This is a genomic window from Solibacillus silvestris (assembly GCF_051967575.1).
GTDB lineage: Bacteria > Bacillota > Bacilli > Bacillales_A > Planococcaceae > Solibacillus > Solibacillus silvestris_B.
The window spans coordinates 1-57671 of sequence record NZ_JBQCJW010000017.1 but is presented as its reverse complement, the minus strand read 5'-3'; the positions used below and the strand labels follow the sequence as shown (position 1 = coordinate 57671).

At 39.9% G+C, this 57671-nt stretch carries 57 protein-coding genes and 2 pseudogenes (1 of these 59 running past the window's edge); all 59 read left to right on the top strand.

Annotated features, from left to right (window positions below):
- Positions 1 to 1081 carry the 3' portion of an FADH(2)-oxidizing methylenetetrahydrofolate--tRNA-(uracil(54)-C(5))-methyltransferase TrmFO gene (gene trmFO / locus ACTHOQ_RS11840; protein ID WP_440496353.1) on the top strand. Its footprint begins 233 nt before the window's first position, so only the last 1081 of its 1314 coding nucleotides appear in the window; its start codon lies beyond the left edge, outside the window; its stop codon occupies positions 1079 to 1081.
- Positions 1082 to 1346: 265 nt separating this feature from the next.
- Positions 1347 to 2246: a tyrosine recombinase XerC gene (gene xerC / locus ACTHOQ_RS11835; protein WP_440496352.1), complete on the top strand. Its 900-nt coding sequence runs from the start codon at positions 1347 to 1349 to the stop codon at positions 2244 to 2246.
- 18 nt (positions 2247 to 2264) lie between these two features.
- Positions 2265 to 2807: an ATP-dependent protease subunit HslV gene (gene hslV / locus ACTHOQ_RS11830; RefSeq protein ID WP_340800441.1), complete on the top strand. Its 543-nt coding sequence runs from the start codon at positions 2265 to 2267 to the stop codon at positions 2805 to 2807.
- A complete protein-coding gene (gene hslU / locus ACTHOQ_RS11825) occupies positions 2807 to 4198 on the top strand; it encodes an ATP-dependent protease ATPase subunit HslU (protein WP_440496351.1) in 1392 nt (463 codons plus the stop codon). Before hslV ends, hslU begins: the two co-directional genes overlap by 1 nt.
- 83 nt (positions 4199 to 4281) lie before the next feature.
- Positions 4282 to 5061: a GTP-sensing pleiotropic transcriptional regulator CodY gene (gene codY / locus ACTHOQ_RS11820; RefSeq protein WP_440496350.1), complete on the top strand. Its 780-nt coding sequence runs from the start codon at positions 4282 to 4284 to the stop codon at positions 5059 to 5061.
- Positions 5062 to 5865: 804 nt separating this feature from the next.
- On the top strand, positions 5866 to 6258 hold the full coding sequence (gene flgB / locus ACTHOQ_RS11815; RefSeq protein WP_440496349.1) for a flagellar basal body rod protein FlgB: 393 nt from the start codon (positions 5866 to 5868) through the stop codon (positions 6256 to 6258).
- 2 nt (positions 6259 to 6260) lie between these two features.
- Positions 6261 to 6725: a flagellar basal body rod protein FlgC gene (gene flgC, locus ACTHOQ_RS11810; protein ID WP_440496348.1), complete on the top strand. Its 465-nt coding sequence runs from the start codon at positions 6261 to 6263 to the stop codon at positions 6723 to 6725.
- A 7-nt stretch (positions 6726 to 6732) separates the two neighbouring features.
- The gene (fliE, locus tag ACTHOQ_RS11805; RefSeq protein ID WP_440496347.1) at positions 6733 to 7041 is read left to right on the top strand and encodes a flagellar hook-basal body complex protein FliE; all 309 of its coding nucleotides are present in this window, start codon (positions 6733 to 6735) and stop codon (positions 7039 to 7041) included.
- A gap of 57 nt (positions 7042 to 7098) precedes the next feature.
- On the top strand, positions 7099 to 8688 hold the full coding sequence (gene fliF, locus ACTHOQ_RS11800; RefSeq protein ID WP_440496346.1) for a flagellar basal-body MS-ring/collar protein FliF: 1590 nt from the start codon (positions 7099 to 7101) through the stop codon (positions 8686 to 8688).
- 14 nt (positions 8689 to 8702) lie between these two features.
- Entirely contained in the window at positions 8703 to 9716 is a 1014-nt protein-coding gene (gene fliG, locus ACTHOQ_RS11795) for a flagellar motor switch protein FliG (RefSeq protein WP_440496345.1), read from the top strand.
- Positions 9709 to 10506, top strand: a complete 798-nt coding sequence (gene fliH, locus ACTHOQ_RS11790; RefSeq protein ID WP_440496344.1) for a flagellar assembly protein FliH — start codon at positions 9709 to 9711, stop codon at positions 10504 to 10506. The genes fliG and fliH overlap by 8 nt, the downstream gene beginning before the upstream one ends.
- Before the next feature lie 5 nt (positions 10507 to 10511).
- The gene (gene fliI / locus ACTHOQ_RS11785) at positions 10512 to 11837 is read left to right on the top strand and encodes a flagellar protein export ATPase FliI (protein ID WP_440496343.1); all 1326 of its coding nucleotides are present in this window, start codon (positions 10512 to 10514) and stop codon (positions 11835 to 11837) included.
- Position 11838: 1 nt separating this feature from the next.
- Positions 11839 to 12285 (top strand): flagellar export protein FliJ, encoded by a 447-nt coding sequence (gene fliJ / locus ACTHOQ_RS11780; RefSeq protein ID WP_440496342.1) that lies wholly within the window; start codon positions 11839 to 11841, stop codon positions 12283 to 12285.
- The gene (locus tag ACTHOQ_RS11775) at positions 12257 to 12907 is read left to right on the top strand and encodes a MotE family protein (RefSeq protein WP_440496341.1); all 651 of its coding nucleotides are present in this window, start codon (positions 12257 to 12259) and stop codon (positions 12905 to 12907) included. Before fliJ ends, ACTHOQ_RS11775 begins: the two co-directional genes overlap by 29 nt.
- Before the next feature lie 24 nt (positions 12908 to 12931).
- Positions 12932 to 14236, top strand: coding sequence for a flagellar hook-length control protein FliK (locus ACTHOQ_RS11770; protein ID WP_440496340.1), 1305 nt, complete (start codon positions 12932 to 12934; stop codon positions 14234 to 14236).
- A complete protein-coding gene (flgD, locus tag ACTHOQ_RS11765; protein WP_440496339.1) occupies positions 14237 to 14962 on the top strand; it encodes a flagellar hook assembly protein FlgD in 726 nt (241 codons plus the stop codon). It begins immediately after the preceding gene.
- 12 nt (positions 14963 to 14974) lie between these two features.
- Positions 14975 to 15349: a TIGR02530 family flagellar biosynthesis protein gene (locus ACTHOQ_RS11760; protein ID WP_440496338.1), complete on the top strand. Its 375-nt coding sequence runs from the start codon at positions 14975 to 14977 to the stop codon at positions 15347 to 15349.
- Between the two features lie 98 nt (positions 15350 to 15447).
- Positions 15448 to 16437, top strand: coding sequence for a flagellar hook-basal body complex protein (locus ACTHOQ_RS11755; RefSeq protein ID WP_440496337.1), 990 nt, complete (start codon positions 15448 to 15450; stop codon positions 16435 to 16437).
- A gap of 78 nt (positions 16438 to 16515) precedes the next feature.
- Positions 16516 to 16740 carry a flagellar FlbD family protein gene (locus tag ACTHOQ_RS11750; protein ID WP_440496336.1) on the top strand — a complete coding sequence of 75 codons (225 nt, stop codon included), beginning with the start codon at positions 16516 to 16518 and terminating at the stop codon, positions 16738 to 16740.
- Entirely contained in the window at positions 16727 to 17152 is a 426-nt protein-coding gene (fliL, locus tag ACTHOQ_RS11745; protein ID WP_440496335.1) for a flagellar basal body-associated protein FliL, read from the top strand. The genes ACTHOQ_RS11750 and fliL overlap by 14 nt, the downstream gene beginning before the upstream one ends.
- Positions 17153 to 17195: 43 nt before the next feature.
- The gene (fliM, locus tag ACTHOQ_RS11740; protein WP_440496334.1) at positions 17196 to 18191 is read left to right on the top strand and encodes a flagellar motor switch protein FliM; all 996 of its coding nucleotides are present in this window, start codon (positions 17196 to 17198) and stop codon (positions 18189 to 18191) included.
- The gene (fliY, locus tag ACTHOQ_RS11735) at positions 18184 to 19407 is read left to right on the top strand and encodes a flagellar motor switch phosphatase FliY (protein WP_440496333.1); all 1224 of its coding nucleotides are present in this window, start codon (positions 18184 to 18186) and stop codon (positions 19405 to 19407) included. Before fliM ends, fliY begins: the two co-directional genes overlap by 8 nt.
- 24 nt (positions 19408 to 19431) lie before the next feature.
- On the top strand, positions 19432 to 19794 hold the full coding sequence (locus ACTHOQ_RS11730; protein WP_340771705.1) for a response regulator: 363 nt from the start codon (positions 19432 to 19434) through the stop codon (positions 19792 to 19794).
- 4 nt (positions 19795 to 19798) lie between these two features.
- Positions 19799 to 20482 carry a flagellar biosynthetic protein FliO gene (locus ACTHOQ_RS11725; protein ID WP_440496332.1) on the top strand — a complete coding sequence of 228 codons (684 nt, stop codon included), beginning with the start codon at positions 19799 to 19801 and terminating at the stop codon, positions 20480 to 20482.
- Positions 20479 to 21144: a flagellar type III secretion system pore protein FliP gene (gene fliP / locus ACTHOQ_RS11720; RefSeq protein WP_440496331.1), complete on the top strand. Its 666-nt coding sequence runs from the start codon at positions 20479 to 20481 to the stop codon at positions 21142 to 21144. Before ACTHOQ_RS11725 ends, fliP begins: the two co-directional genes overlap by 4 nt.
- Positions 21145 to 21157: 13 nt before the next feature.
- The gene (gene fliQ / locus ACTHOQ_RS11715) at positions 21158 to 21427 is read left to right on the top strand and encodes a flagellar biosynthesis protein FliQ (protein WP_440496330.1); all 270 of its coding nucleotides are present in this window, start codon (positions 21158 to 21160) and stop codon (positions 21425 to 21427) included.
- A 4-nt stretch (positions 21428 to 21431) separates the two neighbouring features.
- Positions 21432 to 22208 (top strand): flagellar biosynthetic protein FliR, encoded by a 777-nt coding sequence (gene fliR / locus ACTHOQ_RS11710; RefSeq protein WP_440496329.1) that lies wholly within the window; start codon positions 21432 to 21434, stop codon positions 22206 to 22208.
- A gap of 7 nt (positions 22209 to 22215) precedes the next feature.
- The gene (gene flhB / locus ACTHOQ_RS11705; RefSeq protein ID WP_440496364.1) at positions 22216 to 23304 is read left to right on the top strand and encodes a flagellar biosynthesis protein FlhB; all 1089 of its coding nucleotides are present in this window, start codon (positions 22216 to 22218) and stop codon (positions 23302 to 23304) included.
- Positions 23305 to 23328: 24 nt separating this feature from the next.
- Positions 23329 to 25362 carry a flagellar biosynthesis protein FlhA gene (gene flhA, locus ACTHOQ_RS11700; protein ID WP_440496328.1) on the top strand — a complete coding sequence of 678 codons (2034 nt, stop codon included), beginning with the start codon at positions 23329 to 23331 and terminating at the stop codon, positions 25360 to 25362.
- A complete protein-coding gene (gene flhF / locus ACTHOQ_RS11695; RefSeq protein ID WP_440496327.1) occupies positions 25359 to 26561 on the top strand; it encodes a flagellar biosynthesis GTPase FlhF in 1203 nt (400 codons plus the stop codon). Before flhA ends, flhF begins: the two co-directional genes overlap by 4 nt.
- Positions 26545 to 27423 (top strand): MinD/ParA family protein, encoded by an 879-nt coding sequence (locus ACTHOQ_RS11690; protein WP_440496326.1) that lies wholly within the window; start codon positions 26545 to 26547, stop codon positions 27421 to 27423. The genes flhF and ACTHOQ_RS11690 overlap by 17 nt, the downstream gene beginning before the upstream one ends.
- Entirely contained in the window at positions 27424 to 28563 is a 1140-nt protein-coding gene (locus ACTHOQ_RS11685; protein WP_440496325.1) for a protein-glutamate methylesterase/protein-glutamine glutaminase, read from the top strand.
- Positions 28564 to 28580: 17 nt separating this feature from the next.
- The gene (locus ACTHOQ_RS11680) at positions 28581 to 30671 is read left to right on the top strand and encodes a chemotaxis protein CheW (RefSeq protein WP_440496324.1); all 2091 of its coding nucleotides are present in this window, start codon (positions 28581 to 28583) and stop codon (positions 30669 to 30671) included.
- Between the two features lie 21 nt (positions 30672 to 30692).
- The gene (locus ACTHOQ_RS11675) at positions 30693 to 31142 is read left to right on the top strand and encodes a chemotaxis protein CheW (protein ID WP_440496323.1); all 450 of its coding nucleotides are present in this window, start codon (positions 30693 to 30695) and stop codon (positions 31140 to 31142) included.
- 55 nt (positions 31143 to 31197) lie between these two features.
- Complete coding sequence (locus ACTHOQ_RS11670) at positions 31198 to 31836, top strand: chemotaxis protein CheC (protein ID WP_440496322.1); 639 nt, start codon at positions 31198 to 31200, stop codon at positions 31834 to 31836.
- On the top strand, positions 31833 to 32336 hold the full coding sequence (locus tag ACTHOQ_RS11665; RefSeq protein WP_440496321.1) for a chemotaxis protein CheD: 504 nt from the start codon (positions 31833 to 31835) through the stop codon (positions 32334 to 32336). The genes ACTHOQ_RS11670 and ACTHOQ_RS11665 overlap by 4 nt, the downstream gene beginning before the upstream one ends.
- Entirely contained in the window at positions 32336 to 32707 is a 372-nt protein-coding gene (locus ACTHOQ_RS11660; protein ID WP_440496363.1) for a multidrug transporter, read from the top strand. Before ACTHOQ_RS11665 ends, ACTHOQ_RS11660 begins: the two co-directional genes overlap by 1 nt.
- 141 nt (positions 32708 to 32848) lie before the next feature.
- Positions 32849 to 33619 carry a FliA/WhiG family RNA polymerase sigma factor gene (locus tag ACTHOQ_RS11655; protein ID WP_440496320.1) on the top strand — a complete coding sequence of 257 codons (771 nt, stop codon included), beginning with the start codon at positions 32849 to 32851 and terminating at the stop codon, positions 33617 to 33619.
- A 12-nt stretch (positions 33620 to 33631) separates the two neighbouring features.
- Positions 33632 to 33940, top strand: coding sequence for an RNA polymerase subunit sigma (locus ACTHOQ_RS11650; RefSeq protein WP_440496319.1), 309 nt, complete (start codon positions 33632 to 33634; stop codon positions 33938 to 33940).
- Positions 33941 to 33951: 11 nt separating this feature from the next.
- Entirely contained in the window at positions 33952 to 34551 is a 600-nt protein-coding gene (locus tag ACTHOQ_RS11645) for a DUF6115 domain-containing protein (protein ID WP_440496318.1), read from the top strand.
- A 159-nt stretch (positions 34552 to 34710) separates the two neighbouring features.
- Positions 34711 to 35433 (top strand): 30S ribosomal protein S2, encoded by a 723-nt coding sequence (rpsB, locus tag ACTHOQ_RS11640; RefSeq protein WP_440496317.1) that lies wholly within the window; start codon positions 34711 to 34713, stop codon positions 35431 to 35433.
- Between the two features lie 158 nt (positions 35434 to 35591).
- Positions 35592 to 36479 (top strand): translation elongation factor Ts, encoded by an 888-nt coding sequence (gene tsf / locus ACTHOQ_RS11635; protein ID WP_440496316.1) that lies wholly within the window; start codon positions 35592 to 35594, stop codon positions 36477 to 36479.
- A gap of 164 nt (positions 36480 to 36643) precedes the next feature.
- Positions 36644 to 37369, top strand: coding sequence for a UMP kinase (gene pyrH, locus ACTHOQ_RS11630; RefSeq protein WP_440496315.1), 726 nt, complete (start codon positions 36644 to 36646; stop codon positions 37367 to 37369).
- Positions 37369 to 37926 (top strand): ribosome recycling factor, encoded by a 558-nt coding sequence (gene frr, locus ACTHOQ_RS11625; RefSeq protein WP_440496314.1) that lies wholly within the window; start codon positions 37369 to 37371, stop codon positions 37924 to 37926. The genes pyrH and frr overlap by 1 nt, the downstream gene beginning before the upstream one ends.
- A gap of 461 nt (positions 37927 to 38387) precedes the next feature.
- Positions 38388 to 39182 carry an undecaprenyl pyrophosphate synthase gene (gene uppS / locus ACTHOQ_RS11620; protein ID WP_440496313.1) on the top strand — a complete coding sequence of 265 codons (795 nt, stop codon included), beginning with the start codon at positions 38388 to 38390 and terminating at the stop codon, positions 39180 to 39182.
- Positions 39179 to 39976, top strand: a complete 798-nt coding sequence (locus ACTHOQ_RS11615) for a phosphatidate cytidylyltransferase (protein ID WP_440496312.1) — start codon at positions 39179 to 39181, stop codon at positions 39974 to 39976. The genes uppS and ACTHOQ_RS11615 overlap by 4 nt, the downstream gene beginning before the upstream one ends.
- A 22-nt stretch (positions 39977 to 39998) precedes the next feature.
- On the top strand, positions 39999 to 41144 hold the full coding sequence (gene dxr, locus ACTHOQ_RS11610; protein ID WP_440496311.1) for a 1-deoxy-D-xylulose-5-phosphate reductoisomerase: 1146 nt from the start codon (positions 39999 to 40001) through the stop codon (positions 41142 to 41144).
- Between the two features lie 142 nt (positions 41145 to 41286).
- Complete coding sequence (rseP, locus tag ACTHOQ_RS11605; RefSeq protein ID WP_440496310.1) at positions 41287 to 42543, top strand: RIP metalloprotease RseP; 1257 nt, start codon at positions 41287 to 41289, stop codon at positions 42541 to 42543.
- A gap of 188 nt (positions 42544 to 42731) precedes the next feature.
- A complete protein-coding gene (locus ACTHOQ_RS11600) occupies positions 42732 to 44438 on the top strand; it encodes a proline--tRNA ligase (RefSeq protein WP_440496309.1) in 1707 nt (568 codons plus the stop codon).
- A gap of 139 nt (positions 44439 to 44577) precedes the next feature.
- Positions 44578 to 47499 (top strand): annotated as a pseudogene (locus tag ACTHOQ_RS11595) (PolC-type DNA polymerase III); the annotation flags it as partial.
- A 716-nt stretch (positions 47500 to 48215) separates the two neighbouring features.
- Positions 48216 to 50042 (top strand): group II intron reverse transcriptase/maturase, encoded by a 1827-nt coding sequence (ltrA, locus tag ACTHOQ_RS11590; RefSeq protein WP_440496308.1) that lies wholly within the window; start codon positions 48216 to 48218, stop codon positions 50040 to 50042.
- A gap of 108 nt (positions 50043 to 50150) precedes the next feature.
- Positions 50151 to 51554 (top strand): annotated as a pseudogene (locus ACTHOQ_RS11585) (PolC-type DNA polymerase III); the annotation flags it as partial.
- A 462-nt stretch (positions 51555 to 52016) separates the two neighbouring features.
- Positions 52017 to 52502, top strand: coding sequence for a ribosome maturation factor RimP (gene rimP, locus ACTHOQ_RS11580; RefSeq protein WP_440496307.1), 486 nt, complete (start codon positions 52017 to 52019; stop codon positions 52500 to 52502).
- A gap of 13 nt (positions 52503 to 52515) precedes the next feature.
- Positions 52516 to 53643 (top strand): transcription termination factor NusA, encoded by a 1128-nt coding sequence (gene nusA, locus ACTHOQ_RS11575; protein WP_440496306.1) that lies wholly within the window; start codon positions 52516 to 52518, stop codon positions 53641 to 53643.
- A gap of 39 nt (positions 53644 to 53682) precedes the next feature.
- Positions 53683 to 53961: an RNase P modulator RnpM gene (gene rnpM / locus ACTHOQ_RS11570; RefSeq protein ID WP_440496305.1), complete on the top strand. Its 279-nt coding sequence runs from the start codon at positions 53683 to 53685 to the stop codon at positions 53959 to 53961.
- Positions 53958 to 54266 (top strand): YlxQ family RNA-binding protein, encoded by a 309-nt coding sequence (locus ACTHOQ_RS11565; RefSeq protein ID WP_440496304.1) that lies wholly within the window; start codon positions 53958 to 53960, stop codon positions 54264 to 54266. Before rnpM ends, ACTHOQ_RS11565 begins: the two co-directional genes overlap by 4 nt.
- Before the next feature lie 14 nt (positions 54267 to 54280).
- Positions 54281 to 56608, top strand: a complete 2328-nt coding sequence (infB, locus tag ACTHOQ_RS11560) for a translation initiation factor IF-2 (RefSeq protein ID WP_440496303.1) — start codon at positions 54281 to 54283, stop codon at positions 56606 to 56608.
- Positions 56608 to 56886 carry a DUF503 domain-containing protein gene (locus tag ACTHOQ_RS11555; protein WP_440496302.1) on the top strand — a complete coding sequence of 93 codons (279 nt, stop codon included), beginning with the start codon at positions 56608 to 56610 and terminating at the stop codon, positions 56884 to 56886. Before infB ends, ACTHOQ_RS11555 begins: the two co-directional genes overlap by 1 nt.
- A 58-nt stretch (positions 56887 to 56944) precedes the next feature.
- Entirely contained in the window at positions 56945 to 57289 is a 345-nt protein-coding gene (gene rbfA, locus ACTHOQ_RS11550; protein ID WP_440496301.1) for a 30S ribosome-binding factor RbfA, read from the top strand.
- The last annotated feature ends 382 nt before the right edge of the window (positions 57290 to 57671 follow it).

Here is a 57671-nt window from a genome sequence, read left to right as displayed (position 1 = left end):
CGTTATTATTGCGGCAGCAGATAATAGCTCTGTACCGGCTGGTGGCGCACTAGCGGTAGACCGTCATGAGTTTGCAGGCTATGTAACAGATAAAGTGAAAAATCACCCGTTAATTGAAGTGATCAATGAGGAGGTAACCGAAATTCCAGAGGGGATTACAGTTATCGCGACAGGTCCTTTAACATCGGAAGCTTTAGCGAAGAAAATTCAAGGGCTTACCGGCGAAGATTATTTATACTTCTATGATGCGGCAGCACCAATCATCGAAAAAGACTCGATTAACATGGATAAAGTATACTTGAAATCACGCTATGACAAAGGTGAGGCGGCATACTTGAACTGTCCGATGACGAAAGAAGAGTTTGATGCATTCCGTGAAGCATTAATCTCGGCAGAATGTGCACCGCTAAAAGAATTCGAAAAAGAGAAGTATTTCGAAGGATGCATGCCAATTGAAGTAATGGCGGCACGCGGTGAAAAAACAATGACATTTGGACCGATGAAGCCAGTTGGTTTAGAAGACCCTAAAACGGATAAACGTCCATATGCGGTCGTTCAATTACGACAGGACGATGCAGCTGGTACGCTTTACAACTTAGTAGGATTCCAGACACATTTAAAATGGCCGGAGCAAAAACGGGTATTTTCGATGATTCCCGGCTTGGAAAATTTGGAAATAGTACGCTACGGGGTTATGCACCGCAACACTTTCATCAACTCACCGAAAGTATTAACGCAAACATATCAATTAAAAGCACGTCCAAACCTATTTTTCGCAGGTCAAATGACAGGTGTGGAAGGCTATGTGGAATCTGCCGGCAGTGGTCTGATCGCCGGGATTAATGCGGCTCGTATGGCATTAGGCCAAGAGTTGCTCTATTTCCCGCATGAAACGGCATTAGGGGCTATGGCGCGCTATATTACACATACAGATGCTAAAAACTTCCAGCCGATGAATGTCAATTTTGGAATATTCCCTGACTTAGGCGAACGTATTAAATCAAAGCCAGAGCGTGCAGAACGTCATGCAAATCGTGCATTGGAGTCAATTCAGAATTTTATTAATACTCAAGTAATTTAATTGCGAAAAGCCCTTAAAGACTGTTATACTTTAAGGGCTTTTAGTTTTTGCATATACTTTTTTCGGAAACCTGAAGAAAATGATGCCAACTTTTGTGATTTCATTCAAATTGTCGAAAAAATACAAGAAATTCGAATAAATAAAGAGTTTTTTACTTGAAATCTTCCCGCAATAAGTATAGTGTCAGTATGTATGTTTTTTTTATGAGCGACGAAAGTAATCATACAATACCATTTCTCTTTTGTAATGACTGGGGGTATATACGATGGATGAAAAATTGCAAAATCAATTAGAACAATTTATTCGTTACGTACAACTAGAAAAGAACTTCTCCTTACATACGGTACGTGAATATCAGTCGGATTTGCATGACTTTTTTGCTTTTTTACATGCTGAAGGTATACAGAAAATTACAGAAGTTGAATATATCCATGCACGTCTTTATGTAACAAAGCTTTACGATGAACAAAAAGCAAGAACTTCTATTTCCAGGAAAATCTCATCTATCCGTTCTTTTTTTCGTTTCTTAAATCGGGAACAGAATATTGATGATGCTCCGTTTCGTTCACTTTATCATCCGAAAAAGGAAGAGCGATTACCGAGCTTTTTTTATGAAGAAGAATTGAAGCAGCTTTTCGAAAAAAATGAAGGCAGCGAACCAATCCAAATCCGTAATATTGCGCTTTTGGAAATCCTTTATGCTACAGGTATGCGTGTAAGTGAATGCGTTAGTCTGGAGCTGGCGGACATCGATTTTCATTACAGTATCGTCCGCGTGATGGGGAAAGGGCGAAAAGAGCGGATTATTCCGTTTGGCCAGTATGCACATGATGCACTTGTCCGTTATATAAAACAAGTCCGTCCAGCATTAATGAAAAAGGAAAATCATCAAAAAGTTTTTGTTAATATGCGCGGCGGTGAACTTACTGCCCGTGGTGTGCGTTATATATTAAGCGGGATGATTGACAATGCAAGCATGCATACGAAAATTTATCCGCATATGCTGCGGCATACATTTGCTACGCATTTATTAAACAATGGAGCAGATATGCGTACTGTTCAGGAATTGCTTGGGCACGCTAATTTATCTTCAACTCAGATTTATACTCATGTAACGAAAGAAGCTTTAAGAAAGACATATATGGACAGTCATCCGAGAGCATAGTTAAGGGGGAAATAAAATATGGGTCAAATTCATGCGACAACGATTTTCGCGATTCACCATAATGGTGAGTGCGCAATGGCAGGTGATGGGCAAGTAACACTCGGCAATGCCGTTGTAATGAAGCATACGGCACGTAAGGTCAGACGTCTGTTTAATGGGAAAGTATTAGCTGGGTTTGCAGGTTCGGTTGCGGATGCATTCACATTATTTGAAATGTTTGAAGCGAAACTGAATGAATATAATGGGAATTTACAAAGAGCCGCAGTAGAAGTGGCGAAACAATGGCGCGGTGATAAAATGCTCCGTCAGCTTGAAGCGATGCTGCTCGTTATGGATAAATCGACATTGCTGCTTGTTTCAGGCACTGGGGAAGTCATTGAGCCGGATGATGGCATTTTGGCAATTGGTTCAGGCGGCAACTATGCACTATCTGCTGGGCGAGCATTGAAAAAACATGCCGGGGAGCACCTATCGGCAAAAGAAATCGCAGAGGCTGCACTAACGACCGCTGCGGATATTTGTGTGTTTACAAACCATAATATTATCTTGGAGGTATTATAATGACGGCGATCAATTTAACACCAAGACAAATTACGGAACATTTAAACCGGCATATAGTCGGTCAAGAGACAGCAAAACGTGCGGTAGCGATCGCATTGCGCAACCGTTATCGCCGTTCTTTATTAAGCGATGAATTAAAAACGGAAGTTATTCCAAAAAATATTTTGATGATTGGACCTACTGGTGTAGGAAAGACAGAAATCGCCCGTAGAATCGCAAAACTGACAAATGCCCCTTTTATCAAAGTCGAAGCGACAAAGTTTACGGAAGTCGGCTATGTAGGGCGTGATGTCGAATCAATGGTGCGAGATTTAGTTGAAGCATCCCGTCGCCTGGTAAAAGACGAAATGGTAGAAGAAGTAAAGGAGCAAGCTGAGCGCAATGCAAATGATGTGCTCATCAAATTGTTGGTTCCTTCAAAAGTGAAAGAAAAGCTCACACAGAACCCATTTGAAATGTTGTTCGGCCAAAAAGAGCAGGCGCAGGAGGAAGATTCCCGCCAAGAAGAGCCGGAAATTCGCTCAAGACGCGCTCAAATTGCCCAAGATTTAAAAGATGGAAAATTGGAAGAACAATGGGTGACAATCGAAGTTTCGGAAAGCGCGCCATCGATTTTTGATGCAATGCCTGGCATGAATATGGACAATGCAAATGGCATGCAAGATATGCTTTCCAATTTAATGCCGAAGAAAACAAAAAAACGTAAAGTGCAAGTGAAGGATGCCCGTCGAATTTTATTGCAGGAAGAAGCCAATAAATTAATTGATACGGATGCATTATCCAGTGAAGCAATTCACCGTGCGGAACAGTCCGGTATTATATTCATTGATGAAATCGATAAAATCGCAAGTAAAGGCTCCTCATCTGCGGAAGTATCGCGTGAAGGAGTTCAACGAGATATACTGCCAATTGTGGAAGGCTCAACTGTCACGACAAAATACGGGCCTGTGAAAACAGATTATATGCTCTTTATCGCAGCGGGTGCATTCCATATATCGAAGCCAAGCGATTTGATCCCGGAATTGCAAGGACGCTTCCCGATTCGTGTAGAGCTTGAAAAGTTAACAAAAGATGATTTTGTCCGTATTTTACAAGAGCCAGATCAATCGTTAATTCTGCAATATAAAGCTTTGCTCGAAACAGAAGGGGTTACACTTGAATTTACAAAAGAGGCGATTGAACGCATCGCAGAAGTTGCAACAGAAGTGAATCAAGAAACGGATAATATCGGTGCCCGCCGTTTACACACCATCTTAGAACGTTTACTTGAGGAACTTTCCTATGAGGCTTCTGAAATTGCGCCGGCCCATATCGATATTACCACGAATTATGTCGATGAAAAATTAGCAAACATCGTAAAAAACAAAGATTTATCACAATTTATTCTTTAACAGCAAGTTGAAATAGTATCTTTAAATTGTAAAAACCTTTAGAATATTAAGTGAATTAAAAAGTTCCGTAGGAGGAAATAGAAATGAATTTATTAACAAAAACACGAAAAATCAATGCAATGTTACAAGCATCAGCTGGGAAACCGGTTAATTTTAAAGAAATGGCGAATACTTTAGGCGACATTATCGAAAGCAACGTATTTATCGTAAGCCGCAAAGGTAAGTTGCTAGGGATTTCCATTCACCAGCAAATTGAAAATGAACGTATGAAAAAAATGTTTGAAGAGCGTCAATTCCCTGAAGCATACACACAAAATTTATTTAACATTGCCGAGACATCTCCTAACTTGGATATCAATAATGAACATACAGCATTCCCGATTGAAAACAAAGATTTATTTTCGAGTGGTTTGACAACAATCGTACCAATTATTGGTGGCGGTGACCGTTTAGGTACGTTAATTTTAGCTCGTATTAGCGGCCAATTCGAAGATGATGATTTAATTTTAGCTGAATACGGCGCTACAGTAGCAGGTATGGAAATTTTACGTGAAAAATCGGAAGAGATTGAAGAAGAAGCGCGTTCGAAAGCTGTCGTGCAAATGGCGATCAATTCATTATCTTATTCAGAGCTTGAGGCAATCGAACATATTTTTGAAGAATTGGATGGGAATGAAGGATTGCTGGTAGCATCGAAAATTGCAGATCGCGTAGGCATTACACGTTCAGTTATCGTAAACGCATTGCGTAAATTGGAATCTGCCGGTGTTATCGAATCACGTTCATTAGGTATGAAAGGGACGTATATTAAAGTATTGAACGACAAGTTCCTGACAGCTCTAGCAGAAATCAAAATGAAATAGCTGCTATTAAGGCACATTAGGGTATAAATTTTACCTTACTGTGCCTTTTTGTATGCTGAAGAAACGATAAACTATCTGATTTTGGCTGGTTTTAATAATATCTCCCGCAGCTTGTACAATCGGCCTCTCCTGAACATGTCAATTCCCCCTACGAAAGTGATGGTCTATTTACTTTTTGCTAGGCTAGAAACACGCATGGGATTATATAATGTAAGTCTTAAGCGGCGTGTCATGGCAATGCATGCTACAATTTGACCAATTATGACTGCATAGACACTTTGATTTACTTAATTTTAAATGAAAAATAGCCAAAAAACGCATATCGGGAGTTTTTTTGTCTATATATGGGAATTATCTGATAACTTCGAGAGGGTATTTAAGTCAAATAAATATTATTTCTGCCTATATAGTGGAGAAAATACCATGCCAAACGTTTTGTTACAAATTTATAAATAGTTATTTAAAAATCCCTATTTTATATGGTTTTGGTATATGATAAGGGATAGAATTTTGAACAAATGCATAATATCGACACATTTTTAAGTAATTTATAGTACGTTTCGGATGGTAATTTTCTATCATTTATGATGCGGGTGAAGGTTCAAAAGAATTAAAATGATATAAAAAAGTATAGTTTTATAACCTTACTTTCTGTTAATCTGAGTAATTTGGGTTTAAAAATAGTTCATTAAGACTACCAAAAAGAGCCAAAAGACGATAGACACTAGGAATTAATATAATTACAATTGAGTTATTAAGTTGTCGTGTGCAGTTTTTGACAAAAAGTAAAATGAGGTGAGAGATTTGGATTTGTTTGGTGGTACAATCCGTAGCCTTGAAAATGGACTTTCGTATGCTACGTTGAAAAATAAAACAATTTCGCAAAATATAGCGAATGTTGACACTCCGAATTACAAAACAAAAGAAGTGAGTTTTAAAGATGTGTTTAATGATGCAAAAAAAGCGACTATTCCAGCATATCGCACAGATGATAGACATTATGATTTTAAAATTGAAATCGGCGGTAATGGAGTATATTCAAATGAAAACTTCCGTACTAGACCAAACGGTAATGCTGTGAATATGGATGCGGAACAAGCAAAGCTGGCAGAGAATACAATTTACTATAATGCGCTAGTTGACCGCATTAATAGTAAATTTTCTACATTAAATACAGTTGTAAAAGGAGGGAGATAATCATGTCGATTTTTCATAGTATGAATACGACAGCTTCTGCGTTGACAGCTCAGAGGTTACGAATGGATGTTATTTCTTCCAATATTGCCAATGTGGATACGACACGTGCGAAGCAAGTAAATGGAGAATGGGAGCCTTACCGCAAAAAGTCGATTACTTTAAAAGAGCAGGAAGGCCAATTTTCGAGCTTTTTGAATATAGCGATGGGAAAAACGGTGAAAAGTGGTGTAGGAAACGGTGTAAAAGTTACTTCTATTAAAGAAGATACAGAGACGCCGTTTAAATTAGTCTATGATCCGACTCATCCTGATGCTAATGCAGAAGGGTATGTCCAAACGTCGAATGTCGATTTATTGAAAGAAATGGTTGATTTAATTTCGGCCGGCCGTTCGTACGAAGCGAATATTACCGCTTTTAATGCAAACAAAAACATGTTGACAAAAGCTTTAGAAATTGGGAAAGGATGATCATTAAATGGCGATTAATCCAATATCGTTTATGTCTCCCGCGCAATCTGTGAATGAAATAAACAATGGAGCTCAAATAACATCTGCAAATGCACAGCAACAATTTGCGGACACTTTAAAAGAAGCGATTGCTAGTGTAAATGAGCACCAAAAAACATCGGATATGATGACACAAAAATTAATCAATGGTGGAGATGTTGATTTATTTGAAGTAATGGTTGCGGCACAAAAAGCAAGTGTTACTTTAAACACAACAATTGAAATTCGTAATAAAGCTGTTGAGGCTTATCAAGAAATTATGCGTATGAGTGTGTAATGATTTGTATGACGAATAACGAATTGTTGGGCATTCACTATAAGCGGAGGATTCATAATGAATGAACGACTTACTAAAATTAAAAGCGACTCCACTAGTTTTTGGCAAAGTCGCACAAAAAATCAAAAAGGTGCAATAATCGGAGCTATTGTTATTGTTATTGCACTTGCGGCAGCAATTACATATTTCTCGACGCGCACAACTATGGCGCAATTATTCCCTGAAATGTCTCAGGCAGAAGCAGGGAGAATTACAGAAGTGCTCGCATCGCAAGGTGTGAAGTATGAGGTTACGAATGGCGGGACAACGATTTTAGTTCCTGAAAATCAAGTGCAAGATTTGCAAGTTTCACTAGCAGCTCAAGGCTATCCTGATTCGGGTGAGATCGATACGACATTCTTTACGTCGAATGCTGGCTTTGGGATGACAGACAATGAATTCAACGTCATTAAACAAGCGGCTATCGAAACCGATTTAGCGAATCTCGTCCGTAAGTTCGAAGGTGTAAAAGATGCAAGTGTAATGATTACTCTGCCTGATGAAGGCGTATTTTTAAAAGATGCAAAAGGTGAGGCGCAAGCTGCAATTGTATTAAATACAGCACCTGGACATAAATTCTCGGACGATCAAATTAAAGGCTTATTTAATTTAGTGTCAATGAGTATTCCAAACTTGCCGAAAGAAAACATTACAATCATGAATCAGTATTCAGAGTACTATGACTTAGCTTCTGCAGAAAACGGTGGCAATGGCATTAATACAGTTACTGGGCAAATGGAAGTAAAGAAAACAATTGAGCGTGATTTGCAACGTCAAGTACAGCAAATGCTAGGTACGTTAATCGGACCAGATAAAGTTGTAGTAAACGTATCAGCGGATATTGACTTCAAAAAAGAAAACCGTGAAGAAAATTTAGTGAAACCTGTTGATGAAGATAATATGACAGGAATCGAAATAAGTGCACAGCGGATTACTGAAACATATTCAGGCGGTGCTGTAGCAGATGGTTCTCCTGAAGCGGAAAATGCTACGGATAATTTTGTCGATTATGTAGAAGGTACAACAGGCGATGGAGATTACGAGCGTGTAGAAGAAACAATCAACAACGATGTCAACCGTATTCGTCGCGAAATACAGGAAAGCCCGTACAAAATACGTAATTTAGGTATCCAAGTAATGGTAGAGCCGCCAAATGCGGAAGAAGCATTTGATCAAGGCATTCGTACGGATATCGAACAAATATTATCGACAATCGTTCGTACATCAATCGACCAAGAAGCAGCTGGCGACTTGACAGACGAGGAAATTGCGAATCGCATTGTTGTATCAGTACAGCAATTCCATGGCAATGATGCAGCGGAAGGACAGCCGGAATCAGTTATTCCTTGGTGGATATGGGTAATTGGTGGTATTTTATTAGTAGCGATTATTTTACTAGTAATCTATGTTTTACGTGCACGTAAACGTAAGCAAGAAGAAGAAGAACTAGAAATATTAGAACAACAACAGCAGTTAATTGAAATAGAAGATATTTCCGAAGAAAAAGAAACTGAAGCGACTGTACGCCGTAAGCAATTAGAAAAAATGGCAAAAGAAAAGCCAGAAGATTTTGCGAAGCTATTGCGTAGTTGGATTGCTGAAGACTAATAGGAGGTTCAGCTGTGTCCAAGAAAGATAAAGACTTATCAGGAAAGCAAAAAGCTGCTTTACTGTTGATTTCTCTAGGGCCAGAAGTTTCGGCTTCTGTATATAAGCATTTAAGCGAAGAAGAAATTGAACGTCTAACGCTAGAAATTTCAAGTGTTAAAAAAGTGGAATCGACTGTGAAGGAAGAAATTATAGAAGAATTCCACCAAATTGCACTTGCGCAAGATTACATTACGCAAGGTGGTATCGGCTATGCGAAAACCGTCCTTGAAAAAGCGTTAGGTGCTGAACAAGCGCAAGCAATTTTAAATAGGTTAACTTCTTCGTTGCAAGTTCGACCATTTGATTTTGCAAGAAAAGCAGATCCGGCACAAATTTTTAACTTTATTCAAAATGAGCACCCTCAAACAATTGCCCTCATTCTATCTTATTTAGAACCAGGCCAAGCAGGGGTTATTCTTTCATCATTACCGCAGGAAGTACAAGCTGATATCGCAAAACGTATCGCTATTATGGAATCTACTTCACCGGAAGTTATAAGCGAAATAGAATCTGTATTGGAACGCAAATTATCATCAACCGTTACGCAGGATTACACAGAAACGGGTGGCGTGGATGCAGTTGTTGAAGTATTGAATGGTGTAGACCGTCAGACAGAAAAAACAATTCTCGATGCGCTTGAAATTCAAGATCCGGAGCTTGCGGAAGAAATCAAAAAACGCATGTTCGTGTTCGAGGATATCGTTACACTCGACAACCGTTCGATCCAGCGTGTTATTCGCGATTGTGAAAACGAAGATCTGTTATTGTCAATGAAAGTTTCTTCGGACGAAGTAAAAGAAATCATTTTCCGCAATATGTCACAACGTATGGCTGAGACGTTCCGAGAAGAAATGGAAATTATGGGACCTGTGCGTTTACGCGATGTAGAAGAAGCACAGTCTCGAATCGTAGCAGTAATCCGTCGCTTAGAAGATGCAGGAGAAATTATTATTGCACGTGGTGGAGGAGATGACGTAATTGTCTAGAATCATCCGTTCAACAAATGCACAAAAAGCTGAAGAGGCGTCCGTTGTAGAAATTAAACTTCAAAGTTATTTTGAGCCAATCCATTATGGGAAAACGGAAGAAGAGGCAATAGATGATACGCCCCAACAAACATTGGAAGATATTCATGAAGAACGTCAACGTATGTTAAATGAGGCAGCAAATGAAATAGAGCAGCAAAGAGAGCAGTTCGAGCAGTTTCGAAAAGAACAGCTTGCTGCAATTGAAGCATTAAAACAAACTTGGGAAGAAGAAAAAGCAGTTCTTCAACAAGAAGCGTATGATGCTGGATTTGCACAGGGCTATGAAGATGGCGTCCAAAAAGCAAATGCAAATATGCAACAGGAATTACAATCAGCGAATGAGACGATGGCTGATGCGCAAAAAAATGCGGCCGCTTATATAGAGTCGCAGGAAGCTGTGCTGTTGGAGCTTGCACTAACGGCAGCGGAACGTATAATCAATGCACAGCTCGACCGAGACGATGAACTATATGTATCGATTATTGAACGTGGATTAAAAGAAGCCCGTGAAATGAAAGAGATTAAATTATACGTATCGCCGAAGTTTCATAAACTCGTAACACAGCATCAAGAGGAACTATCGGAAATGTTCCCGGTAAATGTACCGTTTATGATTTTCGTCAATGAAGATTTGCAAGAAACGGAAAGTTACATTGAAACGAATCATGGACGAATCGTTGTGTCAATAGATGACCAATTACAGGAACTGCGCAGACAGTTATATGAACTAATCGAAAGTAAGGAATGATACGGATGAAAACGGCTCAATTAATTGAACAAATTCCTAATCTTAATACATTTAAAAAGTATGGAAGAGTGACGAGGGTTGTCGGTTTGATGATTGAGTCTCAAGGTCCGGAAAGTTCAATCGGCGATGTATGCAAAATTCATGTACACACATCGAAAAATGGCCCACAAGTAATGTTGGCGGAAGTAGTAGGGTTCAAAGATGAAATCGTTATTTTAATGCCGTATTCTTCGCTAAAGGAAATTTCAATCGGCTGTCTTGTGGAAGGGACTGGCACACCGTTAGAAGTAAAAGTCGGTCCAGAATTGATTGGTAAAGTTTTGGATGCAATGGGAAATCCGTTTGATGGACTGGCTTTACCAAAAGGGCTGACCGCTGTCCAAACAGAAAAAGAGCCGCCAAATCCATTAAATCGCCCGCCGATTAATGAAAAACTGGAAGTTGGGGTAAAGGCAATAGACGGGATGCTTACAGTTGGCAGTGGTCAACGTGTAGGAATATTCGCAGGTTCAGGTGTCGGTAAAAGTACATTGTTAGGCATGATTGCACGCAACACTGAAGCAGATATTAATGTAATTGCTCTTGTAGGTGAGCGTGGGCGTGAGGTGCGGGAATTTATTGAGCGGGATTTAGGACCGGAAGGCTTAAAACGTTCGGTTGTAGTAGCGGCTACAAGTGATCAGCCTGCATTGATGCGTATTAAAGCGGCATTTACTGCGACAGCTATTGCAGAGTATTTCAGAGACCGTGGAAAAAACGTAATGCTTATGATGGACTCAGTGACACGTGTGGCGATGGCCCAGCGGGAAATCGGGCTAGCTATTGGTGAACCACCGGCAACAAGAGGTTATACACCATCTGTATTTGCGATATTGCCGACTTTGCTTGAACGATCGGGAACAAATATTAATGGAACGATCACCGCTTTTTATACGGTGCTTGTAGATGGTGATGATATGAATGAGCCGATTGCCGATGCGGTGCGAGGAATATTGGACGGTCATATCGTATTGGACCGAAACCTCGCAAATAAAGGGCAGTATCCCGCAATTAATGTTTTAAAAAGCGTCAGTCGCTTAATGAACCATATTGCAGAACCTGAACATGTAACAGCCGCAAACCGGTTGAGGGAGTTGTATTACACATATTCCAAATCAGAGGACTTAATTAATATTGGGGCATATAAACGGGGTACATCAAAAGAAATTGATGAAGCGATCCATTATGAGCCGCTTATTACTGCATTTTTAAAGCAGGGGTATAAGGATAAAGTTTCAATCGATCAAACTGTAAATGAAATTATAGCGTTATCGAATGGTGGTGCACGTTAATATGAATTACAATTATCGTTTTGAAAAAATTCTTGTCGTAAAAGAACAGGAAAAAACTGAGTCTGAGCTTGCCTTTAAAGAATCGGTCCAAGTATTTGAGGGAATCGCAACAAAGCTATATGAATTATTGAGAAAAAAGGAAGATTTAATCGCCTATCAGCAAGAGCGTTTAAAAGTAGGCTCTTCTATTGATGAGATAAATCATTATTCCAAATTTATTGATAGCATGGAAAAAACGATTGAGGATGTACAGCAGAAAGTCGCTCAAGCACGCGCTAAAATGAATTGGCATGAGCAAAAATTAATAGAAAAAAACTTGGAAGTACGTAAATATGAAAAAATGCGTGAAAATGATTACGAGAGATTTAAAGAGGATCAACTGCGTATTGAAGCAATTCAACTAGATGAGCTTTCGACACTTGCGTATTACAAGAGGGAAATCAGGTGATTTCGTGGCAAAAAGAACTAAAAAAATAATGGAACAGCAAGTGGAAGAAACAGAAGTGGAAAATAAATCACCCGGTTTTTTCAAAAAGTTTTTTTACTTGTTTTTAATCCCATTCATGTTCCTCATTGCAATTTTATTGATCATTTCATCAGTGACGGAATATAACGTGTTTAAAATGGCGGATGATGCCGTAAACAAAATACCATTTATTAACTCCGATGAAAAAGAGGGAGTAATAGAAAACAGCTCTTTAAATGAACAAAAAGTTGTGGAATTGCAAGCGGAAATTCAAGACAAGGAAGCACAAATTACACAGCTTCAATCACAAATCGAATCATCGGCAGCTGAAAAAGACGAGCTATTGGCCGAGCAGGAGCGATTGCTGTTTGAAATTGAAAAGCTAAAGCGCAATCAAGAAGAAACACAAAAAGAATTTAATGAAATTTTATCGACGTTTGAAAAAATGTCCGCTAAAACAGCGGCGCCAATATTAGTTCAAATGAGTGATACTGAAAGTCTGCGTATTATGTCGAGCATGAAGCCAGACACATTATCTGCAATCTTTGCGAAAATGTCCCCGGCAGATGCTGCTCGTTATACAGAGCTTTTATCGCAGCAATAAGCTAATTTGAAGGGAGGTGAAAAAATGAATATCGCAATGCTGCAAACAATATCGACAGCAAAGATGCCAAAGCAAGCAGGCCAATCAAATGCAGTCGGATCTTCAACACCGGACGCAAATGCTTTTGGCAGCGTGTTTCAATCAATCATGTCAACATCAAATCAGCCTGTTCAACGAAATGCACAGTCTGAACAGTCATTGGCTGAAGGGGTTACACAAATTTTGGAAAGTGACTCGCTGGAAAGCTTATTGGAACAATTAGGAATTGAGATGGATGAATCGGGGCTATTTGCTTTAATTGGAGAAGAGGGTACGCCGGTTGCAGTCGATGAATTATTAACACTTGGAAATTTAGCTGAGCTTGCAGGAATGACCGAAGAACAGCTTACTCAAATTATAGAGCAATTATTAGGCGATGCGATGCAGGACATTACCGATATTTGGTCGGTTATTGAACAAGCACCGCAAATTATAAGCGAAGTATTGGCGGCACTGCAAGGTACAAAGGAAAGCGACAATATTAATATTCAACCGGAAGAACTGCAGCAAGTTGTAAAGTTTTTAAAGCTGGCACAGTTAGCAGGAAGTAAAGTAGACACTGTATATGTGCAAGAGACTCAATTATCCCAACTAAAAGAAGCGTTATTGGCATTGGCTGATGAAGCGCGAAAAACAGTTGCGACAGAGCAAGTTACAACGAAAACATCTACTTTTCAGCAAGTTGTCCAACAAGTAGCACAGCAATCATCCCAACAAAATAATCAAAACCAGTCACAGCAAAATCAGCAGGCTCAGCAGACAACGGTAAAAGTCGAAACCGAAACACAATCAGCTGCTCATTTACAACAACAAGCTGCTCAAACAAAAACAGTCACGGTTACATTACCAGCAGAAAGACCTGCACAATCTGATGCATTGGCAAAAGAAATTCAAAACTTGATTAATCGCAGTCAAATTTCTGGACAGCAAGGTAATATGAAGTTATTTTTAAAGCTGTTCCCGGAAAACTTAGGGCAAATCCGTATTGAATTGGTGCAAAAAGATGGCGTACTTACAGCAAGATTACTGGCAACTACACCAATCGGAAAAGAATTGCTGGAAAATAATATTAACCAATTAAAGGCAGGATTCGTCGCGCAAAATATCCAAATGGATCGCATTGATGTTGCACAATCATTACAAGACGCAGACCGCAATACACGCGATCAAAGCTTCTTCAATAACTTCTTCCGCCAAGATGATGAAGAACGGGACAATAACGAAGACGATCAAGGTCAAGAAGATGAGGCAATATCGTTTAAAGACTTATTAAGCGAGGAGGTAGAGTAGATGACAAACCCAATTACAAATGATTATTATTTGCCGGCGAATAATCCAAATTTCAAAGTAACAGACAAACAGGACAATGGCGCGCTTGGGAAAGATGCATTTTTGAAAATTTTAATTACCCAGCTGCAAAACCAAGATCCGACAAGCCCGATGGATGATAAGGAATTCATTGCACAAATGGCGCAATTCTCTTCTTTGGAACAAATGCAAAACATGACTAAAGCGATGGAAAATTTGCTTGAATCGCAATATCAATCACAGTTGATGAGTTATTCAACATTTGTCGGAAAAGAAGTAAAATGGCATGAACTAACAGATAAAGTGGATGCAGACGGTAAGCCGATTTACAACGAAGGTTCAGGTGTCATTCAAGAGCTGCAATTCGTTAATGGGGAAGCGGTGTTTATACTAGCGGACGGCAAAAAAATTACACCGGGAAATATTTCATCGATTTTAGGTGGCAATCAATCGACACAACCGACAGTACCTGCAGGCAATCCATTGGCAGAAGCGAGCAAACTTATTGGTCAAAAAGTTCACTATACAAATGGCGATCAAGTAATTGAAGCTATCATTGAAGCGATTAAGACAAATAATGTCAACATTGAATATATTTTAAATGACGGAACCCGTTTAACGAAAGACCAGTTTACTGTTGTTGAAAATACAACTGAAACGAAGAATGATGAAGAGCAAGCAGCTGAGTCAGAAACCGTTACTGAATAAGAGGTGAGTTTGATGAATCGAGTCAATATACAACATATACCGTATCATCCGCCTATTCAGCCGACAGTCAAACAAAACTCGTCACAAATTACAAAACAGTCATTTATCGACCATTTGAAACAAGCGACAGTTGAACAGTTAAGAATAAGCAAGCATGCATCTGAACGGCTGAGCGACCGGAACATTTCGATTTCAGATAGAGAATGGCAGGAAATCACTGAAAAAGTATTTGAAGCAAAAGATAGAGGCGTTAAACAGCCGTTAGTCCTTTTAGAGCAGGCAGCATTAATTGTAAGCGCGAAAAATGCGACAGTGATTACGGCATTAGACCGTACAGAAGCAAAAAAGCAATTGTTTACAAATATTGATGGAACGATTGTTTTATAGGCTGGACCTTCTGAAGTAAGGAAGCCTAAAGCTGTTGAATGATAGAGACAGCTTAACTTAAAAATTTGATTTGAAAATTGAAGGGAGAACGACAACCGATGTTACGTTCAATGTATTCAGGTATTTCAGGCTTAAAAAACTTCCAAACAAAATTAGACGTGATTGGTAACAATATTGCTAACGTTAATACGTACGGGTTTAAAAAGGAACGTACGATTTTTAAGGATTTGATTTCACAATCTCAAGCCGGTGCTTCAGGCCCAACTGCCACACGCGGGGGTGTGAACGCGATTCAGGTAGGATTGGGATCGCAATTAGCAGCGATTGATACAGTGCATAGCCCAGGTTCGATGCAATCTACTGGTCGTACGTTAGACTTGGCGATTTCTGGTGATGGATTCTTTATGGTGGCAGATTCAGCTGCAGTTGCAGCACCGACTCCTGATGAGATGGAAGATTTAACGCAAAACCCTTTGCTGGATGATGGTTTCACTAATATTCAATATACGCGTGCAGGAAATATGTATATGGATAAAAACGGGTATTTGGTGAATGGTGATGGTAAGTATTTAGTAGGTATTGCAAACGAAACATTATATGCGGAAGTTGATCCAGATGCGGAGAGTTTGGCGGATGACGAACGGGCAGCTTTGGCGCAGGGGTCAGATAATCTGTATGTAGATGGTCAAATAACTCCTGCTACCGGCACGATGGGACCTATGCGTATTCCAACAAATGCACAATCGATGTCTATCTCACAAGATGGTTCTGTATATTATGTTGACGTTAATGGTAAGTTACAATTCGCTGGTCAAGCATTATTGGCAAAATTCCCGAATGCTTCAGGCTTGGAAAAAACTGGATCCAACTACTTCCAAATGTCAGCAAACTCGGGTGACCCATTAGTGCAAGTAGGAACTCAGGCAGGTATCGGTTCAGTGAACTCCAACTTCCTTGAAATGTCCAATGTCGACCTTTCAGAAGAATTCACGGAAATGATCGTTGCACAGCGCGGTTTCCAGGCGAACTCTCGTATCATCACTACTTCCGATGAAATTTTGCAAGAGCTAGTAAACTTGAAACGATAATCTAAATTAAATTAAATTAAATATATTCATTGCAAAGGAGGGTCGGGCCGGCTCTTCATTAGGTCCGGCCCCATTTCAATGATTGAAGTAACTCGCCTAAATGGCAAAGCATTTAGTTTGAACGCTTTATACATAGAAACAGTCGAAGCTTTTCCAGACACAACGATTACGCTGACGACTGGGCGTAAATTCATTGTTTTAGAAACTGAAGAACAGGTGCGACAAAAGGTAAATGCCTTTTATCAACATATACAAGTTTTATCAAACCCGCATCTAAGAGGTGAAGAAGATGAAGAACAATAAATTATTAACGATTATGCTCATTATATTAGTGACGATTACACTGATCGGTGTTATTGTAGTGGTGTTATTAACACAGCTCGACAAAGAAAAGCCGAGTGGTCCGACAATCGATGAGATCGTTGAGTCGTCAGTCGATATACCTGAGATTACGACAAATTTAGCGGATGGAAGCTTTGTTCGACTTTCATTAAAAATTCAGGCATCAGATAAAAAAGCTGGTGAAGAACTATTAAAACGTGACTTCCAAGTGAAAAACATCGTTATACAAGAACTTTCAGAAATGGAAGAGGAAGCTTTAAAAGGGAAACAAGGTAAAGTTACATTCCAAAATGCGATTAAATCTCAAGTAAATGAGTTGATGCAAGAAGGAGAAGTTACACAAGTGTACATTACTTCCTACGTACTTCAATAAGCGAACCGCAAACAATAGTAAATCTTGAAATGGAGGTGGGCAAATGGCAGGAGATATAATGTCGCAATCCGAGATTGATGCGCTTTTATCAGCAATTTCAACCGGAGAAATGTCGGCAGCAGACATGAAAAAAGAAGATGAAACACGTAAAGTGAAAGTATATGACTTTAAACGTGCGTTACGCTTCTCTAAAGATCAAATCCGAAGTTTGACCCGTATACATGAAAATTTTGCACGACTGTTAACAACCTTCTTCTCAGCACAGTTAAGAAGCTATGTACAAATAACGGTAGCATCTGTTGACCAAATTCCATTTGAAGAATTTGTCCGATCCATACCAAACATGACATTAATTAATGTGTTCGAGGTTCCGCCATTAGATGGCAATATTTTAATGGAGATTAACCCGAATATCGCTTATTCAATGTTAGATCGCATAATGGGCGGAACAGGTGCGAGCCATAGCAATGTAGACAATTTAACCGAAATTGAAACGAAAATCATGACAAACTTATTCGAACGTTCATTTGATAATTTGCGTGAGGCATGGGAGAATATTGCTGAAATTGATCCAATGCTTGTAGAACTGGAAGTAAACCCGCAGTTTTTACAAATGATTTCTCCGAATGAAACAGTGGTCGTTATTTCGTTAAATACGATAATTGGCGAAACGACAGGGATGATTAATATTTGTATCCCGCATGTTGTATTAGAGCCGATTGTTCCGAATTTATCTGTCCGTTATTGGATGCAGACAAATACGAAAGAGATTTCTCCAGAACAAACAAAAATGCTTGAAACACGTGTAAAACAAGCGAAATTGCCCGTCATTGCTGAACTGGGCACGACGGATATTACAATTGAGGATTTCTTAATGATGACGATAGGTGATGTCATTCCATTAAGTCAAAAAATTGAGAATCCACTTACATTAAAAGTCGGGAACTTGCCAAAGTTCACCGTGCAGCCAGGGAAATTAAATAAAAAAATGGCTGTCCAAATTATCGACCCTTTGAAAGGAGGAGACGAAGATGAGTGATGAAATGCTCTCCCAAGAAGAAATTGAGGCTCTATTAAGGGGCGAGACATTGGAGGATATTCCTGCCAATACAGAAAATATGCAAACTACACAAGAAGAAATTAAAGTCGAGGATCACTTGAGTCCGATAGAAATAGATGCGTTAGGTGAGGTTGGTAATATATCGTTTGGTAGTTCTGCTACCGCTTTATCTGCATTATTAGGGCAAAAAGTCGATATTACAACACCAAGCATCTCGATGATTAACCGCAATCGTTTAGAAGAGGAATTCCCGCATCCATATGTTGCGGTGCAAGTTGAATATACAATTGGATTATCGGGGATGAATCTACTCGTAATCAAACAATCGGATGCTGCGATTATAGCAGATTTAATGCTAGGCGGGGACGGTTTAAATCCGAAGCCCGAATTGAGCGAAATCCAATTAAGCGCCGTTCAGGAAGCGATGAATCAAATGATGGGTTCCGCTGCTACATCAATGTCAACAGTGTTTAATCAAAAGGTGGATATATCACCACCGACAATTGACTTAATGAATGTATCACAAAATGAAGGCACTGATAATATCCCGCCGGATGATTTATTAGTGAAAATTTCATTTAGATTGCGTATAGGGGAATTAATAGATTCTAATTTAATGCAATTACTACCTTTAAACTTTAGTAAAAAAATAGTAAAGTCATTAATGGGAGAAACTGATGAGCCAATTGCTGCAACAACGACAATTGAGCCGCCACCCGTTGCACAGCCAGCAGCACCTCAGCAACAACCGATGCAGCAGCAAGCTCAGCCAGCTGTTCAACAGCCAATGCAACAACCAATGTATGAGCAGCCGATGCAACAGCCGATGTATCAGCAACCGGTATATCAGCAGCCTGCTTATACACCGCCACCAGCAAATGTACAGCAAGCTCAATTTGCAAGCTTTGAATCTGCCAATATTTCACAGGCAGAAGCCCGAAACTTGAATATGCTGCTTGATATACCGCTGCAAGTAACAGTAGAGCTTGGACGTACGAAACGTTCAGTAAAAGAAATATTGGAACTTTCCAGTGGCTCAATTATTGAATTGGATAAGCTTGCCGGTGAGCCTGTTGATATTTTAGTGAACAGCCGCTTAATTGCAAAAGGCGAAGTAGTAGTAATTGATGAGAACTTCGGTGTTCGAATCACAGATATTTTAAGTCAAGCTGATCGCTTGAACAATTTAAGATAGTTTTTTAATTGGAGGAATCAGAATATGTCTAAAAAGATTTTAATTGTTGACGATGCAGCATTCATGCGCATGATGATTAAGGACATTTTAACGAAAAATGGCTATGAAGTAGTGGGAGAGGCAGCTGACGGTTTACAAGCTGTTGAAAAGTACAATGAGCTACGTCCGGATTTAGTAACAATGGATATTACAATGCCTGAAATGGACGGCATTGCTGCATTAAAGGCAATTAAAGGCACTGATCCGAGCGCTGTCGTCATTATGTGTTCGGCAATGGGACAACAAGCGATGGTAATTGATGCGATTCAGGCTGGCGCAAAAGATTTTATTGTGAAACCTTTCCAAGCAGATCGAGTAATTGAAGCAATTCAAAAAGCATTAGGTTGATTTTATGAAAGCAAATAAATCATTTCGATTTTGGCTAGCTGTTGGGATAGTATGGATGACGGCATTATTCGCACCAATATCAAATGGAACTTTTGCGATGGTAAGTAACGTATACGAGAACTGTAATGAAAATCCTGAATTATGTTCAGAAGAAAATATTTCAGAAGACAATACTCCAGATGCCGGCACAGAATCTACTGAATCGGCATCTGTTAGTATCGGGTTCTGGGATTACATAAAAGTTTTAATAGCACTTGTCTTCGTACTAGGGCTATTATTGTTTATTTTGAAGTATTTAAACAAGCGTAACTTAAACTATCAACAAAATGCCGTTATCAAAAATATCGGCGGGTTGTCTGTAGGACAGCAAAAGTCTGTGCAATTACTGTTAATTGGTAAAAGTGTGTATGTAGTAGGGGTGGGCGAAAACATCCAGCTTCTGAAAGAAATTGATTCAGATGAAGAAATCGAACAATTGCTCAGTCAAGTGGAAAGTAATCAAAAAGTAGTAAGTGCAACACCGTATATTGCGGAATTATTTAAGAAGTTTTCAAAAAGAAGTCAGCCCGGGGATATTTCTGATAGCCCGAAATTTAATGATATGTTCAATGAGAAAATAGGGAAAATTAAGCAACAACGAAGTGATGAATTAGAGCGTTGGAAAGAACAGGAGCGTGATGAGCGATGAATGATCTTCTTTCCGTTTTTTCTGAAAGTGATCCAGGAAATATATCCACATCGGTGACGCTGTTATTCCTGTTGACGGTTCTATCTTTAGCACCCAGTATTTTAATATTAATGACATCGTTTGCCCGTATTGTCATCGTATTATCGTTTACAAGGACAGCGCTTGCCACGAACCAAATGCCACCGAACCAAGTCATTATCGGATTAGCATTATTTTTAACATTTTTTATTATGGCACCGACATTTCAACAAGTAAATGAGCAGGCATTGCAGCCGCTATTTGATGAAGAAATCAATCTAGAGGAAGCATATGAGCGGGCGACGATACCATTTAAACAATTTATGGCACAGCATACAAGGCAAAAAGATTTAGAGCTATTTATAGAGTATAACGAAGCCGAGTATCCGGATTCTATAGAAGAAATTCCGATGACTCTATTAGTGCCCGCATTTGCTTTAAGTGAAATTAAAACAGCTTTCCAAATGGGTTTTATGATATTCATTCCGTTTTTAGTAATTGATATGGTCGTCGCAAGTACGCTCATGTCGATGGGGATGATGATGCTGCCTCCAGTAATGATTTCACTTCCATTTAAAATTTTGTTGTTTGTACTCGTTGATGGTTGGTATTTAGTTATGAAATCTTTACTTCAAAGTTTTTAGGGGATGATACATAGTGACACAGGAAATGGTCATTGCAGTTGCAGAAAATGCAGTTTTCACCGTATTGATAGTCTCGGGTCCTTTACTATTAATCGCGTTGTCTACCGGTTTAATCGTTAGTATATTTCAAGCTACGACTTCCATTCAAGAGCAAACGTTGGCTTTCGTGCCAAAAATCGTGGCGGTGTTAGTGGCGCTAGTTTTTTTTGGACCGTTTATGATTTCGAGAATGACAGATTATTTTCATGGCATTTTAAATAATTTAGTCCGGTATATTGGGTGAGAAAATGACGGAATTATTACCGAATCTATCGATATTGCTATTAATTTTAGTGCGTGTTTCTGCATTTTTCGTATCCGTCCCTTTATTTTCCTATCGTACAATTCCGCCACAAGTGCGTATTACGTTAGCAGTTATTTTAGCGTGGATGATGTACTATACGTTTAATATCGAGCCGTTTGAAATTAATGGTTTATACATATTACTCGTTTTAAAAGAGGCGATTATCGGGCTTATGCTAGGATTGGCCGCGATGATAATCTTGTCTGCTGTCCAAATTGCAGGCGGTTTTATTGATTTCCAAATGGGCTTCGCGATGGCGAACATTATTGACCCGCAAACAGGTGCCCAATCCCCTTTAATGGGGCAATTTTTAAACTTTTTAACATTGCTTATATTGTTGGCGATAAATGGTCACCATCTCATTTTGGACGGGATATTTTACAGTTATCAATTTATGCCGATGGATCAATTTTTCCCGAATTTCGGTGAAGAAGGAACCGCAATGTTTATTATGAAAATGTTTGTTTCTGTTTTTGCCATAGCATTTCAAATGTCAGCTCCAATAGTTGCAACACTATTTTTAGTAACATTAGCGTTAGGAATTACGGGGAAAACGGTGCCGCAAATGAATATTTTCGTAATCGGTTTCCCTATAAAAATCGCGGTAGGGTTTCTTGTACTAATCGTGACAATGGGTGTATTAGTTGGAGTTATGAAGGAACTGATTGAATTTATGATTGTTTCTTTGCGTGACTTAATGGTTATTTTAGGTGGTGGCTAGCATGGAGATGAAGCTTTTAATACACGTAGATCTTCAGTTTTTTGCAGGTGAAAAAACGGAAAAGGCAACACCAAAAAAGCGTCAGGATGCACGTAAAAAGGGACAAGTATTAAAAAGTCAAGACGTAACTGCTGCCGTATTATTATTATTGTCATTTTTCTTTTTACTTTTTTTTGCGCCATTTATGTATGACGGAGTAAAAGGATTTTTATTGCAAGCGCTTGAGCGCAATATTTTAATCGAAACGTTGAATGCTGAAACGATTATGGATATGTATGTCGAGTCCATTAAAGAAATGGCGATGATTGTTTTACCGATTATGGTTGTCGCAATGATTGCAGGTATTGGAGCTAACTTTTTTCAATTTGGCTTACTGTTTACAACAGAAACATTAAAATTCGATTTAAAGAAGATGGACCCGATTAAAGGGGTAAAAAAAATAATCTCTGTTCGGGCGATCGTTAATTTAATTAAGTCTTTATTAAAAGTTACATTAATTGGAACGGTAACGACCGTCGTTATTATTATTTACTTAGAAGATGTATTATCGCTCGCTTTACATAGCCCGGCACAAATATTGTCGACAGTTGCTTACCTGTCTGCCATTATGGGGATTGCGGCTTCCATTATGCTCATATTTATCGCATTGCTGGATTATATTTATGAACGTTTTGAATATGAAAAACAATTGAAAATGTCTAAACAAGATATTAAAGACGAGCATAAAAATTCGGAAGGGGACCCTTTGATCAAATCCAAAATCAAACAACGTCAACGCGAAATGGCAATGCGCAGGATGATGCAGGAAGTACCTGCCGCCGATGTTGTCATTACAAACCCGACACACTATGCAATTGCTTTAAAATATGATGAAGATGAAATGGATGCTCCGAGAGTTGTCGCTAAAGGGACAGATTTCGTAGCCCAAAAAATAAAAATGATTGCAAAAGAACATGATGTTATTATGGTTGAGAATCGACCGCTTGCTCGTGCGATGTATGATCAAGTTGAAATCGGGCAGGCAGTGCCAGAGGAATTTTTCAAAGCTGTAGCCGAAGTTCTTGCATATGTATACCGTATTAAACGCAAAATTTAACGTAGATATTCAGGAGGGACAACAATGCAAATACGCGATTTAGGGGTTTTAGCTGCAGTTATTATGGTTGTAGCGATGCTCATTATCCCTCTTCCACATTGGCTGCTTAGCTTTTTAATTATTGTTAATATTACACTTGCATTACTAGTGCTATTAACTTCTATGAATATGAAAGAAGCTCTCGATTTCTCGATTTTCCCTACGGTTATTCTATTATTGACATTGTTCCGTCTAGCATTGTCCGTATCGACTACACGTGCCATCTTAGCGGAAGGCGATGCAGGCAAAGTTGTCGAGACATTCGGTAATTTCGTAACTGGCGGTAATATTTTAGTCGGTTTAGTTATATTCCTATTGCTTGTTATTATCCAATTCATCGTAATTACAAAAGGTTCTGAACGAGTTGCAGAAGTTGCTGCGCGTTTTACATTGGATGCGATGCCTGGGAAGCAAATGAGTATTGATGCCGATTTAAACGCCGGGATTATTTCAGAGAAGGAAGCACGCGAACGTCGTGAAAAAGTATCGGGAGAAGCCGACTTTTACGGTGCGATGGATGGTGCGACGAAATTTGTAAAAGGGGATGCGATTGCCTCTATCATCATGGTCGGGATAAATTTACTGTTCGGGATGATTATTGGTATGGTACAGATGGAGCTAAGCTTTGGTGAAGCCGCATCGAAATATTCCATGCTGACAGTCGGTGATGGGCTCGTATCTCAAATCCCTGCATTATTAATTTCCACTGCAACAGGGATTGTCGTAACCCGTGCTGCATCAAAAGGAAATCTTGGTTCAGATATTACAGCACAATTATTTGCACAATCGAAGCTATTATATGTTGCGGCAGGCACGATTTTCCTGCTTGGATTGTTTACGCCGATCCCGGATTGGATTACGGTTCCGGTAGCTGCCGTTTTAGCGATTGGTGCATTCCTGATGGATCGTAAAAAGGATGAAACACCGGAAGAGATTATGGAATTTGAGGAAGAAGTGGCAACAGATACGATGAAAAGCCCTGAAAATGTCATTAACTTATTGAACGTGGATCCGATCGAGTTTGAATTTGGCTATGGGCTTATTCCATTGGTAGATGCTGCACAAGGCGGGGATTTACTGGACCGTGTTGTCATGATCCGTCGTCAGCTTGCATTGGAGCTGGGGATTGTTATTCCGATTGTTCGTATCCGGGATAATATTCAGCTTCAACCGAATGAATACAGAATTAAAATAAAAGGTAATGAAATGGCGCGCGGCGAATTATTGTTAGATCATTATTTAGCAATGAGCCCTGGAGATGATGATTCAATTGATGGCATCGATACTATCGAACCATCATTTGGTTTACCTGCAAAGTGGATTACGGAAGCGGTAAAAGAGGATGCGGAAATGTATGGCTATACAGTGGTGGACCCGCCAAGTGTTGTTTCAACGCATTTGACGGAAATCATTCGCGCCAATGCGCACGATTTGCTCGGCCGTCAAGAAACGAAGCAATTAATCGACCACTTAAGGGAAACACATGCGATTTTAGTGGACGATTTAATTCCGACTCCGCTTTCGATTGGGGAAGTGCAAAAAGTGTTGGCCAAGTTATTACGCGAAAATGTATCAGTCCGAAATTTACCGATCATATTCGAAACACTGGCGGATTATGCCAAGCTTACGAGTGATACGGACATTTTAACAGAGTATGTGAGACAAGCATTAGCGAGACAAATTACCGCTCAGTTCGTTGGTGGCCAGCAAGCATTGAAAGTCATCACTGTATCTGCAAGAGTGGAAAAGTTAGTAGCCGACAGTATTCAGCAAACAGACCACGGCAACTATTTGGCGATGGATCCTCAGGAATCGCAATTTGTTTTGGAAGCAATCGCAAAAGAAGTTGAGCGTGTTTCTTATATGGAACAATCGCCTATTATTTTATGCTCACCTGGTGTGAGAATGTATTTAAGACAATTGACAGAGCGTTATTTCCCGCAAGTGCCGATTCTTTCATATAACGAGCTTGATGCAGCTGTGGAAATTCAAAGCGTAGGGGTGGTGAATGTTGAATGAAGATGAAAAAATATAATGCACCATCCATTGCTGAGGCGATGAAGCAAATACGTGCAGATTTAGGCGAGGATGCTGTAATTTTAAATTCGAAAGTCGTCGTTACTAAAAAGTTTTTCGGGCTGGTAAAAAATAAAAGCTATGAAGTAGTGGCTGGTTATGACCGAGTGGAGAAAAAGTCGGCCTTATCATCTTTACGAGACATTCCGTCATTCCCGATTTCATTTCCTGATGAAGCAAAGACTGAAATTAATCAGCCTATTCCCTCACCTGTGGAGCAACCTAAGAAAGCTCCGCAGGGGGATGCTTCCTTATTGCCTGAAAACCTGGTGAAGGAAATTGCTGATTTAAAATCTATGATGCAATCTATGCAACGTATGTCGACACAATCCCAATATCCTGATGAACTCTTACCATTTGTCGATTTTTTAAAACAGCAGGAACTAGGAGAGGAGCTTATCACAGCAATTAGTGATGAGCTTTTTATGCATTATAATCGAAATGGCAAGCATATTACTTGGAATGAAATGCAGGAAGGTGCGAAAGATTATTTAAGAAAAGAGCTATATGATCTTCCAATTAGCGGTCTATCATATGAAAAAAAATATATTAATGTTTTAGGTCCTACAGGAGTCGGAAAAACGACAACAATCGCAAAGATGGCGGCCCGCTCTGTATTGGAGAAGAAAAAGAAAATCGGTTTTATTACAACAGATACATATCGTATCGCAGCAATTGAACAATTGAAAACTTATGCTGCATTGCTCCAGGCGCCTGTCGAAGTCGTTTATAATGCAACAGACTATGCAGAGGCGATAAAAAAATTAGCGCATTTAGATTTAATTTTCATTGATACTGCCGGAAGAAATTATAAAGAAGCTAAATATGTGGACGATTTAAAATCATTAATACGATTTGGCGAACAAGTAGAATCGTATTTAGTATTATCCTTAACGGCTAAGCAAAAAGACTTAGAATCAATAATTGAACAATTTAAGGACTTGCAAATCGAAAAATTCATCTTTACGAAGCTTGATGAGACAAATTCTATTGGCACTATGTTTAATTTAATGATTAAATATAATAAAGGCCTAGCTTACTATACAAATGGTCAAGAAGTACCGGAAGATATAGAGCAGCCAAGTAGTGATAGCCTACTAGAGCTTTTTTTCAAGGAGAATATAGATGAAGGATCAAGCTGAAAAACTGCGTCAAAAAATGCTTGGAAGCGAAACGGAGACAGGAAGATCAATAGCGGTTGTAAGCGGAAAAGGTGGAGTTGGCAAAAGTAATTTTACGACAAACTTCGCAGCGCTATTGGCTAAAACAGGGAAAAAAGTAGTTATTTTAGATATGGATATCGGTATGGGAAATGTCCATATTCTAGTAGGGAAGTCCGCGAAATATAGTTTGAAAGATTATTTGGACGGTCATTTGGTGATAGAAGATGTTATGTTCGAAATGCAAGAAGGTGTGAGCTATATTTCCGGCGGCTCTGGCATGTCATCGTTAATGGATTGGTCTCCAGTTGTATTCGGCCGTTTAATCGAAGCATTTGATACACTCCAAAAAACCTATGACTTTGTATTATTTGACATGGGGGCCGGGGTTGTCGATTGGTCGCTCGATTTATTGACATCAATCGATGAAATTATCGTCATTTCCACAGCGGAGCCGACTTCTATTATGGATGCATACTCAATGATGAAGTTTATCCATTTAAAAGATTCAACGAAAAAGTTTTATTTACTATGTAATCGCGCGTTTACCGTTGAAGAAGGTCAAGATACGACGAAACGTCTAAAAACAGTGATGGAGAGGTTTTTGGAAAAAGAAGTGCATGTTCTTGGCTCCCTTCCAGAAGACCCTGTAGTTCGCCAAGCAGTGCGCCAACAATCATTGTTCACAACACTATATCCGGATGCACCTGTCTCAAAGACTATGGGCAAGCTTGTTCAACAATTTTTGACAGAGCAGAAGAAAATGGAAGAAGTGCACGCAACGACACAATCTAATAAGTTTTTAACAAAATTAAAAAGCATCTTTTCGAAAGGTCGTGAGTAGGTGGGCAACTTAAAGAAAAGTAAGTTATTAGTTGTTGATGATTCTGCCTTTATGCGGAAGTTAATAAGCGATTTTTTTACTGACCATTTGCAAATTGAAGTGGTAGGATCTGCGCGCAATGGAAAGGACGCAATAAAAAAAATCGGGCAGCTTAAACCGGATGTCGTCACGATGGATGTTGAAATGCCGGAAATGAATGGGTTAGAAGCTTTGAAAGAGATTATGCAAAAATATCCGGTGCCAGTTGTAATGCTTTCTAGTACGACACAGCGCGGAACGGAAAACACGCTAATGGCAATGGAATATGGAGCGATTGACTTTGTTGCAAAACCAAGTGGTACGATTTCATTGGATTTACATAAAATTCAAGATGAACTAGTTCGTAAAGTTGAAGAAGCTTCTAAAATTTCAATAGCAAAATTAAAAAAGCCTATTCATAAATCATTAGCAATTAATCAGCCTATCAGTAAGCCCAAAAATACCGAAGAATCAAATTTTAATAGAGCGGCAAAACAGATAGCGTCCTTTGATACTACAGGTAAAAAGACGGAATGGAGCAAAACTTCCAAGAAGATTATTTTAATTGGTACTTCTACTGGTGGCCCTAGAGCTTTACAAGAAGTTATTACGAAAATTCCTGCGAATATTGATGCGCCGATATTAATCGTACAGCATATGCCTGCCGGTTTTACAAAATCGTTGGCGAAAAGACTCGATCAATTAAGTGAAATCCATGTAAAAGAAGCAGAACAGGGCGATATATTACAAAAAGGGACAGCCTATATTGCACCTGGCGGGTTTCATCTTAAGCTGAGAAAAGTAGGGGCAACTTTTGCTGTGATGCTCGATCAGAACGAGCCGCCGCGGTCGGGCCATCGTCCATCGGTGGATGTCATGTTTGAAGACGTAAGTCAATATTCGGAGTTCGATAAAATTGCCGTTATTATGACGGGAATGGGTTATGACGGTTCAAAAGGATTAGTTTCACTAAAGAAAACGGGAAATGTAATTGCTATTGCTGAGTCAGCGGAAACGTGTATCGTTTATGGGATGCCAAAAGCTGCCGTGGAAACGCAGCTTGTAGATGAAGTGGCAGATGTTGATGATATTGCACAAACAATTATGAAATATATGCCTTAAAAAGGGGTGCCTTCTAAATGGAAGTAAATCAATATTTGGAAATGTTCATTGAAGAAAGTAAAGAACATTTGCAATCATGTAGTGAACATTTATTGGAATTAGAGAAAAATCCGGAAGATTTAACGATTGTCGGGGAAATCTTCCGTTCGGCGCATACGTTGAAAGGTATGGCTGCAACGATGGGCTTTGAAGATTTAGCTGATTTAACACATAAAATGGAAAATATTTTAGATGCAATCCGCAATGACAAAATTAAAGTTACTGCCGAGATTTTAGACGTAGTGTTTGAATCTGTCGACCATTTAGAAGAGATGGTATATGACATTGCAGATGGTGGAGATGGAAAGCGCGATGTCCAAGCAACAGTTGAAAAATTAAAGCGTATTGAAGCTGGGGAATCTGCTGTTGCTGCGGTTTCGGAAGTGTCTACACAGGAAGAAGTTGCAGCTACGACTACGGCACCTGTACTTGAACAGCCTACCCTTTCAGCAGCAGAATTAAAACTATCATATGATGACTTTGAGAAGACAGTTATTTTACAGTCGGCGGAGCAAGATTTTAATGCCTATGAAATTACGATAACTTTACGGGAAGATTGTTTATTAAAAGCAGCTCGCGTATTTATGGTATTTGAAATTCTGGAGAAAAATGGGGATGTTATTAAATCATCACCAACTGTCGACAAATTAGAAGAAGAGCAATTTGATAGTGAATTCCATGTTGCTTTCATTTCGAAGGAGCCAGCGGAAGATTTACAAAAAATGCTTATGAAAGTTTCGGAAGTCGACATTGTAATTGTAAATGAAATTAATCAAGATGTATTCATTACTAAAACGACGGCAATTGAAATGCCTGTCCAAGAAGAAGCAGCCCTTACGTCGGCAGGCAATGCTGAAGTGCCGGCTGAACAGCAAAAAACACCGTCGAACGGCAATGGCAAATCTTCAAGTCATGCAACGAGTAAAACAATTCGTGTGAACATCGAGCGACTTGATATTTTAATGAATTTATTCGAAGAGCTTGCGATTGATCGCGGTCGATTATTATCGATTGCTTCCGATGTCAATCATGGTGAATTGAATGAGACAGTGGAACGTATGAGCCGGACGATGGGCGATTTACAAAATATCGTTTTAACGATGCGCATGGTACCAGTGGAAACAGTATTTAACCGATTCCCGAAAATGGTTCGCCAATTGTCGCGCGATTTAAATAAAAAAATTGAACTTAATATTATTGGTGCTGAAACAGAGCTTGATCGTACAGTGATCGATGAAATCGGAGATCCGCTCGTGCATTTGATCCGCAACTCCGTCGACCACGGAATTGAAAGTCCTGAAGTACGTCGTGCAAAAGGAAAGCCAGAAGAAGGAACAGTTGAACTTCGCGCTTACCATAGCGGCAACTATGTATTTATCGAAATTGAAGATGATGGAGCAGGCATTAACCGGGACAGAGTATTGGCAAAAGCCATTTCTAAAGGCGTAGTGACGCACGAACAATCACTGACGATGACAGATAAGCAAATTAATGAGCTTATTTTAGCATCGGGCTTTTCAACGGCTGATGTGATTTCCGATGTATCTGGTCGAGGTGTAGGCTTGGACGTTGTTAAGACGACGATTGAATCATTAGGTGGCAATATTTCCATCGAATCGACACAAAATGTAGGTTCGGTATTCTCCATTCAGTTACCGTTAACATTATCGATTATTTCCGTTATGTTAGTGGAAATTGAAAGTGAAATTTACGCAATTCCATTATCGTCTATTATTGAAACATCCATTATCCGCAATTCAGATATTTTAAATGCACATAATCAAAAAGTAATTGATTTCCGCGGCAAAGTTGTACCGCTTGTATTCCTTGAAGAGATTTTCGAAGTGCCACGCCAAGAGCAAAATGATGATGGCTTCCATTCAGTGGTAATTGTTCGCAAAGGTGATAAATTAGCGGGTCTAGTAGTAGATTCATTCATCGGACAACAAGAAATTGTATTAAAATCATTAGGTAATTATTTAACAAATATTTTTGCTATTTCAGGTGCAACTATTTTAGGCAACGGTAAAGTGGCGTTAATTGTAGATTGTAACGCCCTGATGAAGTAAAAAGGATAAGAGGTGTGAAGGATGACGAATGCAATAGAGCAAAAAAACTTAAAAGTAATTGTATTCCAATTAGCTGATAAAGAATATGCAATCCCTGTTTCGCACGTAAAGGGAATCGAAAAATTAATGCACATTACACGTGTGCCTAAAACTGAACGCTATGTAAAAGGTGTCATTAATCTTCGAGGCGTTGTAACACCTGTAATTGATTTACGTGAACGTTTTGAATTGCCGGTTTCAGGAAATGAAGAAACCACTCGAATTATTATTATTGCGCTTGAAACGATGGAAGTCGGTTTTATCGTAGATTCGGCAAATGATGTATTGGATATTGATGCATTTTCGATTGAACAGCAACCTGAAGTCGTTGGCTCTTTAGAAGAAGAGTTTATCGCAGGTGTCGCAAAATTAGATAATCGTTTATTAATTTTACTTCACTTGGATAAAGTATTAAACCCAGATGAGAAATGAATAATTTTCGGGGTGAGCCTGTCTTGCCTCGGATCTATTAAAGTAGGGATCATAAATGAACTTTAGTGAAAAAATCACTTTGCTCCATTTGGACGTATTAAAGGAAATTGGAAATATCGGTGCTGCGCATGCTGCTACGGCATTATCAAGTTTATTGCAAAAGAAAATCGATATGCGTGTGCCGGATGTGAAAATGGTTTCCTTTAATGAAATGATGGAGCTGGCTGGTGGGTCTGAGAATGTTGTCGTTGGCATTTATCTGCGGATTGAAGGCGATGCGGAAGGAAGCATGTTTTTCATCTTGCCAATTGAGCAAGCGAATCGTTTTATTCGCCGATTGATTCAAGATGAATCATTTGACTTTAAAACGCCGCCATATTCGGAGTTAGGCTTGTCGGCTATGCAGGAAATGGGCAATATTTTGTCAGGTTCCTATTTATCCGCTTTATCCGATTTTACAGGACTTAAAATATATCCAACCGTACCAGGGTTAAGTATTGATATGTTCGGTGCCATCATTAGTATCGGCCTTATCGAATTATCACAAATAAGCGATACCGTAATCGTAATTAATACATCCATTTATGAAGAAGCGATTTCTGATGATGAAGCAGTAAAGGGGCATTTCTTCCTGTTACCTGAACCAGAATCATTTGAAACTATTTTTAAAGCATTAGGAGTGCCCACTACATGATTGTTACCAATTCAAGCGAAGTGATTAAAGTAGGTATTGCACAAATGGATATAGTAAAAGTTCCTAAAACGATTCGTACTTCAGGCTTAGGCTCTTGTGTTGGTGTCGTTATTTATGACGAATCCAAAAAAATTGCTGGAATGGTGCATGTCATGTTACCAGATTCTAGTTTAGGTCGTACAGAAACAATAAATGCTGCAAAATTCGCAGATACAGGCATTCTTGCTTTAGTTGATATGTTGAAGCATGAAGGGGCTCAAAGCTTTAAACTAAAAGCGAAAATTGCCGGTGGCGCACAGATGTTCCAATTTACATCAGATAAAGATTCGATGCGTATCGGCCCAAGGAATGTGGAAGCGGTAAAAGTTCAATTAAAAAAGATGAACATCCCGATTATAGCGGAAGATACAGGTGGAAACAGCGGTCGTACCATTGAATTTAATCCTGAAACAAACAAACTCAACATACGCACAGTAAATAAAGGAGTGAGTGAAATTTGATGTTTGGTTCACTATTTTATAATTTTTGGGCAGCATTGCTTTCATTCGCTGTTTATTTTATTTTGGCAATACAAAACCCATATGCAATGCCGCTGCGAACAATTGGCGCATCTTTTGTTGTAGCGATAATTGCATTTGGTGCCATGTTTATCGTTCGTTATTTCCTTGGCTATATTTTCTATACACCAGAAGCGCTCGTTTTTTCGGAAACGGAAAATGAAAATTCGGGTACAGTGATGGAAGATGACAATAACCAGCAATTCATTCCGATTAGCGATCGCACTACAACGGAATTTGAAGAGGAAAACACGGAAGATATCGCACAAGTTGTTCGCACGATGCTGCATGGTGATGAGGCGCTTTCCCAATAAAAGAGTCGTACATTCGGCTCTTTTTTTATTTGATTTGAATTATGGAAATGTTGTGTCTCATCCTTCAGTCACATGTTTATTTTTAGGCTTTTTGGTATAATAAATAATAATAAGCTTATTTTAGGAAAGGGGTGGGTACGAGTGACTGAACAAGGACATGGAGACGAACAATCGCTATGGATTCGCTGGACAAAAAACCGTGATCCAGAAGCAGGCGATTTACTAATTAAAAAATTTAAGCCACTTGTATCGTATCATGTACAGCGAATTGCCGTTGGACTTCCAAAAAACGTTTCGCGAGATGATTTAGTCAGTCTCGGGATGATGGGGCTATTTGATGCGCTTAATAAATTTGATATAAACCGAGATTTGAAATTTGATACGTATGCATCGTTTCGTGTGCGCGGAGCTATCATTGATGGACTGCGTAAAGAAGACTGGCTCCCAAGATCTGCCCGGGAAAAGGCTAAAAAGCTGGAAACTCAAATCGAATTGCTTGAGCAAAAATTAATGCGCCATGCGACACCTGAAGAAGTCGCTTCACATATGGATTTACCTGTCGAAGAAGTTTACCAGACATTTCAGGAACATTTTTTCTCGAATGTATTATCGATTAATGAGCAGCTCGACCAAGAAGAAGGTGAAGGCAAATCATTTGTCATTCGGGACGACCATACAAAAACACCTGAACAGCAAACAGTCCATCTAGAGCTGCTAGGCGATTTAGCAAACAATATTAAAAAACTAAATGAAAAAGAACAGCTTGTCATAAGTTTGTTTTACTCGGAAGAAATGACGTTAACAGAAATTGGCGAAATGCTTGAGCTGTCCACTTCACGAATTTCGCAAATCCACTCTAAAGCATTGTTTAAATTACGTAAATTATTATCTTCAGAAATGATTAATACGTAAGGAGGCGTTAATATGAGTCTAAAGGGCATTGAGCTGCAAATCGCAATCCCAAAAACATTCGATGCAGGAAAAATGGCAGATCAGCATCAACAAAACAATATTCTCCAGCAAATGCATGCAAATGAAGCATTAAAAAAAGAAATTGAACGTAAGCAATTTTCAGTGAACGAATCAGATGAAATGGATGCAGTCAATGAGGAGGCAGACGATGACCAATCTCAAAATGGTCAATCGTCCATGCAAAACAAGAAAAAAAAGCAACAGCTGGAACAAAAAGCACAACATCCTTTTAAAGGCAATCTTTTTGATTTTAGCGGCTAGGAGAAGTCATAATGACAGCACTAATAATTACCCTCTTTCTCATCCAATTAATTACGATTTTCGTCATTGTTCTTTTATACAGTAAGCTTTCCAAATTTCAAGATCTGGAAAAGCGCCAAAATGAATTAGTGAATGAGATGGACAATGCCATTAGCGTATATTTAATGGAAATGAAAGAAGAAAATGATCGCTTAATAAATGAGCTGAAAAAGCCAGCTGTTTCTTCCGCAGGAGCTATGGATGCGCCAATCCGGCCAATGGCACATAGGCCGGTAAACGAACAGGTCGAAAAGGCGCAAAAACAGCAAGTTCCCGAAAGAAAAGCGGAACATGCACGGGATCCGGAAATGGAACAGAGGAAATTTGTCCCGGTAAAGCAAGCGGCAAACGCCTATAAAAAGCAAAAAACAGATCATGTGGAGGAAGTGGAGGAAACCGCTTTATTGGAAGCGGAGCTATTCACGAAAGCCGACCCTCAGCCAGCGGAAAAATTGTCATTCGAACAGCAAGTAATCGAGCATTACCGCAACGGAAAAACGATAGAGGAAATTGCAAAAATGATGCAGCGCGGGAAAACCGAGATAGAGCTGCTCGTAAAGTTTCACACGTAAAGTAGTTGCACTTGAAAGTCTAGTGTGATATAGTTACAAGCGGTGTTAACAATACACACGTATTTTGATGTAGTAAGTGGTGCTCGTAAGTCTACGGGTAGCTTGTTGCAGATGAAAAATACGGAGGAAAAAAACCAAACATATTAGGAGGAAACACTCATGTCAGTAATTTCAATGAAACAATTACTAGAAGCTGGTGTACATTTCGGTCACCAAACTCGCCGTTGGAACCCAAAAATGAAGAAATATATCTTTGTAGAGCGTAACGGCATTTACATTATCGATTTACAAAAAACGGTTAAAAAATTAGAAGAAGCATACGATTTTATGCGTCAAGTTGGTCAAGACGGTGGTAAAGTTTTATTCGTAGGTACGAAAAAACAAGCACAAGAAGCGATCAAAGAAGAAGCTGAACGTTCAGGTAACTACTACATCAACCAACGTTGGTTAGGTGGTACTTTAACAAACTTCGGTACGATTCAAAAACGTGTAAAACGTATGAAAGATATCGAAAAAATGGAAGAAGATGGCACTTTTGCTGTACTTCCTAAAAAAGAAGTAATCCAACTTAAAAAAGAGCACGAGCGCTTAGTTAAATTCTTAGGCGGTATCCGTGATATGAAAGCTATTCCGGACGTAATGTTCGTTGTAGACCCTCGTAAAGAGCGTATCGCAGTTGCAGAAGCAATCAAATTAAACATCCCTCTAGTTGGTATCGTAGACACTAACTGTGATCCAGATGAAATCGATTACGTAATCCCTGCAAACGACGATGCTATCCGCGCGGTTAAATTATTAACTGCTAAAATGGCTGACGCTTTATTAGAAGCTAAACAAGGTGAAGAAGAAGCTCCAGAAGTAGAAGAAGCTACAGCTGAGTAATTCACTGTTAGAAAAGGTGATAAGTGGATGAACCCCTTATCACCTTTTTTTGAGAAATGAATTTGAAAATGCGTGAATCGTTGAAAAATCGCGATTTATCGCTTAAAGTATGAAATAGTGTAAATAAATTTTTCATTATATTTAGGAGGAAACTCAACATGGCAAACATTACTGCACAATTAGTAAAAGAATTACGCGAAAAAACAGGCGCAGGTATGATGGACTGTAAAAAAGCTTTAGTAGAAACTAACGGAGATATCGATGCTGCAATCGATTTCCTGCGTGAAAAAGGTTTAGCTGCTGCAGGCAAAAAAGCTGACCGTATCGCTGCTGAAGGTACAACTTACATTTTAGAAAAAGGTAATGAAGCAATTTTAATTGAAGTTAATGCTGAAACAGACTTCGTTGCGAAAAATGACAAATTCCAAATTTTAGTTTCTTCTTTAGCTGAGCAATTATTAGCTGCTAAACCAGAATCAGTGGAAGCTGCTTTAGAGTTAGAAAAAGACGGTGTGAAAATTGCTGATCAAATTTCTACAGCTACAGCTACAATCGGTGAAAAAATCTCTTTACGCCGTTTCGAAATCAAAACAAAATCAGATGCAGATGCATTCGGTTCATACCTGCACATGGGCGGACGTATTGGTGTATTAGTAGTTCTTGAAGGCTCTACAGATGCAGCTGCTGCAAAAGATATCGCTATGCATATTGCTGCAATCAACCCAACTTACATTTCTCGTGACGAAGTTTCTGCTGACGAAGTTGAACGTGAGCGCAAAGTATTAACAGAGCAAGCGTTAAACGAAGGTAAACCAGAAAACATCGTAGCGAAAATGGTAGAAGGTCGTCTTGGTAAATATTTCGAAGACGTATGCTTATTAGACCAAGCTTTCGTTAAAAACTCAGATCAAAAAGTACGCGACTTCGTAAACTCATTAGGTGCTACTGTAACAAGCTTCACTCGTTATGCTGTTGGTGAAGGTATCGAAAAGCGTGAAGATAACTTCGCTGAAGAAGTAATGAGCCAAGTTAAAGGTAACAACTAATTAAATCACAACTTAAATTACAGCTAATTTAAGCAAACAGTAGGGAGCACCATTTGCGTGTTCCCTATTTTTAAAGAAATCTATAGTAGAAGCAAACGGAATAGTGTACAAAGGATGTTATTGTATAGTATTTCTTTTAAATAAATGAGTAACGGAGGTTTACTATGAGTGTGTCACAATACAAACGAGTAGTAATTAAACTAAGCGGGGAAGCATTGGCTGGAGAATTAGGCTTCGGTTTCTCACCAGAAGTAATTAAATCGATCGCTGGAGAAATTAAGGATGTCATCGACTTGGGCGTAGAAGTTGCATTAGTTGTCGGCGGCGGAAACATTTGGCGCGGAAAAATCGGTGCTGAAATGGGTATGGAACGTGCCAATGCAGACTATATGGGCATGTTAGGGACAGTGATGAATGCATTGGCATTACAAGATTCGCTGGAAAATCTGGGCGTTCCGACACGTGTTCAATCGTCCATCGTCATGACACAAGTTGCAGAGCCATATATTCGACGTAAAGCGGTTCGCCATTTAGAAAAATCGCGTGTTGTTATTTTTGCGGCAGGGACAGGCAATCCTTATTTCTCAACAGATACAACAGCAGCCCTGCGTGCAGCGGAAATTAATGCAGATGCAATTTTAATGGCGAAAAACAACGTGGATGGCGTTTATTCGGCAGATCCAAAATTAGATTCTGAAGCAGTTAAGTATGACACACTTACGTATTTGGACGTTATTCAACAAGGTTTACAAGTAATGGATTCTACAGCTTCAACATTATGTATGGATAATGATATTAAGCTCGTTGTATTCAACTTATCGGAACCAGGTAATATTAAACGTGCCGTAATGGGCGAAAAAATTGGAACAGTTGTTAGGAGAGATGCATAATGACTCAACAAGTATTAAATCAAGCACAGGAAAAAATGACAAAATCGATTGGTGCTTTTTCACGTGAATTAGCATCAATTCGTGCGGGTGTAGCGAATGCTTCATTATTGGATCGTATTACGGTGGACTATTATGGCGCACCGACACCGATCAACCAAATGGCAGGTATTGCTGTACCAGAAGCACGTCTTTTAGTTATTCAGCCATATGACAAATCAATTTTAGGCGAAATCGAAAAAGCGATTATGCGTTCAGATATCGGAATTACACCGACAAATGACGGAAATGTAATTCGCTTGGCAGTGCCTGCTTTAACAGAGGAACGCCGTAAAGAATTAGTGAAACAAGTTAAAAAAGAAGCGGAAGAAGCAAAAATTGCTGTACGCAATGTGCGTCGAGATGCAAACGATGATTTGAAAAAATTAGAGAAAAATGGAGAAATTACAGAAGACGAACTACGCGGCTTTGGTGAAGATATCCAAAAGTTGACGGATAACTCCATTTTAAAAATCGACGAGCTAGTGAAAGAAAAAGAAAAAGAAATTTTAACAGTTTAACTTTTTTGCAGGTGTCCGAACGCCTGCTGAGGGAAGTTAAAGCCTCTGGCGAATTCCATACGCAATGACACCGCGGTGTCATTGACCTTCTTCTTGAATTTTTATTTCGCGCTAATATTTACTGGCGCGAAATCTTTTTCTGTTGTTGGATGAACTTTAAATGGATTAAAACGTCCTGCTAGTAAGGACGTTTTTCTAATGGTTAAGGAAATTATAAACCCCTGTCCTTGGAAAATCTTTGCCGGGGCTTTAGCTACATATAAAGAAACACATGCCTTAACCCATTTTTACATAATGATTTGAAGTATGAAATGTGGAATGGATACATATGAAGTTTAAGAGAAGAACAATTTTTCTATAGATCAAAGAGGAAGTTCATGAATATAAGAAGGACAGGCTACCCCTTTTTTGATATGATGAAGAGGGAAGCAGTCCGATCTGTGCAGTTGGGGGAATTAACTATGTTTAAAAAACTTTTTGGAAAAAATACAAGTAAAGAGCAACCATTCAGTGATGAAAGTGTGGACTTAGTTAAGGGAGAGGATATTCCTACCCATATTGCAATTATTATGGACGGAAATGGACGTTGGGCGAAAAAGCGTTCGATGCCAAGGGTTGCAGGGCATCATGAAGGAATGAAAACCATTCGTAAAATTACACGTTGTGCTTGTGATATAGGGGTAAAGGTATTAACGCTTTATGCATTTTCAACGGAAAATTGGAAACGCCCCAAATCAGAAGTTGAATTTTTAATGCGCTTACCAGAGCAATTTTTAACTTCCTTTTTACCAGAGCTGATGGAGCGCAATATTAAAGTGGAAATGATTGGCGTTATGGATTCATTGCCGGATCATACACAATCGGCTTTAAAAAAAGCGATGGAAGCGACAAAAGGGAATACGGGATTAATCTTGAATTTTGCGATGAACTATGGTGGACGCGCGGAAATCGTAATGGCGATGCAGCAACTGATGAAAGATGCGGAAGCAGGAAAGCTGGCAATTGACGAATTAAATGAACAACATATTTCACAGCATTTGATGACGGCTCATTTACCTGAACCGGATTTACTGATCCGCACAAGCGGCGAAGTGCGCATTAGTAATTTTATGCTATGGCAGCTTGCTTATACGGAGTTTTGGTTTACAGATACACATTGGCCCGATTTTGATGAAACATGTTTAAAAGAGGCAATTTCCGTGTATCAAAACCGTAACCGCCGTTATGGAGGGCTGAAAGGAGAAGGAACGAATTGAAACAGCGCATCATTACTGGAGTAATTGCTGCAGCATTATTTATTCCATTCGTAATTTATGGAGGGGCGCCGTTTGCGATTTTAATGAGTATTATCGCGGTAATCGGCTTCTATGAATTATTGAAAATGAAAGGAATTTCCATTGCATCTGTTCCTGGGATTTTAGGAACACTTGCATTAATACTATTAGTTGTGCCAAATGAATGGTCAAATGAAGCGGTTGAATTTTTGCAATATGAATCAACATTGATGATCGTGTACGGAATCGCCGCATTATTGTTAATTTATATTGTACTCGTAAAAAATAAAATGACGTTTGATGAAATCGGCTTTATTTTGCTGGGCGCGTTTTATGTAGGACTCGGCTTCCATTATTTTATCGAAACCCGTTTCAGCGGAGTGGAATATGTCGTGTTTGTATTGCTTGTCGTATGGACGACGGATTCCGGTGCCTATTTTGTTGGCCGAAAATTGGGCAAGCATAAATTATGGCCTGAAATTTCACCGAAAAAGACGATTGAAGGTTTTGTTGGAGGGATTGTCATTGCGGTATGTTTCGCCATCGCAATGCAGCTTATTTACCCTTTTGCTTCAAGCTGGCTGCAATTAATCGTTGTGACAATAATTGCATCGATCATTGGACAAATGGGTGATTTAGTCGAATCAGCTATTAAACGTCATTATGGTGTAAAAGATTCAGGCAATATTCTGCCAGGACACGGCGGCATATTGGATCGTTTTGACAGTTTATTATTTGTCGTACCATTACTGCATTTTTTACATTTCTTTTCCTAGGACATAGAAGGGACGTATCATTGTGAAGAAAATTAGTTTATTAGGTGCAACAGGTTCTATTGGATGGCAAACATTTGATATTTTACTAGCGCATCCGAACGAATTTCAACTTGTTGCTTTTTCTGCAGGGCAAAATATCGGAAAATCGCGTGAAATCATTAAAAAATTGCAACCACAGTTAGTTTCGATGCAAACTGAGGAAGCGGCAAGCACATTGCAAAAGGAGTTTCCCCATATTTCCTTTACATACGGAGAAAAGGGATTGGTTGAAGTGGCAACACATCCTGATTCGACAGTGCTCATCAATGCGGTACTAGGCAGTGTTGGGCTGGAGTCCACACTTGCTGCAATACGGATGGGGAAAACGATTGCAATCGCGAATAAAGAAACACTTGTAACTGCCGGTCATCTCGTCATGGCGGAAGCGAAGAAATACAATGCACCGATCTTGCCGGTGGATAGCGAGCATTCCGCTGTTTTTCAGTCGATGAACGGCGAAAACAAAAAGCGTATTGAGCGGATTGTTTTAACAGCTTCCGGCGGTTCATTCCGTGATAAAACACGGGACGAATTAGTCGGTGTTACAGTGAAAGACGCATTGAACCACCCGAACTGGTCAATGGGCGCGAAAATCACAATTGACTCCGCTACAATGATGAATAAGGGACTTGAAGTTATTGAGGCACATGTATTATTCAATATGCCGTATGACAATATTGATGTATTGCTCCATCGCGAAAGCATTATTCACTCGATGGTGGAATATGAAGATACGAGTTTGATCGCACAGCTTGGCACACCGGATATGCGGGTGCCGATTCAGTATGCTTTAAGCTATCCTGATCGTTTGCCGCTCACGAACGGCCAACGTTTAAATTTAGCCGAAATTGGACAGCTTCATTTTAAGGAAGTGGATTTTGACCGCTTCCGTGCATTAAAGCTTGCATATGATGCAGGACGCATGGGCGGTACGATTTTAACGGCGATGAATGCGGCAAATGAAGCTGCTGTTGCGCTGTTTTTGCAGGAGAAAATCACATTTTTGGAAATTGAAGAATGTATTGAGCGCATTATGAATAGTCATAACAATATCGCATTGCCGGATTTAGAAACAATTTTACATGTAGACAGTGAAACGAGAAAAACAGTGGCAAGCATGGTAAAATAGTGAAGTACGAGAAAAGGGTGTGTCATTACATAATAACGTGGACATTCATGTTATGTATAAGCAGCGCATTTTCTTGAAAATTTTGAAGCGAGAAAAGATTGGGCAAAAAATTTCAGCCCAGTTCCAATGAAGGTGGGAGATTATGCAGACAGTTATTGCCTTTATTTTAATCTTTGGTTCACTTGTTTTTTTCCATGAGCTAGGTCACTTCTTATTTGCGAAACGCGCGGGGATTATGGTACGCGAGTTTGCGATCGGTATGGGGCCGAAAATTTTTGGTATGACGAAAGGCGAAACCATTTATACGCTACGTCTTTTGCCGATTGGCGGATATGTACGGATGGCAGGCGAGGATACCGATACGGTCGAATTGCAGCCGGGCTATCGCGTAGCTTTAATAACGAATGAAGAAAATATTGTAGAAAAAATCGTTCTCAACCAAAAAACACATTATCAAAATGTCGTATTTTTGGAAGTGGAGCGCGCTGATTTAGAACGCGAGCTTTGGATTGAAGGCTATGACGAAGATGATCAATTCGTACGCTATAATGTGTCGCGTACAGCGATAGTTGCTGAAAACGGGATGGAGCAAATGATTGCCCCGATAGATCGCCAGTTCAATTCGAAATCTGTTGGCGCTCGTGCAATGGCGATTTTCGCCGGTCCATTATTCAACTTTATTTTGGCATTTTTCATTTTTTTCGTTATCGCGCTTATTCAAGGCATACCTTCTGATGAACCGATTATCGCTGAAGTTGTAAACGATTCCGTTGCGAGCAATGCAGGTTTGGTCGATGGCGATAAAGTGGTGAGGGTGAACGGGGAAGCGATTTCCACATGGGAGCAATTATCCGAGCTAATATATGACAATCCGAATAAAATGGTTACGTTTGAAGTGGAACGCGCAACAGGGAACGAAATTATTGAGCTTACGCCAAATTTAATAGAGCAAGAAGACGGCTCTACATACGGGCAGATCGGTGTAAGGCCTATATTGGAAAAAAATCCTCTGCAAGCAGTGGTATATGGAGCGGAAAAAACTTATAATATGATCGTTTTAATCGGCACACTTGTCGGTCAGCTTGTTACAGGACAGTTCTCGATCGATGCATTATCAGGTCCGGTAGGCATTTATAAAACAACGGAAAAAGTCGTCACATTCGGTTTATACAATGTTTTATACTTTGCTGCGATGCTGAGCGTGAACCTCGGGATTATGAACTTACTTCCTTTGCCGGCGCTTGATGGCGGACGCTTGCTGTTCTTTGCTGTAGAAGCAGTTAGAGGGAAGCCGATCGATCGTCAAAAAGAAGGATTGGTCCATTTTGTCGGTATAGTATTATTGATGATATTAATGGTCGTTGTTACATGGAATGATATACAGCGTTTCTTCTTTTAAACAAAATACGTTTTAAAATGGCGGCTTTGAGCGTTTTGTATGAATAATACTAGCGTTCAAAGCTAAATTTGATTAGTATTATAGAAGTAGCAATTCCTCCAGACTAGTGAGTATTGTCCACTCATTGGCTGCAGCGGAGACAAAATGAAAATATAGAATATTCCTAACTAAAGAAGGTGGCACTATTTATGAAACAGACGAAAACGTTTATCCCTACTTTAAGGGAAAATCCAGCCGATGCAGACGTAAAATCGCATCGCATGTTATTGCGTGCAGGATTTATCCGCCAAAACGCGGCGGGGGTATATTCATACTTACCATTGGCTCGCAAAGTTTTATCGAAAATCGAGCAAATCATCCGTGAAGAAATGGAAGCGATCAATTCGATCGAGCTATTAATGCCTGCATTACAGCCAGCAGAGCTATGGCAGGAGTCCGGCCGTTGGGAGGCATATGGACCAGAGCTGATGCGCTTAAAAGACCGTCATGACCGAGACTTTGCATTAGGTGCCACACATGAGGAAGTTATTACAACTTTAGTGCGCGATGAAGTGAAATCATACAAAAAACTGCCATTGACGCTTTACCAAATCCAAAGTAAATTCCGTGACGAAAAACGACCACGCTTTGGCTTATTGCGCGGTCGCGAATTCATTATGAAAGATGCTTACTCTTTCCATGGATCACGTGAATCCTTGGATGAAACGTACGATGATATGTACCGTGCCTACTCTAAGATTTTCTCGCGTCTTGGCCTGAATTTCCGTGCCGTAATTGCGGATGCAGGGACAATTGGCGGTAAAGGAACACATGAATTCATGGTATTATCTGAAATTGGCGAAGATACGATAGCCTATTCGGACACGTCGGATTATGCAGCAAACATTGAAATGGCGGAAGTTGTTGTGGAATATACAACACCTACAGCGCCTATGAAAGAAATCGAAAAAATCGAAACACCGGACCAAAAAACGATTGAGGAAGTTTCAGCATTTTTAAATGTTGAACAATCGAATGTCATTAAAACATTAGTATTCAATATTGATGATGAGCTTGTCGTTGTTTTAGCACGCGGCGATCACGAAATTAACGATATTAAATTAAAAAATGCATTAGGTGCCAACCAAGTAGAATTGGCGGAAGATGCAGCAATCAAAGAATTGCTGGGCTGTCCACCAGGTTCAATCGGCCCTGTGAAATTGCCGGTAAACGTTAAAGTCATTGCCGATAATGCGATCAAGTCAGTCCGTAATGGTGTCGCTGGCGCAAATGAAGATGGATTCCATTTGTTGAACGTGAATCCTGAGCGCGACTTCGCAATCAGCTCTTATGAAGATATTCGCTTTATTCAAGAGGGAGACCCTTCTCCGGACGGTCAAGGAATTATTAAATTTGCTGAAGGAATCGAAGTTGGGCATATTTTCAAATTAGGTACAACTTATTCAGAAAAACTGAATGCTACTTTTCTAGATGAACAAGGGAAAGCACAACCATTCATTATGGGTTGCTATGGCATAGGGGTATCCCGTTTGCTGGCCGCTGTTGCTGAACACTTCCAAGATGATAACGGATTTGTATGGCCTGCACAATTAGCTCCATATGATTTGCAGCTAGTACCGGTTAATACAAAGGACGAGGCACAAGTACAATTAGCGGAAGAGCTTTACGGTGTATTAAAATCATATCGTTATGAAGTGTTGTATGATGACCGTACTGAGCGTGCAGGTGTAAAATTTGCAGATGCTGATCTGATTGGCCTGCCTGTTCGTATTACAGTAGGGAAAAAGGCTGCGGAAGGCTTAGTAGAAGTGAAATTCCGCGCTACTGGCGAATCGGCAGAATGGGCAAAAGAAGAAGTGGTAGATCGCCTAAACGAATATTTCCGCCAAAATTAAGTTGGGCTGAACATACAAAGAACGGGAAAGTACAAGCAATATGTACTTTCCTTTCTTTTTCACCGCTGAGCTGCCAAAGCTTGTCGGGGTCAAATGGATGCTTTAGCGCTTTTTTATATTAGAAGAAAGGGTGAAACAATTGTCAAAACAGGAAGGAAGACAAAAATTCCTACTATTAATCCAGCAGCTTGAGTTGACTGATGATGTTTATATGTCCTTTTTTGAAAATGGGACACTCGAACGTGTAACCGTTCATAAAAAGAAAAGGGTTTGGCATTTTAAAATTAACATTGAAAATATATTGCCATATCAAGTGTATCAATTATTACGTATGCGGATGGCAGAGAAATTTTCGCATATCGCCAACGTCTTGCTTACGATTGAGTCGCATAATCCAGTCGTCAATGAACAGCATATTTTGGATTATTGGCAAGCAGTAATCGAGCAAATGGATGAAATGTCGCCATTGCTGCGTGAAAATTTAATGAAGCAAACACCAAAATGGACAGGGCATAAGCTTGTCGTTACATCAATGCTGGAAGTGGAATATTTATCGTTGAAATCAAAGTATACGGATAAAATTGCCGATTCCTACAAGTCGTTCGGTTTCCCGCATATCCCGCTAGAGTTCCAGCTTGTTGAAGAGTCCGAAGAATTTATCGCACAGCAGGAAGCGTTTTACCAGCAGCGGCAAGAAGAGGAAGAGCGCCTATCAAAGCAGGCAATGGCAGATTTTGCAGCGCGTGAAAAAGAGAAGGCTAATAATCCGGGTGCTGTATCAAACGGGGATATACCATTCCAAATCGGTGCGCTAATTAAAAATCCGGAACCTGTGGAAATTCGCACTGTTTTGGAAGAGGAACGTTCGATTGTATTGGAAGGTTTTATTTTTGCATGTGAAGTAAAGGAACTGCGAAGCGGCCGTTCCTTATTGGAATTGAAAATTTCCGATTACACAGATTCACTGCTCGTAAAAATGTTTTCAAATGGCGATGAAGACGTCGTGAAAATGAACCAGATCAGTAAAGGCATGTGGGTTCGTGTTCGGGGATCGATCCAGCTTGATACATTTGCCCGTGATTTAGTCATGATGGTAAAAGACATTAATGAAATCAAGCATGAACCTAAAAAAGACCATGCACCGGAAGGCGAAAAGCGTGTAGAGCTTCACCTGCATACACCAATGAGTCAGATGGATGCGATGACATCTGTCGATAAACTTGTTGCTCAAGCTGCAAAATGGGGACATCCTGCGATTGCGGTTACAGACCATGCTGTTGTTCAGGCATTCCCGGAAGCTTATGCTGCCGGCAAGAAAAATGGTATTAAAGTCATTTACGGGGTGGAGGCAAACTTGGTCGATGACGGGAAACCGATTGTATACGACCCGATTGATGCGGATCTGGAAAATGCAACGTATATCGTATTTGACGTGGAGACGACCGGTTTTTCGAATGTGTATGACACGATTATCGAGCTGGCAGCCGTGAAAATAAAAAATGGCCAAGTCATCGATACGTTTGAACGATTCTCAAATCCGCATCGTAAACTAACCGCGAAAATTATTGAATTAACACATATTACAGATGATATGCTCGTCAATGCACCAGAACTTAATGATGTCATTCGTGAATTCCATGATTTTATTGGTGACGGAGTTGTCGTAGCGCATAACGCAGCGTTCGACTTAGGCTTTTTATATGTGGCATACAAAAATGCGGGCATTGACGTTCGTCACCCAGGTATTGATACGGTCGAGCTTTCCCGTCTCGTGAACCCAGGCCAAAAATCGCATAACTTGAAAACGTTGACGAAAAAATATAATATCGAGCTGACACAGCATCACCGTGCAATTTACGATACTGAAGCAACCGGGGAATTATTTCTGCATTTATTAAAGCAGGCGGCTGATTTGGGCATTAAAAACTTAATGGAAATGAATGAACATGTTGGCGGTGAAGAAGGGTATAAGCAAGCGCGCCCCAGCCACTGCACGGTTTTGGCGGTAGATGATACTGGGCTGAAAAACTTATTCAAACTGATTTCGATATCCCATACCGAAACATTTTACAGAGTGCCGCGAATTCGTCGTTCGGATTTGCAGAAACTAAGGCAAGGCTTGATTGTCGGCTCCGGCTGCTCGAATGGTGAACTATTTGAAACGATGATGAATAAAACACAGGAAGAAGCCGAGCGTATCGCCAAATTCTATGATTATCTGGAAGTGATGCCTAAGCCGGTGTATTCACAATTAGTGGATGGAGGCACGGTTCATGATGAATGGGCGCTGGAAGATATTATCCGCCGTATCATCAAACTAGGCAAAAAACTGAATTTGCCGGTTGTCGCGACAGGAAATGTCCATTACTTGCATGAAACAGATGCGAAGTTCCGCCAAATATTAGTCGGTTCGATGGGTGGGGCAAATCCATTAAACCGGAACCCTTTACCGAAAGTCCATTTCCGAACAACTGATGAGATGCTGAAGGAATTCGACTTTTTAGGGCCTGATCTGGCGAAGGAAGTTGTCGTGACAAATACAACTTTTGTTGCAAATATGATTGGCGATGTGAAACCGATCAAAGATGACTTATATACACCAAAGATTGAAGGCTCGGACGATGAAGTGACGAATTTGACATATGAAATGGCACATAGCATTTACGGCGAAAATTTGCCGGAAATTGTGCAAGCCCGGATTGATAAGGAATTAAAGTCGATTTTAGGGCATGGGTTCGGCGTAATTTATCTAATTTCCGCGAAGCTCGTAAAAAAATCATTGGCTGACGGTTACTTAGTTGGTTCGCGTGGTTCGGTCGGGTCGTCACTCGTTGCGACATTTATGGAAATTACGGAAGTGAACCCATTGCCGCCGCATTATATTTGTCCGAATTGTAAGCATTCTGAGTTTATCGCAGATGGTTCGGTCGCATCCGGCTATGACTTGCCGAACAAAGAATGTCCCGAATGTGGAGCGCAGTACAAAAAAGACGGGCAAGATATCCCGTTCGAAACCTTCCTTGGATTCAAGGGAGACAAAGTACCTGATATCGATTTGAGTGTGACACGTTGCTAGTTGAAAAGACTAGCCACCCTATTACTGGTAGAACTGCTATTTTAAAGTGTGGAATGACGGAGTAACGCCCCGAAACGCACTCGCTGAAGCTACGACATGCAAGCAGATGACTGCAAAACTGAAACTTGTATGAAGCTCGTTAAAGTAGGCTGAAGTTCACCCAAACAGTACGGCTGTGGAAAGGGAGCAATCCCGTGAATGATAGGTCTGGCGTCTATAAACTTTCTATGGTTAGAATCAGTAGAATCACTGGGACGAACCCTCGACTGACTTTTCGTGAATATCACGCAGTAGAAATGCTGCGGGGTCTATGAGGACTTCTAGGTGTGGATGAGTAAGCGTTTGGTTATGAAAATCCATCATGTGTTACAGGCACATGCAAGCCTAGCGGAATTTAGGGGGAACCTAAGGAAAGATGTACAGATAGAAATAGTGGAACGTGTGAAGCTCCGAACGTAAGAGACAGTTGCATGTCGAGGACGACGGTGTAAGGAAAAGCGAAAAGCTATAACTTACTTTATTGGAGTGGCAGTAGTGCCGTAGTACCGATGATGAAATGCCAGTGATGACTGAATAACAAATAGGTCGGAGGAAAAAACATTTCTGAGGGAAGGGCACAAGTCGTTAGTGTTGAAAAGAAACCTACACAAGTCAGATTCTAGTATGACTAAAGAGAACGAAAGCTCATAGGGAGTAATTAGTTGGCTGACTTAATGATACAAAAGTTAAGAAACAATGAATATTGTGGGTTACAAACAACTTTTGATAATCTTTATGAGGAAAGTAAAAGTGGTCGATATTTCACAGACCTTTATGAATTAATTATTTCTGAAGAAAACATTCAACTCGCCTTTCGAAACCTGAAAAGTAATACAGGTAGTAAAACGAAAGGGACAAATGGACACACAATTAAACACTTGAACAAAATGAATGCTGATAAACTAATCAAACTTGTTCGAAAAAGACTGGAAAATTATTCACCACACGCAGTTAGACGGTTGTTTATACTAAAGCCTAATGGAAAGATGCGACCTCTAGGTATCCCAACGATTGAGGATAGACTAATACAGCAAATGTTCTTACAAGTATTAGAACCAATTACAGAGGGGAAATTCAATCCACAAAGTTATGGATTCAGACCGAAGCGAAGTACACATGATGCACTCGCAAGATGCTATCATATGGTGAATCATAGTCATCAGCATTTTGTCGTTGATATCGATATTAAAGGTTTCTTCGATACTGTAAATCATAAAAAGCTAATGAGACAATTATGGACGATTGGTATTAGGGATAAAAAAGTATTAGTAATCATCAAAAAGATGCTGAAAGCTGAAATTACAGGTGAAGGAGTACCAACGAAAGGAACGCCCCAAGGAGGAATTTTATCTCCGCTACTTGCCAATGTAGTATTAAACGAGTTGGATTGGTGGATTTCAAATCAATGGGAAACGAAACCGACACGAGTACCTTATAAGCTAAAACGCAATAAAACAGATGTTCTTAAAAATACGGGACTGAAGCCCATGTATTTAGTTCGATACGCAGATGATTTTAAAATCTTCACGAATTCATATGAAAATGCCCGAAAAATTAAAATAGCTGTTGAGAAATGGCTAAAGGAACGACTAGGGTTAATGATTAGTGATGAAAAAAGTAAGATTACAAATTTGCGTAAAAACGGTACAAACTTTTTAGGTATTCGGTTTAGAGCGGTACAAAAGGGAAATTCGAAAACGGGATACATCGTCAATTCGAAAATGGACCCCAAAGCAAAAGAAAAGGTGCAAGGTGTTATTAGGCATCAATTGGTGAAGCTAAGGAAAAACCCTACTCCACAAAAGGTGATGAACTTTAATGCGAATATCTTAGGGTTGCAAAACTATTATAAGATTGCGACCCGAATATCGCAGGACTTTAATGAAATAAGGCATAATGTTCATCCGAATATCAAATCACTCTTATTTAGAAACATTTTTGTGAAGACAAAAGAAACAAATGGAGTTATTGATAAGTTTTATGGAGATTACAATTATCCACGTTTCAAAAGCAATGGATTACTGGTCTATCCTATCGAAGCGGTTCGACATGATATACGAGGACAGCGAAAGCCTGAATTCACGATTTACAAGGGATTTGATAGGAAAGTAATTCATAAAGATTTAAAACAAGTGTCTGTTAGAGAAATTGAAATGTTTTGTAAAGGGATATATAAATCAAAAAGTACTCTGTATGAAAACAACCGTCTAATTAAATATGTAGCCCAAAAAGGTTGCTGTGGTATTACAGGTGAACGGCTAACTCCTCATCAAGCGATATGTCACCATAGGAAACCAACAGCTCAAGGCGGCACGGATGAATATGATAATTTAATTATTATCAATAAAAAGTATCACATGCTCATTCATCATTCAGACCTATTAATGAATAAAGATTACCGAAAGATAATAAGTAAGTTCGAAGTAAAAGCATTAAACAAATTAAACAGGCTAAGAACGGAAGTAGGAAATCCAAAGCTTAGTCTTTAAACTCAACAAAACTAACGATGGAGCGCCGTGTGAGTGTGAAAGCCTCATGCACGGTGCGGGACGGGGGAAAAGCTGGCGATAACTTCAAATGCTTACCTATCGTCATATTTTTCCGGCGAATATCAGCCAAATGCGCATAACTATACGAAAGTGCTGTTTGGCGAGGATTATGTTTTCCGTGCGGGGACGATTGGTACAGTTGCGGAAAAAACAGCATATGGTTATGTAAAAGGATACGGAAGCGACAATGGCATCACATATCGAAATGCAGAAGTTGACCGTCTAGTGCAAGGCTGTACAGGCGTAAAACGTACAACAGGACAGCACCCGGGAGGTATTATCGTAGTACCTGATTATATGGATATTTATGATTTCTCTCCGGTGCAGTTCCCGGCGGATGCACAAGATGCGGAGTGGAAAACGACTCATTTTGACTTCCACTCGATACATGACAATATATTAAAGCTCGATATACTTGGACACGATGATCCGACTGTAATTCGCATGCTGCAGGATTTATCGGGAATCGATCCAAAAACAATACCGACGGATGATCCGATCGTGATGAAAATTTTTAGCTCGACAGAATCGCTTGGGGTGACGGAAAAGCAAATTGGCACGAAGACAGGAACGCTCGGAATTCCGGAGTTCGGAACAAAATTCGTGCGCCAAATGCTGGAAGAAACTAAGCCTTCAACGTTTAGCGAACTTGTGCAAATTTCCGGTCTGTCCCACGGTACAGATGTATGGCTAGGGAATGCGCAAGAGCTTATTAAAGACGGCACATGTGTATTAAAAGAAGTAATTGGCTGTCGTGACGATATTATGGTTTATTTGATTTATCAAGATTTAGAACCATCATTTGCGTTTAAAATTATGGAATCGGTGCGTAAAGGAAAAGGCTTAACCGATGAAATGGAAGCAGAGATGCGCGCGAAAAAAGTGCCGGAATGGTATATCGATTCGTGCAAAAAGATAAAATATATGTTCCCGAAAGCCCATGCAGCAGCATATGTATTAATGGCTGTGCGCATTGCATGGTTCAAAGTCCATCACCCAATCCTTTACTATGCGGCCTATTTTACAGTGCGTGCATCGGATTTCGATTTAATTGCGATGACACAGGGTTCTGTTATGATTCGTAAAAAAATAGACGAAATTAATATGAAAGGGCTCGATGCGGCGCCGAAAGAAAAAAGTTTACTGACGGTTATGGAAATTGCGCTTGAAATGTGTGAACGTGGGATGAATTTCAAGAAAGTGGATTTATACCGTTCACAGGCGAGTGAATTTATTATCGAAGGCAATTCATTAATCCCACCGTTCGATGCAATTCCAGGACTCGGTACAAACGTAGCGAAGCAAATTGTCGAAGCTCGTAAAAATGGAGAATTTTTATCGAAAGAAGATTTGCAGCAGCGTGGTCGTGTATCAAAAACGTTGATCGAGTATATGGATGAGCTTGGCTGCTTAGAAGGGATGCCAGATGCAAACCAGCTTTCTTTATTCTAAATGATGCGTATATAAGGGTCAGGTTTTGCGGATTTTGCTGCAGTTTAGCTAAAATGCCGTAAATGATATGTGTCAATAGGCAAAATTTGCATTCAGTAAGCCTTTATGCTATGCTGAATGTAATAATTTGTTGATAGTTCGCCAGCAAAAGAGTGGGGTTTCCCGCTCTTTTCTGTTGTTTACACAACTATTTACCTCAATTCAGCATATGTCTCAACACCTGCTGAATCGAGAAATGCCTTTGGCGGATATGGCAGATTTTAAAAAGAAAACAAAAAGGAAGTCAGCCTGAAAACGCCGCATCCTGCTTCAACGGCTGACTAACCCACGTCCTGTGGGCTTAAAAAATCTGGATGCAATTACGTCGATATGTAATTGAGCCAATTTTTTTCAATGAAAACTCGTCTTTTGTTTAATAAATAACATCATGATTTTACAAACAAAGACGCTAGGGAGGATACGATGAGCAAAGTTACGTCGATCATTGAAGAGCTAGTGACACCGATTGTGGAAGAGCTTGATTTAGAATTAGTTGATATCGAGTTCGTGAAAGAAGGACGCGACTGGTTCCTTCGCATTTATGTTGACACACCAGAAGGCGGCATTGATATTTTGCAGTGTGCGCAAGTAAGTGAGCGTTTAAGCGAGAAGTTGGATGAAAATGATCCAATCGAGCAAAACTATTATTTAGAAGTTTCTTCTCCAGGAGCTGAACGTCCATTAAAAAAACAGCAGGACTTTGAAAAGGCAATCGGCAGCTATATTTATGTGAAAACATATGAACCAGTAAAGGATTTAAAAGAATTCTATGGTTATTTACGCGCATATACAGACGAATATTTAGAGATCGAATTCCGCATAAAAACACGTAAAGTAACAGTACAAATTGAAAAAGAAAAAATTGCGCAAGCACGTCTTGCTATCGATTTTTCAGATAAGCAAATTTAGGAGTGAAAACAAAATGAGTAGTGAATTACTAGATGCCCTAACTGCCCTTGAAGAGCAGAAAGGTATTTCAAGAGATGTAATAATTGAAGCGATTGAGGCGGCTTTAGTAACGGCGTATAAACGTAATTTCAACCAAGCGCAAAATGTTCGTGTCGACCTGAACTTAGACACAGGTTCAATGGTTGTTTATTCTCGTAAAGACGTAGTGGAAGAAGTAGAAGACGATCGCTTGGAAATCGCGTTGGAAGATGCGAAGTATATTAATGCAGCTTATGAAATTGGCGACATCGTAGAAGAAGAAGTAACACCGCGAAACTTCGGGCGCATCGCGGCACAGACGGCAAAGCAAGTTGTAACGCAACGTGTTCGCGAAGCAGAGCGTGGTTTAATTTATGAGGAATATGTAGATCGTGAAGATGATATCGTCACTGGAGTGATTGAACGCCAAGATGCACGCAATATTTATGTGTCCATCGGTAAAGTGGAAGCGGCATTACCAGTAAACGAGCAAATCCAAGGTGAAGTATATAAGCCGACATCCCGCATCCGTGTATACATTACAAAAGTTGAGCGTACGACACGTGGTCCGCAAGTAATCGTATCTCGTACACATCCTGGATTACTGCGCCGCCTATTTGAAATGGAAGTTCCGGAAATCTATGATGGCACTGTCGAAATCAAATCAATTGCGCGTGAAGCGGGAGACCGTTCAAAAATTTCGGTTTATGCACACAATGAAGAAGTAGATCCAGTAGGTTCATGTGTTGGGGCAAAAGGTGCACGTGTTCAAACGATTGTAAATGAACTAAACGGCGAGAAAATTGACATTGTGGAATGGTCAGAAGATCCGGTCGTATTCGTTGCAAACGCATTAAGCCCATCAAAAGTTCTGGACGTTCAAGTAAATGAAGAAGAAAAGTCGACAACTGTTGTTGTTCCGGACTATCAATTATCGCTGGCGATCGGCAAGCGCGGTCAAAATGCCCGCTTAGCGGCGAAATTAACAGGCTGGAAAATCGACATTAAGAGTGAGACAGATGCGCGCGAATTAGGAATCTATCCTTCAGAAACGAGCACATTCGTTCCACGCGAAGATGACGAAGATGTACAATTTGATCTATACGGCGATGACGAAGAATAAGTCATCGATTGGAATGATTTTGCAAGGAGGGTGAGCAAAATGGTTGTTAATAAAAAAATTCCTTTACGCAAATGTGTGGCAACAGGTGAAATGTTGCCAAAAAAGTCAATGATTCGCGTCGTTCGTTCAAAAGAAGGCGAAGTGAGTGTGGATATTACAGGTAAAAAATCTGGTCGCGGGGCATATGTTTCCAAATCAGAACAAGCTGTTGAAATGGCACGCAAAAAGAATATTTTAGATCGCCAGCTTGATGCAAAAGTACCTGACGAGGTGTACGAAGAGTTGCTGACTCTTATCCGCAGGGAGTCAATTTTATGACAAACCCTAAGTTGCTGCAGCTATTGGGCTTAGCAGCACGTGCACGAAAAACAATCTCTGGAGAAGAGCTCGTCATTAAAGAAATCCGCAGCGGGAAGGCAAAGCTTGTTTTTTTAGCTTCGGATGCTTCGAACAATACGAGTAAAAAGATTCAAGATAAATGTACGTTTTATAACGTTGAGTATTATGTTTTTGGGGATCGATATGATCTTGGACATGCTACCGGAAAGGAAGCCCGTGTAGCGATTGCTATTACTGATAGCGGATTTGCTAAAAAAATGTCTAGTCTACTCAACGAAAATTAATCGGGGGTGAGCAGATGAGCAAAGTAAGAGTTCATGAATATGCGAAAAAGGTAAGTAAAACAAGTAAGGAAGTTATTGAGCAACTTGCAAAATTGAATCTGCCAGTGAAAAATCACATGGCGGTAATCGATGAGCAGGCGGTATCAAAACTAAATTCTGTCTTTAAGCAAGCAGCGGAACCAGCAAAAGTTTCTCCTGCAACATCATCTGCCAAAGCTGTAAACGCAACACCTAAACGTGGTGAACAAGGGCAGAAAAAAGTGCAGCATAATCAAAAGCAGAATCGTCCACAATCCGCTTCAATTAACCAACAACCGAACAAAGCAACAAACGCCCAAGGGCAAACAAAATCGCAACAAGGCGAAAAACAAAGAAATGAAAAAGGTAACCAAAATCGAAATATGACTCAAAATAACAACAATAACCGCAAAGGCGGCAACAACCAAAACAACAGTAATAATAAAGGCGGCAACACACAAAATAAAGGTGGCTATCAACAACGCAGAAAGCCGGGCATTAACGGTGGTAAACGCCGTACACACCGCCCAGCGCCACAACCAATGGTACAAAAGGAATTACCGGAAAAAATTACTTTCTATGAGAGCTTGTCAGTAGCTGAACTTGCGAAAAAACTACACCGCGAGCCATCCGAAATTATTAAAAAGTTATTCATGCTTGGTGTAATGGCAACAATTAACCAAGAGCTGGATAAGGATGCAATCGAGTTAATCTGTGCAGACTATGGTGTGGAAGTTGAAGAAGAAATCCGTATCGACAAAACGGATTTAGATACGTACTTCGATGATTCAATTATAGAAGTTGATGAAAATGCTTTAGAAGAGCGCCCGCCAGTTGTAACAATTATGGGACATGTTGACCACGGTAAAACATCGTTGCTTGACTCAATCCGTAAAACGAAAGTAACAGCGGGTGAAGCAGGCGGTATTACACAGCATATCGGTGCATACCAAGTTGAAGTAAATGGAAAGAAAATTTCCTTCCTCGATACTCCCGGACACGCAGCATTCACAACAATGCGTGCGCGCGGTGCATCAATTACTGATATCGCGATTATCGTAGTAGCTGCAGATGACGGGGTAATGCCTCAAACAGTTGAAGCGATCAACCACGCGAAAGCTGCAGAAGTACCAATTATCGTAGCAATCAACAAAATGGATAAACCAACTGCCAATCCGGACCGTGTGCAGCAAGAATTAACTGAGCACGGTTTAGTTCCTGAAGCATGGGGTGGAGATACAATCTTTGTTCCAATTTCAGCATTAAAAGGTGAAGGGATTGACCAACTTCTAGAAATGATTTTATTAGTTTCTGAAGTAGGAGAATTAAAAGCAAACCCGACTCGTTCTGCAATCGGTACAGTAATCGAGGCACAACTTGATAAAGGTCGTGGTGCTGTTGCGACACTTCTAGTTCAGGACGGTACATTGCGTGTTGGAGACCCAATCGTAGTCGGTCATGCATATGGTCGTGTACGTGCAATGGTCAATGATCTAGGCCGTCGAATTAAATCGGCAGGTCCTTCAATGCCAGTGGAAATTACAGGCTTAAATGAAGTACCGCAAGCGGGCGACCGTTTCGTTGTATTCCAAGACGAAAAAACAGCTCGTCAAGTTGGTGAATCTCGTTCAATGACAGCAATCCAAGCTTCACGTTCTGAAAAACAGCGTGTAACACTTGATAACCTATTCGAACAAATGAGCCAAGGCGAAATGAAAGAACTAAACTTAATCGTAAAAGCAGACGTACAAGGTACTGTGGAAGCGATGGCTTCTTCATTAATGAAAATTGATGTAGAAGGCGTTAACGTAAAAATTATCCACACAGGTGCGGGCGCGATTACAGAATCGGATATTTCTCTTGCAGCTGCATCGAATGCCATCGTCATCGGTTTCAACGTACGCCCAGATGCGAACGCTAAACGCGCTGCGGATGAGGAAGGTGTAGATATACGTCAACACCGCATTATCTATAAAGTGATTGAAGAAATCGAGCAGGCGATGAAAGGGATGCTTGATCCAGAATACGAAGAAAAAATCGTTGGCCAGGCGGAAGTTCGTCAAACTATCAAAGTATCTAAAGTGGGTACAATCGCAGGTTCATACGTGATTGAAGGCAAAATCGTCCGTGATGCCGGTGTACGTGTCATCCGCGAAAACGTTGTTATTTTTGAAGGCGAACTGGATTCATTAAAACGCTTCAAAGATGATGCAAAAGAAGTAGCAAAAGGTTATGAGTGCGGTATTACAATCAAAAACTACAACGACATTAAAGAAGGCGACATTATCGAAGCCTTCGTAATGGAAGAAATTGTTCGTAAATAATGATTGTATATGCAGAAATTGAATTCATCATTCAGACTGCCCACTCATTAAAAGAAAAGCGTGCCGTTCTGCAACGAATGGTAACACGCACGAAACAAAAATTTAATGTATCTGTCGCTGAAATTGACCATCAAAATGTATGGCAACGCACAAGGCTTGCGCTCGTTGCAGTTGCTTCTTCCAAAGAAGCGGCTGAACGGGAGCTTATGCATGCGGTCCATTTTTTACAGTCAAATCCGCAATGGGAGCAGTTGGATTTTTATCGTGAATATTTATAAAGCCCACATATTGTGGCAAGTTTTAAATCAATTACGCAAGTTAAATGAGGTGACATTTATGTCTCTACGTTCCAATCGAGTTGCTGAGCAAATGAAAAAAGAAATTACTGAAATCATTGCGCGCAAGATTAAAGACCCGCGTGTAGGTTTTGTTACGGTTACAGATGTGGCAGTAACAGGCGATTTGCAGCAAGCAACTGTTTATATTACATCGTTGGGCAATGACCGTGAGCGTGCCGAATCATTACAGGCTTTAGAAAAAGCGTCTGGATTCATCCGTTCGGAAGTCGGCTCTCGCATTCGCTTGCGTCGCACACCTGAACTGGCATTCGAATTCGATACAGCAATCGAATACGGCAATAAAATCGATGCATTGCTTCGTGGCTTGCACGAGGATAAATAAAACCAAGAAGTCTGCACTGCATAACTATGCGGGCAGACTTTTTTGCTTAATATGGGGTTGTGGCGGCAGGAGAAAATTTAAGCAGGAGTCGGTCTGGTCTGTTACCTTTTCGATGAAATTGCGGTAAAGGATGCCTTTATTAGCCTGAAATGCCTCCAAAAATGAGAACCCTTCTGCAAATAGCCGGAGAAATTCCGCTTATATGGGGGATTCATTTAATAAAGACTAAAATAGAAGGAAAAATTCCGTCTATTCACCTGAAATACATCTAAAAACGTGATTTTTCAATGAATAAGCGGAAAAACGAGACTGTCGATTAACTCAAGTAAATTTGTATTTCCACGTGATTTTTTTGATTCTTAATTTATTGTCTGTTTTATTT

Excerpts from the sequence above, each read along its gene's own strand:
- xerC (WP_440496352.1), top strand. The coding sequence starts at position 1,347 with ATGGATGAAAAATTGCAAAATCAATTAGAACAATTTATTCGTTACGTA.
- hslV (WP_340800441.1), top strand. The coding sequence starts at position 2,265 with ATGGGTCAAATTCATGCGACAACGATTTTCGCGATTCACCATAATGGT.
- hslU (WP_440496351.1), top strand. The coding sequence starts at position 2,807 with ATGACGGCGATCAATTTAACACCAAGACAAATTACGGAACATTTAAAC.
- codY (WP_440496350.1), top strand. The coding sequence starts at position 4,282 with ATGAATTTATTAACAAAAACACGAAAAATCAATGCAATGTTACAAGCA.
- flgC (WP_440496348.1), top strand. The coding sequence starts at position 6,261 with ATGTCGATTTTTCATAGTATGAATACGACAGCTTCTGCGTTGACAGCT.
- fliE (WP_440496347.1), top strand. The coding sequence starts at position 6,733 with ATGGCGATTAATCCAATATCGTTTATGTCTCCCGCGCAATCTGTGAAT.
- fliF (WP_440496346.1), top strand. The coding sequence starts at position 7,099 with ATGAATGAACGACTTACTAAAATTAAAAGCGACTCCACTAGTTTTTGG.
- fliI (WP_440496343.1), top strand. The coding sequence starts at position 10,512 with ATGAAAACGGCTCAATTAATTGAACAAATTCCTAATCTTAATACATTT.
- fliJ (WP_440496342.1), top strand. The coding sequence starts at position 11,839 with ATGAATTACAATTATCGTTTTGAAAAAATTCTTGTCGTAAAAGAACAG.
- ACTHOQ_RS11770 (WP_440496340.1), top strand. The coding sequence starts at position 12,932 with ATGAATATCGCAATGCTGCAAACAATATCGACAGCAAAGATGCCAAAG.
- flgD (WP_440496339.1), top strand. The coding sequence starts at position 14,237 with ATGACAAACCCAATTACAAATGATTATTATTTGCCGGCGAATAATCCA.
- ACTHOQ_RS11760 (WP_440496338.1), top strand. The coding sequence starts at position 14,975 with ATGAATCGAGTCAATATACAACATATACCGTATCATCCGCCTATTCAG.
- ACTHOQ_RS11755 (WP_440496337.1), top strand. The coding sequence starts at position 15,448 with ATGTTACGTTCAATGTATTCAGGTATTTCAGGCTTAAAAAACTTCCAA.
- ACTHOQ_RS11750 (WP_440496336.1), top strand. The coding sequence starts at position 16,516 with ATGATTGAAGTAACTCGCCTAAATGGCAAAGCATTTAGTTTGAACGCT.
- fliL (WP_440496335.1), top strand. The coding sequence starts at position 16,727 with ATGAAGAACAATAAATTATTAACGATTATGCTCATTATATTAGTGACG.
- fliM (WP_440496334.1), top strand. The coding sequence starts at position 17,196 with ATGGCAGGAGATATAATGTCGCAATCCGAGATTGATGCGCTTTTATCA.
- fliY (WP_440496333.1), top strand. The coding sequence starts at position 18,184 with ATGAGTGATGAAATGCTCTCCCAAGAAGAAATTGAGGCTCTATTAAGG.
- ACTHOQ_RS11730 (WP_340771705.1), top strand. The coding sequence starts at position 19,432 with ATGTCTAAAAAGATTTTAATTGTTGACGATGCAGCATTCATGCGCATG.
- ACTHOQ_RS11725 (WP_440496332.1), top strand. The coding sequence starts at position 19,799 with ATGAAAGCAAATAAATCATTTCGATTTTGGCTAGCTGTTGGGATAGTA.
- fliP (WP_440496331.1), top strand. The coding sequence starts at position 20,479 with ATGAATGATCTTCTTTCCGTTTTTTCTGAAAGTGATCCAGGAAATATA.
- fliR (WP_440496329.1), top strand. The coding sequence starts at position 21,432 with ATGACGGAATTATTACCGAATCTATCGATATTGCTATTAATTTTAGTG.
- flhB (WP_440496364.1), top strand. The coding sequence starts at position 22,216 with ATGAAGCTTTTAATACACGTAGATCTTCAGTTTTTTGCAGGTGAAAAA.
- flhA (WP_440496328.1), top strand. The coding sequence starts at position 23,329 with ATGCAAATACGCGATTTAGGGGTTTTAGCTGCAGTTATTATGGTTGTA.
- flhF (WP_440496327.1), top strand. The coding sequence starts at position 25,359 with ATGAAGATGAAAAAATATAATGCACCATCCATTGCTGAGGCGATGAAG.
- ACTHOQ_RS11690 (WP_440496326.1), top strand. The coding sequence starts at position 26,545 with ATGAAGGATCAAGCTGAAAAACTGCGTCAAAAAATGCTTGGAAGCGAA.
- ACTHOQ_RS11680 (WP_440496324.1), top strand. The coding sequence starts at position 28,581 with ATGGAAGTAAATCAATATTTGGAAATGTTCATTGAAGAAAGTAAAGAA.
- ACTHOQ_RS11675 (WP_440496323.1), top strand. The coding sequence starts at position 30,693 with ATGACGAATGCAATAGAGCAAAAAAACTTAAAAGTAATTGTATTCCAA.
- ACTHOQ_RS11670 (WP_440496322.1), top strand. The coding sequence starts at position 31,198 with ATGAACTTTAGTGAAAAAATCACTTTGCTCCATTTGGACGTATTAAAG.
- ACTHOQ_RS11665 (WP_440496321.1), top strand. The coding sequence starts at position 31,833 with ATGATTGTTACCAATTCAAGCGAAGTGATTAAAGTAGGTATTGCACAA.
- ACTHOQ_RS11660 (WP_440496363.1), top strand. The coding sequence starts at position 32,336 with ATGTTTGGTTCACTATTTTATAATTTTTGGGCAGCATTGCTTTCATTC.
- ACTHOQ_RS11650 (WP_440496319.1), top strand. The coding sequence starts at position 33,632 with ATGAGTCTAAAGGGCATTGAGCTGCAAATCGCAATCCCAAAAACATTC.
- ACTHOQ_RS11645 (WP_440496318.1), top strand. The coding sequence starts at position 33,952 with ATGACAGCACTAATAATTACCCTCTTTCTCATCCAATTAATTACGATT.
- rpsB (WP_440496317.1), top strand. The coding sequence starts at position 34,711 with ATGTCAGTAATTTCAATGAAACAATTACTAGAAGCTGGTGTACATTTC.
- tsf (WP_440496316.1), top strand. The coding sequence starts at position 35,592 with ATGGCAAACATTACTGCACAATTAGTAAAAGAATTACGCGAAAAAACA.
- pyrH (WP_440496315.1), top strand. The coding sequence starts at position 36,644 with ATGAGTGTGTCACAATACAAACGAGTAGTAATTAAACTAAGCGGGGAA.
- frr (WP_440496314.1), top strand. The coding sequence starts at position 37,369 with ATGACTCAACAAGTATTAAATCAAGCACAGGAAAAAATGACAAAATCG.
- uppS (WP_440496313.1), top strand. The coding sequence starts at position 38,388 with ATGTTTAAAAAACTTTTTGGAAAAAATACAAGTAAAGAGCAACCATTC.
- rseP (WP_440496310.1), top strand. The coding sequence starts at position 41,287 with ATGCAGACAGTTATTGCCTTTATTTTAATCTTTGGTTCACTTGTTTTT.
- ACTHOQ_RS11600 (WP_440496309.1), top strand. The coding sequence starts at position 42,732 with ATGAAACAGACGAAAACGTTTATCCCTACTTTAAGGGAAAATCCAGCC.
- rimP (WP_440496307.1), top strand. The coding sequence starts at position 52,017 with ATGAGCAAAGTTACGTCGATCATTGAAGAGCTAGTGACACCGATTGTG.
- nusA (WP_440496306.1), top strand. The coding sequence starts at position 52,516 with ATGAGTAGTGAATTACTAGATGCCCTAACTGCCCTTGAAGAGCAGAAA.
- rnpM (WP_440496305.1), top strand. The coding sequence starts at position 53,683 with ATGGTTGTTAATAAAAAAATTCCTTTACGCAAATGTGTGGCAACAGGT.
- ACTHOQ_RS11565 (WP_440496304.1), top strand. The coding sequence starts at position 53,958 with ATGACAAACCCTAAGTTGCTGCAGCTATTGGGCTTAGCAGCACGTGCA.
- infB (WP_440496303.1), top strand. The coding sequence starts at position 54,281 with ATGAGCAAAGTAAGAGTTCATGAATATGCGAAAAAGGTAAGTAAAACA.
- ACTHOQ_RS11555 (WP_440496302.1), top strand. The coding sequence starts at position 56,608 with ATGATTGTATATGCAGAAATTGAATTCATCATTCAGACTGCCCACTCA.
- rbfA (WP_440496301.1), top strand. The coding sequence starts at position 56,945 with ATGTCTCTACGTTCCAATCGAGTTGCTGAGCAAATGAAAAAAGAAATT.